This is a genomic window from Microbispora sp. NPDC049633 (assembly GCF_040675265.1).
GTDB classification, from domain to species: domain Bacteria; phylum Actinomycetota; class Actinomycetes; order Streptosporangiales; family Streptosporangiaceae; genus Microbispora; species Microbispora maris.
This window is the reverse complement of record NZ_JBFAOO010000043.1, coordinates 1-48,045: the sequence shown is the minus strand read 5'-3', so window position 1 is coordinate 48,045 and position 48,045 is coordinate 1. Positions and strand designations below refer to the sequence as shown.

The following is a 48,045-nucleotide window of genomic DNA, read 5'->3' as shown; positions in this document are numbered from 1 at the left end:
CCGCCGGCCTCGCGGCGGTCACCCGTACGGCCGGCGACCGCAACGGCGACAGCGCCACCGTCCGTATGGGCAACGGGATCCGCAACGTCAGTCAGCTGACGGTGGGCAGCGCGAGGAACGGGACCGGCACCCAGCAGAGGACGGTCGGCGTCAGCGGCGTCGCGAACGCGCAGAGCATGATCTGCGGGCGGAGGTCCCGCTCCTGCGGTGTGACGCAGCGGATACGGGCGTCGGACCGGCAGATCGAGCTGCTGAGCCCTCCGGACGCGCGAATCCGGCGTGCCGCCAGAAGGGCCGCCATATCCCCACAGGCGGGTTAATCATCGATCACGGACCGTGACGGGCGCGTCCACCCGGGGTAGATGCCCGGCAGGTCCGTACGGACGGATCCGCATGACGGACAACGGGGGAAGGCGCGCGACCATGGCTCGTCACAGTGCTCGTCACAGGGCTTATCACAGGGGGCGGCACGCGCTCACCGGCCCGGCGGTGCGGCTGCTGGCGCTGACCGCGCTGACTCTCACGGGCGCCGGCCTCGCGCTCGCCCCCACGACCGCGGACGCGGCGACGGGCCGTGGGCACGGCGGCGGCGACGGAAACGGCGCCAATTCCCGGTATGTGATCAACAACGGCCTGAACAACCTGAACTCGCTGCTCGCCGGCAGTCAGCGGAACACGACGGGCACCCAGCAGGTCATCACCGGGGTGGACGCGTCGGTGAACACACAGGCCGGCAACTGTGTGCACCGGCCCGGCTGCAGGGGCTCGCAGAACCTCCGGGGCCGCAACCAGAGCTCCCCCAGGACGAGCGGCACCGTGATCAACCGGCGCTGAGACGCTCACGGACGGCCGGGAGACGTCACGGCAGACGTCACGGCAGACGTCACGGGACACGCGCGCCGATGACCGCCGCCGGACCACCGCGGAGGCTACGGTGTGACCACGCGCGCCGACGGGCGGCGCATGGGTGAAAGGCGGTGGCGGATGCTCGTCTCACGCGGCGCGTCCCGGCTCGTCCCGTTGTCCGCCGCCGTTCTCGCCGCCGTCCTGTCCACCGTCCTGTCCACCGTCCTGTTCACGGCGGCCGCCGCGAGCGCGCGACCCGTGCGGGAGGCGGGGGACGGCCCGGCCGCCATCGGGAACGGCACCCGCAACCGGAACATCGTCCAGCTGCACAGCCCCACGCGGAACCGAGGTCACCAGCACACCGCGGCCAGCACCGCGGGCGGTGCCACCAGCGTGGCGGACGGTTTCTGTCGCCGGGTCGAAAACTGCGACATCAGGCAGAACATCGCGGTCGCCGTCGCCGCGCCGCTGTAGGGCTCACCCGCTCAGGGCGCGTACGGCCGCTTCCGGGCTGTCGTAGAAGGCCAGCAGCCGGTCCAGTCCCATGATCTGGAAAACGCGGGCGATGTCCGAGTCCAGACCGGCCAGGAGCAGGGCGGCGCCCGCGTCGTGGGCGCGCTGGTGGGCGGCGACCAGCGTGGCGATGCCGGTGGAGTCGCAGAAGGTCAGCCCCGACAGGTCGATCACCAGGCCGGTGCCCGGGCCGAACTCGATCTCCTCCAGAGCCGCCCGAAGGCGCGGAGTGGTGTGATGGTCCAGGTCCCCGGCCACGACCAGCAGGCGCGGACCGGAGGCGTGCGGCTGAAGGGTGACGGTCAGACCGTTGTCATGCGGCACCGAGACTCCCGGAGAACGGCGTTCGAGTGGCGGGCGGAACGGACAGGGCCAGGACCGCGGTGTCGTCTGACACCCCCGTGCCCAAGGCCGTGATCAGGTCGTGCACGGTGGTCAGGAGGGCGTCGGCGCTCGTGGGTCCCGCGGCGGCGAGGTACGCGGTCAGGCCGTCCTCGTCGAGCATCGAGCCGGTCGGCGTCCGCGCCTCGGTGAGACCGTCGGTGTACAGCAGCAGCGCGTCACCGGCGTTCAGTCGCGCGCTCACCTGGGCGAAGTGCGGATTGCGCAGGATGCCGATCAGCTGTCCCCCGACCGGATGGATCGACTCGACGGTGCCGTCCGCCCGCACCGCCAGCGCCGGGGGATGCCCTCCGGTGGCGAGCGTGACGCCGAACCCGTCGCCGTCGGGCTGCAGGACGCCGAAGACCGCCGTGCAGTACGGCACGGGGGCCTCGCCGCCGGCGTGCTCCTGCTGCAGGACCGTGTCGAGGTTGGCCAGCACGGCGTGCGGGTCGGCGTCGTAGACGGCCGCGGCGCGCAGGGTGTAGCGGACCAGGGACGTCAGCGCGGCGGCGTCGGCGCCCTTGCCGCAGACGTCGCCGAGGAAGAACGCCCACCGGTCGCCGTCGAGCTGGAAGAGGTCGTAGAAGTCGCCGCCGACCTCGTCGGCGGAGACCGGGTGGTAGGCGGCGGCCGCGCACAGTCCGGGCACCCGGGGCAGCGCCGGCGGAAGCAGGGTGCGCTGCAGGGTGCGGGCCAGCCGCTCGGCTCCCGCGCGCAGTTCCCTTTCGACCTCGACCGTACGGTGCGTCGTCAGCCGCACCTCCAGCTCGTCCATGACCAGCGCGGCCAGGTCCCGCAGGCAGGCCAGTTCCTCCTCATCGGCCTGCCGGGGACGGGTGTCCATGACGTTGACGCTGCCCAGGGCCTCGCCGTCGGCCGTCGTGATCAGCGCGGCGGCGAAGAAGCGGATGCCGGGCTCGCCGCGCACCGCCGGGTCGCCGACCGCCCGCGGGTCCAGCAGCACGTCGTCGACGACGTACGGGCCATCGTGCCGTACGGCCGCGGCGCACAGGCTCTCGATGATCGCCCGGCGCGGTGGCGGCCCGTGCGCGGCGATGACGCGGACCGTGTCGTCGCCGACGATCGTCACGGTGGCGAAGGGGGCGTGGAAGATCCGCGCGGCCAGGGCGGCCACCCGGTCGAAGGCCGCGCCGGAGGCGGTGTCCAGGGCCGCGTAGCGGCGCACGGCCGCGAGGCGGCGCGCCTCCGCGGCGGAGGCGAGCGGCATCGGCATGCCCGGCGCTTCGTCTACGGTGCTGACCTCTGGCTCCTTCCCGGCCCTCGGTCGCGGGCCGGGGCCCGCGTGGCCGGTCGATGATTTGCCCTATCCTACGAAACCGTTGAACTGTTCCTTCCCTGACCTGCCGGAGCCGAGCGGAGGCCCGGCACGTACGAGATCCGGCCCACGACGCACCGGCCGTTGAGGAGAAGGCGAAAGCGATGAGCGGGGCGGCGGAACCGATGTCTGTTCAGCACGGCCGGCCGATGGAGCTGCTGTTTCCGGGGAACAGCGAGATGGCGCGGCGGATGCGCGACCTTCCGTGGTCCGGCACCTCCATGGGAGACCCGGCGACCTGGCCGACGAGCCTGCGCACCGCGTGCCGGATCTGCCTCACCTCCCGGTTCCCCATGATCGTGTGGTGGGGAGAGGAGCTGCGGTTCCTCTACAACGACGCCTACCTGCCGTTGCTGGGTTCCAAGCATCCGGCGCTGGGCAAGCCGGGCGACCAGGTGTGGACGGAGATCTGGCACACCATCGGCCCGATGCTGAGGTCGGTGATGGCCTCCGGCGAGGCGACCTGGTCGGAGGACCTGCTGCTGCCGATGAACCGGCACGGCTACTGGGAGGAGACGTACTGGACGTACTCCTACAGCCCGTTGCACGACGACGACGGCGGCGTGCGGGGTGTGTTCACCGCGGTCAGCGACACCACCGAGCGGGTCATCGGCGAGCGGCGCCTGGCGGTGCTGCAGGACCTCGGCGCCCAGGCGGGCCGTGCCCGCAGCGTGGAGGAGGCGTGCGAGCTGGTCGCCGAGGTGCTGGAGCGGTCGGGTCCCGACGTGCCGTTCGCGGCCGTCTACCTGCGCCGCCCCGGCACGGACGAGCTGGTGCCGACCGCGACGAGCCCGCGCGGCGCGACCGTGTCCCCCCTGCCCGGCGGGCCCGGCGACTGGCCGGTGGAGCAGGTGCTGCGCGGCGAGACCCCTGTCGTGGTGACCGACGTGGCGGAGCGCTTCGGCGCGCTGCCCTCGGGGGGCTGGCAGACGCCGCCGACGCAGGCCATGGTGCTGCCGCTGGCCGGTGAGACCGGCGGCCAGACCGTCGGGGTGATGGTGCTGGCGGCCAGCGCGGGCCGCGTGCTCGACGAGGCGTACGAGTCGTTCCTCGCCCTGGTGGCCCGGCAGACCGCGGCGCTGGTCAACGCGGCCGTGGCCTACCAGCTCCAGCAGCGCAGGGCCGAGGAGCTGGCCGAGCTCGACCGGGCCAAGACGGCCTTCTTCTCCAACATCAGCCACGAGTTCCGCACCCCGCTGACGCTGATCATGGGGCCGGTGCAGGACCTGCGCACCGCGCTCGCCGACGCCGGCGAGCAGGTACGCGAGGACCTCGACGTGGTCCACCGCAACGGCCTGCGGCTGGGCAAGCTCGTCAACACGCTGCTGGACTTCTCCCGCATCGAGGCCGGCCGCATGCGGGCCACGTACGAGCCGGTGGACCTGGCCGCCGTCACCGCCGAGCTGGCCGGCGTCTTCCGCTCCGCGATCGACAGGGCCGGGCTCGCCTTCGAGGTGGACTGCCCTCCCCTGGACCAACCGGTGTACGTCGACCGGGGCATGTGGGAGAAGGTGGTGCTCAACCTGCTGAGCAACGCCCTGAAGTTCACCTTCGACGGCTCCGTCCGGGTCGCGTTGCGCGCCGAGGACGGGCACGCCGTCGTCACGGTCGCCGACTCCGGCATCGGGATCCCGCGCCACGAGCTGCCGCGGCTGTTCGAGCGGTTCCACCGCATCGAGAGCGCCAGGTCGCGCTCGAACGAGGGCAGCGGCATCGGGCTGGCGCTGGTGAAGGAGCTGGTGGGCCTGCACGGCGGGACGATCACCGCCGAGAGCGCCGAGGGCGCGGGCACCACGTTCACCATCCGGCTGCCCTTCGGCTCGGCGCACCTGCCGTCCGACGGCATCGCGCCGGCCCGCCCGGGGGACGTGGTGTCGGCCACCGCCGATCCGTTCGTGGAGGAGGCCCTGCGCTGGCTGCCCCCGAAGGAGACGGCCGACGTGGAGGAGACGGCGGCGGCGTCGACCGGGCCCCGGGGGGACGGTCCCCCGCCCCGGGTCCTGATCGCCGACGACAACGCCGACATGCGCGACTACCTCACGCGCCTGCTCCGGCCGTCCTACCGGGTCACCGTGGTGAACGACGGGCAGGCGGCCCTGGAGGCCGTGCTCACCGACGCTCCCGACCTCGTCGTCAGCGACGTCATGATGCCGCGTCTGGACGGCCTGCAGCTGGTGGCCGCGCTGCGGGCCGACCCCCGCACCGCCGCGGTCCCGGTGCTGCTGTTGTCGGCCCGCGCGGGGCAGGAGGCCTCGATCGAGGGGTTGGAGGCGGGCGCGGACGACTACCTCGTCAAGCCGTTCTCCGCCGCCGAACTGCTGGCGCGGGTGCGGGCCAACGTGCAGCTGGCGCGCATGCGCGGGCGCCACTTGCGGTGGCAGACCGCCATGATCGAGTCGCTGCAGGAGGCGTTCTTCGTCTGCGACGAGAACGGCTCGGTCATCGAGATCAACCAGGCGTTCACCGACATCCTCGGGTACGGCCCCGAGGGCCTGCCCTACACCGCCCTGCATCCCTGGTGGCCGCGCGAGGCCGACGACCCCGTGGCGCACCGGATGGTCGGCGAGGCGTTCGAGCAGCTCGTGAGCCAGGGCCGGGGCAGCTGCGTGATCCCCGTCTCCCACCGGGACGGACACCAGATCTGGGTGGCGGCCACCTTCACCGACGTCGCCGATCCCACCACCGGCGAGCGCAGGGTCGTCGGCACCCTGCGCGACGTCACCGCCGAGCACTACCTCGTGCAGCGTGAGACCGCCCTGGCCGCGCTCAGCGTGCGCGTCTCGGAGGCGAGCAGCGTGGAGGACGCGCTCAGCGGAGCGCTGCGGGAGCTGCGCGACGTCTGGCGCGCCCGGCAGGTGACCGCCGCGCTGTGGCGTGGTGAGTCCGGGGGGCATGGTGACTCCGGGGGGCGTGGTGATCTCGTGAGGCCCGGTGATCCCGTGAGGACCGGTGCGTCCGCGGGGCACGGCGAGGCGGAGCCGGTGCTGTTCGGCACGGACTCCGGAGCCTCCTGGCGGACCCTGCCGGACGACCTGCGGGACAGGCTCACCGAACTGCGCGGCTTCCCGCCGCTGCGCCCGGTGGCGAGCGCCGCGGACGGGGCAGGCATCACCCTGGAGCACCCCGAGGGGGTCGTGACCCTCTGGATCGACCTCGGCCAGAACCGGCCCTTCACCGCCGAGGACCAGACGCTGCTCGCGCTGCTGTCCGGCCATCTCGGCCAGGGCCTGCACCGGACCCACCAGCTCGACCAGCAGCGCGAGGCCGCGGTGGCGCTGCAGCGGGCCATCCTCGGGCCGTCCCACCTGCCCCAGGGCTTCGCCGTACGGTATGAGCCGGCCACCCGGCCCCTGGAGGTCGGCGGCGACTGGTACGACATCGTGCCGCTGCCCGACGACCGCATCGGCATCGTGGTCGGCGACTGCGTGGGACGCGGTCTGGAAGCCGCGGCCGTCATGGGCCAGCTCCGCAGCGCCTGCCGCGCCCTGCTGCTGCAGGAGGCCGGTCCCGCACAGGTGCTGAGCGCGCTGGACAAGTTCGCCGCGCTGGTGCAGGGGGCCAAGTGCACCACCGTGTTCTGCGGCGTCCTCGACACCACGACCGGCCGCCTCGTGTACTCCAGCGCGGGGCACCCGCCCGGCATCCTGGCCCACCCCGACGGCGCCACGGAGCTGCTGGAGGGCGGCCGTTCGACCCCGCTCGCGGTGCGGCCCGGCGAGCCCCGGCCCGAGAGCAGCTGCACGATGCCGCCCCGCTCCACGCTGCTGCTCTACACCGACGGGCTCGTCGAGCGCCGCCGCAGCCCGCTGACCGCCGGGATCGACCAGGCGAGCGCCGCCGTGCAGGACGGCCGCTCGACCCCCATCGAGGACCTGGCGACGCAGGTCATGACGCGGATGGCGCCGGACACCGGCTACAACGACGACGTCGCCCTCCTGCTCTACCGCCAGCCCGCGCCGCTGGATGTGGCCTTCCCCGCCGAGTCGAGCCAGCTCGCCCCCGTCCGTACGGCCCTGCGGGACTGGCTGAACCGCTGTGACATCACCGCGTCGATGGTCCAGAACGTGCTGGTCGCGGCGGGCGAGGCCTGTGCCAACGCGATCGAGCACGGCCACCGCGACAGCCCGGGGCGTACCGTCCGCCTGCGGGCCGTCGCCACCGCGGCCGACCTGTACCTCACCGTCACCGACAGCGGCCGATGGAAACCTCCGCAGCCCGAGGCCAACACGCACCGCGGCCGGGGGGTCGCCCTCATGCGCGCCCTGATGCAGCACGTCACCATCCAGCCCGGCGTCGCCGGCACCACCGTCGACATGCACGCGAGGATCCCCCGATGACGACTCCCCTGACCCTGGCTCCGTCTCGCCGCTCCGACGGCACCCCGGTCCTCACCGTCAGCGGCGAGATCGACATGAGCAACGCCGGCGAGCTGGAGGCCGCCCTGACCGATGCCGCCGGCGACGACGGCCATGCTCTCCTGGTCGACCTGAGCGCGGTCGAGTATCTCGACAGCGCCGGGCTGACGGTGTTGTTCGCGCATGCCCCGCGCATCGAGCTCGTCGCCAACGAGCTGCTCGCCCCCGTCCTGACCATCTCCGGGCTCGCGGACATGACCACCGTCCACAGCCTGGGAGGCTGACAGCCGGGGGTCTTGCCTCACAGCCGCAGCGGCAGCACCCCCGACCGCGTGGGCGCGTGCCGGTAGGTGCTGAAGTAGAACACCTCGAAGACCCAGGGCTCCCTCCGTGCGTACTCGAACAGCTCGCCCGGCACGACGACCCGGAAGCGTCCGTCGTCCACCCCGCCGTCGAGCCACATCACCTCGTCGGGGCGGTCCTCCGGGCGCGCGACGACGCGAACCTCGCCGAACGGGACCGGGTCGCGCGCGCCGTCGTGCTCGTACACCACCAGCCCGTGGATGAGCTCGCCGTCGACGCGCACGTCCTCGAACCGGGTGCGCCAGCCTGCTCGCACCCACAGACCCGCGCCGAAGCCGGGCAGGCCGGAGTCGTGGCGTCCCTCCGGCTGCACGAAGGTCCGCACCGAGACCTCCGAGGAGATCCCCTCGCCCTGCGACTGCTCGAACCGCTCCGCGTAGCGCCGGCCGCGTCGCGGGTCGCCGGCGAACGACTCGTACGCGAGCCGCGTCGAGCCGGTCGCTCCGGCGTCGACCATTCGCCACCCCTCGTCAAGGAAGAGACGGAACTGGTCGCCTGTCTGCTCGACGACGTGCCGATGCAGCGCCCGCGTCGGGAACGGGTTCGCCGAGACTATCGCCGTGGTCTCGCGCGACGACGGCGAGGACTGCGCGGTCGTCGAGGTGTTGAAGTTCGACTGCGCCCAGTTGTTGTGGACGACGATCTCGCTGCCCGCCGGATCCACCGGGTCGACGTACCGGTCGATGTCGACACGCACGCAGAAGTGCTCGGCCTCGATCGCCGGGCCCGACGCGGAGGGTACGGTGACGGACGCCGGCACCGTCCAGTCGACCTCGAACACCGCGCTCGACTTGGCTCCGATGCTCAGCGGCGCCGGCGACGGGAGCGCCTGCCAGGCGCCGGGCGTCGTCGTGAACGGCAGCCACCCGACCCGGAGGGTCACCTGGCCGGCCGCCTTCGTCCCGGCGTTGCGCACCCGGATGCGGATCCGGTGCTTCTGCCCCTTCACCACGATGTTCGGCCCCGACGGGCCGTCGATGTCGATGTCGGGACTCTTCCAGTGGCCGTTGCCGCGCGCCGGGGTGATCTGCAGCTCGGCACGGTGCGCGCCGACGTATTCGACGCGCACCCGGACGTCGTCCGCCGGATCGGTCAGATTGGGCAGGAGCCGGGTCAGCCGGAAATCGTTCATCCTGTCGGGGTTCGTGACGTCGCTCTCCTCGTAGTCCCGGCCGGCGACCGCGAGGACGGGCCCGTCGCCGTCGACGTCGTTCGGCAGGAGCAGGATGAGCGGGCGCGCCATGTCCTCGGCGCTCGCCTGGAACACGTCGGTGCCCAGCACGGCGTTCCTCGGCAGCTGCTGGTCGCCGATCTGCCCCGGCTGTTCGCGCCGGTGCTCGAAGTAGTAGTTCCACCCGTCGCGCAGGCGGATCTCGATCCCGGCCTTCCGGCCGGCGCCGGGCCCGGTCCGCGACAGCGTTTCGACCGCCTGCAGCGTGATCTCGCGGGTCGCGGGGTTCTTGGAGAAGTCGCACACCTCGACCCATGACGGGTCGATCCAGCCGAGCCGCATGCGGTGCGGCAGCGACAGCTGAGGCATCGGGACGTCGGAGTGCATCATGTCCCAGTCGCCCATGTAGCGCTCGCCGATCTCGCCCGGATACCCCGGCCCCTGGTACAGGTCCGGCATGCCGAGCGTGTGCCCGAGCTCGTGGACGATCGTCGTGACGAACTCCTTCTCGGACCACGGCGCCGGGTGACCGGCCGAGATCGCCGCCGGCATGACCACCGCCGGCTTGCGGGTGAACGTGGTCGACCCGTCCGCGGGCTTCCAGTAGACCTGCGCGTCGCCGGCGTACGCCCACGTCCACTGCGCGCCCACCGTGGTGGGGCCGACCGTGACCGGATCGTCGGTTCCCGGCAGGATCGTGAAGACCACGGCGTCCGCGAACTCCATGACCGGCCGCGTCACTCCCCCGCCCAGGGGCAGCGGCGTGTCGCGGACGAAGGACGAGAACGTGCCGCCGAGCACGTCCCACGTGCCGGGCTTCGGGTCCCAGGACCCCCAGGAGTCGGCGGCATCGCCAGGGGCGAAGAGCTCGGTGAAGGTGTACGGCACGTCGATCGGCCCGATCACGGCGTCGGTCAGAAGACGGATGCGGGTGCCCTTCGGTCCGGACGCGCCCGCCGGTGTGTCGGCGTACGACACCTCGCGGAACCACCGGTCGGCGGAGTCGCCGGAGGTCGCGACGACGTGTTCGGTCAGCTCGTCACGGCGCCGGTCCGCCGCGCCGGCGGCGTTGACCGCCGCGGTCGAGTTCTTGCACCGCAGCACCGCGACGGCGATGCGGTATTCCTCGGGCGCGGGGTGGACGCGGATGTTCTGCGGCGACCCCGGTCCGCCACCCCAGCCCGGCTTCGCGTACACCTCGCGCTCGCCGCTGATGACCTGCGGCGGACCGGCCTCGTCGTCGGGCCAGCGGCCCAGTACGCGAAAGCGCCGCGTCGCGAGCACGTTCCCGGACGAGCGGTCGGTCGCGACGAGCGTCCGCTCGCCGGGCACGGGACCGGCGAGCACGCGGTGCTCGTACCGCTCGGCGTCCTCGGTGCCGGAGCGGGCGACCGAGACGCACTCCTCCTCCTCGTCGTCCGCGTCGTCCCAGAACCAGTCCACGTCGTCGGCGGCGATCCCGATGGAGGCGTAGTCGACGGTCATCGGCGCCCACCCGCCGGCCGCGAGGGGCTGCAGCGAGGCCTCGATCGAAAGGGTCTCGACGTCCGATCCCCAGTCCACGACCGTGACGCCGGCGCCGGACGCCGCGAACACCAGCGAGTGCCACCGCGCGACGGGCCCCGTGACCGGGGCGGGAAGCGCGACCTCCTCGGCGCCCTCCCCGCTCGCCCACGAAAGGCGGCGGATCACCCCCGCGTCGTCGACCGTCAGCGCCCCGCCGCCGAACGCCACGATCGAGACGACCGGATGCGGCAGGGGGACGGCGCCGAGAAGCGTGCCGTCCTGGAGCGAGCGGCGCTCCAGGCTCGCGCCGCCGCCGTCGTCGGGTGCCGCGAGCAGGAGCTCGTTCGCGGGCTCGTCGACGCACATCGCGACCGCCGCGGCGGCGGCAGGGGCGGCGACGAGGATCTCGGACGCCCCGATGCCGAGGCGGACGATCGCCCCGTCGTCGTCGAGAAGCAGGAGCGTCCCGTCGTCGAGCGCGGCGGCGGCGCGCAGACCGGTCGGATGTGTCGCCGACAACGCGGCGTCGGCGCGATCGGCCCGGTCCCGCGCGGCGACGTGGACCTCGCCTCCGGCCGTCACGATCCGCACGGAGACGCCGTCGACGCCGGGAAGGACGGCGACGGCGTCGGGCCATCCGGAGCCGAGGCCGGTATGGACCTCCCCGAGAAGGCGCCAGGTGCCGAGGCGCCCGTCGCCGGTGGCGAACCACACCGAGTTGCCGGGTTCGTCGAAGACGAGTCCCGTGATGACGGAGGAGGGAAGTGACGAAGTCTTCGAGATCACGATGGCTCCCGCACGAGAGGGGCTGCGCTGACCGAGCACCGGAACCGCCCCCCGGTCGTGTCAGACACTCCTCACGAGGCCCTCCGGATGAGACTCCTGGCGACGTCTCCGGCGGCGGCGAGGCAGTCCAGCCCCCTGGTCGTGCACGATCCCCCGATTGCCGCTGCCCTCTCTTGACATACGTTTCGCGAGCGGGGGCGTTACGAGGCCCCAGACGTGACCTGTCAGGCGGGCGGCGGCCAGGCGTCGCCCCAGACGACGTCGCGCGCCCCGCGGTAGGTCTCGCCCTGTCGCTTGGAGACCGCACGGTCGGCCAGCCCGTCCTCGGCCGTGCACAGGCGCAGCGTGACGAGTCCCTTGCGCTTGAGGGGATGGCGCAGGATCCGGCCCTCCGCGCGCGGCCACGGCCGGGCCGACACCGCGACGTAGGAGAACTTCTCGTCCTCGAAGCTCAGCGTGCCGTCCTTGACCCGCCGGTGCAGCGCGGTGCGGTTGAGGCGGACCGCGAAGTGACACCAGTCCCGGTCCGGGACGATCGGGCACTCGCCGTCGTGCGGACAGGGCGCGACCACGTGCAGGCCCAGCCCGGCCAGCAGCCGCCGGGCCGCCGCGATCCGGGCGTACCCGCCGGGCGTGCCGGGCTCGACGATCACCAGCATGCCGGCGGTGCGGGCCACGGATCCGACCACGTCATCCTGGACGGCGGGCGACAGCTCACCGAGCACGTAGGACATCGTGACCAGGTCGGCCGCGGGCGCGGGCACGCTCCGGTCGACGACCGCCTGCTGCCAGCGCGCCTCGCGTACGGCCGCCGCGGGCGCGCGACCGGCCAGCCGCCGGCCGAAGGCGATGGCGGAGGGGGACTGCTCCAGGACGGTCACCGTGCGCAGCGTCGGCCAGACCGCGCTCGCGGCCCACAGCGCGCTGCCCGTGCCGCCGCCCACGTCCACCTGGGTCTCCGGCGCGAAACCGGGAGCCAGCAGGGCGACCTGGCGCAGCGCGGCGCTCACGGCGCTGTAGGTCGCGGGCATGCGATACCCGGCGTACGCGGCGACCGCGACCTCCGAGCTCAGCGCCGGCACGCTCCGGTCGAAGCCCTCCCGGTACTGCCGGATGAGCGTCTGCACGCTCCGCGTCAGCTCGGCCATCGGGAATCGTCCGAGGGACTCCTCCAGCGCGCCGTCCAGGTCATCAGGCAGGGTGGACACGGCGTTCATGATGACACGCCGCTCACGCCGCTCTCGCCGCTCTCGCCGCCGAAGCGGCCGTCCGTACGGTCACCGTGCAGGAGGCGCCCTCGCGAGCGGCCAGTGCGCCGAACGTGAGCGTGAGCCGGGAGCCGGTCTCCGCGTGGTCCAGGAGCGGGTGCCCGCGCGCGACCGCGGCCACCGGGCGGTCCCACGTCACGGTCAGCCCGTCGAGCTCGCGCCGGGGATCGGCCACGGTCACCGTGGCCGTGCCGTCGCCGAGGTCGCGCACGAGGACCGCGCACGGATCGGACGCCGTCAGTCCTCCGGCGCGTCCGCCCGTCCAGAAGTTCACCGTGGTGACGCCCAGTGACGGGACCTCGACCCCCTGCTGCGCGGAGGTGTTGGCGAGCACCCGGGCCCGGCCGGGATCGGCGGCGCGGGCGGCGGTCGCGGTCCGGCTCGCCCCGGGCAGGAGGTGGTAGACGTAACCGGCCGCGTCCGGGTCGGCGCCGTGGTCCAGCCACAACGTGACGTAGCCCCGGGTGACCCCCGCGCCCGTGCGGTCCTCGCGCAGCGTGCGCAGGGACTGCCCGGCGGGCACGACGTAACCGCCGTGGCCCTCCAGGTGCGCCCACCCCGTGCCGAAGGTGAGCCGGGCGCCGGTCCTGCGGTTGTCCACGACGGTCTCGACCGGCACGCCGTCCCGGCAGGTGATGCCCGCGCCGAGGCAGACCACGGCGTCGTCGAGGAAGAACCACGACTTGAACGCCTCCAGCGTGCTCTCCAGGCCGAACAGGTGCTGACCCACGGCGGCGTACACGCCGTCGGTCGCGCCGCCCACCCACGCGGCCGGCGGGCGGGTGTCGCCCCACTCGCCGCCGGCGCCGTCGGGCAGGCGCCGGGTCGAGACCGTCGTGCCCGGCAGCCGGTACGGGTCGACAGTGGGCCAGAAGGCGTCGGAGTAGTGGTCGCCGTGCCCGCGCGCCCACCAGTAGAGCATCCCGGAGCCGGTGTGCCAGCCGCGCAGGTTCTCGCCGTTGCCGTACTCGTAGTGCGCGACGCGGGAGGAGGCCATGCTCAGCGCCGCGCACCACCCGGCGGCGCGGTGGACGGCGCGGGCGCTCATGGGGAACAGGCGGTGCCCGGCGGGCTCGGCGGCGGCCGGGACCGTCGCGTCGCGCAGCACCGCCGCGAGCCGCGCGTGGAACGCCAGGTCGCTCGCCTCGGCCGCCCGGAGCATGGGCTTGGCGGTGTCGCGCACGGCCCAGCCCTTGACCATGGCCCGCCATCGGGCCCGCTCGGCCTCCGGGGCGGTCTCGGCCAGCAGCAGGACCGCCGCGGCGATCTCCCTGCCCCTCCTGTGGTCGCCGAACGGCCGCCTGTCGACGCCGCGCCCGCGGACGAGGTCCATGCACGCGCCGTCGTGGACGAAGGGGGCGAACGCCCGGTCCACGGCGTCGAAGACGGTGCGCGCCGCCGGGTCGGCGATCTCCCACGGCGTGCCGCGCAGCACCGCGAACAGCGTCGCGAGGCCGGTCAGCAGCACTGCGCCGTACCCGCCCTGATAGGGGACGGACCCGTGCTGGACGAACGAGCCGTCCCGATAGAAGCCGTCACCCTCGGTGACGTAGGGGAACACCGGGGAGAGCGCGGCGGCCGCGAGCGCGGCACGGCCGGGGTCCGCGCCGGCGATCGCCCGCAGCAGCGTCACCGTGCACAGGTCGACCCGGTTCGCCCCGGTGCTGTTGCCCTCGTAGTCGTCCAGGCGGCTCTCCGGGACGAATCCGTCCACCGCCTCGCACAGCGCCGCGCCCTGCGCGCCCGTGAGGTGCGGCGCGGCGAGCACGGCGGCGTCGAGCAGCGCCCTGGGCGTGCCGATCTGCCAGTCCCACCAGTTGCCGGTCTGCTCGGCGTCCGCGGCGTACACATGCCGCACGTAGTGCGCGATGCCCGCGCCGACCGCCGTGCCGAGGCCCGGCTCCGCGGTCAGCCCGGTGCCGGGCAGCGCGTACGCGCGGGCCATGAACCGCAGCCGCGCCGGGGTGGCGTCGAGGGAGGGGAAGGGGAGGTCCGGCCAGAGGGATCTCGCGGTGGGCGCCATGGCGTCGCGGTGCCGGCGCGCCTGCGCGCCCAGCCGCGCCAGCCGGGTCCGGTACGGCTCCCGCGCGGGATCGAACGCGCCCGGGTGGCCGAGCGTGATCTCCCGCCAGCGGCGGCGCAGCAGGGCGAAGGCTCCGGCGTGGGTCTCCTCGCGGCTCTCCTTGGGGGGAGCGCACGCCGAGAGCAGCGCGGCGAGCCCGCTGAACTGGAGAAATAATCGCCGGGAAGGTCCTTTCACGCGTAGATTATCCGCGCGATCCGGCCCTTTCATCGATCTTCGGCACACCTCTTATGGGAGCGCTCCCAGTTGCCGTACCTTACGAGTGCCTTATCACCGGGAAAAGGAGCGCGTCGTGCGACGACTGTTACCCGCGGCCTGTCTGGCCCTGCTGCTGCCGCTGACGGCGGCCCCGGCGGCCTCCGCGTCTCCCGGGCCGGATCGCGGGCCGGGTCACGGGCCGGGTCACGGGCCGGGGACCTGCGCGAAGGGCGGCACGCTTTTCTGCGAGGACTTCCAGTCGCTGCCGGTCGGCGGCGCGGCCAGCCTCGGGTGGGGCGTCGACACCAAGCACGGCACGCTCACCGTCGAGCACGCCGAACGCGGGCAGAAGGTGCTGCACGTCCACACCGAGGGCAACGGGCGCGCGTTCCTCAAGGTGGACGACTTCGCCCCGCCCGGCAACGGCTTCTACGGCCGCGTCCGGCTGCGCGTCAAGGCGTTCCCCACCGCGCCCGACTGGGCCCACTACACGCTCATCGAGGCAACCGGCGCGGGCCCGGAGATCGTCCGGCCGCTCGGCGGCCAGTACGTCCCCACCCTGCGCAAGGACCTGTGGGGGGTCGGTGCGGACGGCGGCCCCACCGGCGACTGGACCGACTGGCGCGAGTCGGCCCCCTCCCGGGCCGGGGTGTGGCAGTGCGTCGAGTGGCGGATGGACCCCGCGGACAACAAGATCTCGGTCTGGTTCGACGGCGTGGCCCAGCCCGACCTCACCGTCTCCACCCGCAGCCACGGCGGCAACGACGTCGACTTCGTCTTCCCCCGCTTCGACACCGTCAAGATCGGCTGGCAGCTCTACCAGCCGAACCCCTCCCCGGCGGCGTACGACCTGTGGCTCGACGACATCGCCCTGAGCACCGGCCGCGTGGGCTGCGCCTGACGTCTCACGCGGTCTCGGCGCGGCTTCCCCGGGGGCCGGTCAGCAGGCGCAGCGAGCCGGCCACCAGACCGGTGACGAGCACCACGTGGACGACCAGATGGACGGCCATGAAGTACGCCGCGAAGATCGGCCCCCGCTGCCGCCGTACGAACCCGACCAGCTCCGGATCGGCGAGGACGAACCCGGCGACGAACACGCCGGGGACGGCCGGCAGCAGGGGGTGGAACAGCCCGAACGGCAGGCTCAGCAGCACCAGCCCCAGGCTCGCCAGGGCCAGGGCGCAGGAGAGGATGCCCCCCGGGCTGTTGGCGTGCTCCGGCTTGGCCGCGCCACGCCGGGTGGTGGTCAGCGCGAGCGGGATCAGCGGCAGGGCCCGCCGCCACTGCTCGGTCAGGATCGGCAGCAGGCGGCTGCCGTCGTCGTGGCGGCCGACGACCGTGTCGGTCAGCACGATCCGGCTGCGTACGGCGAGCCTGCTGCTGTATTCGACGTCCTCGCAGTCGCGCAGCCGCTCGTCGAGCCTGCCCGTGGCGAGCACCACGTCGCGGCGGATGGCGGCGAGGGCGAACACGACGCTGTTGACCTCGCCGAGGTGGCGGCGGCGCCAGTGCACGGCGTGCAGGATGCGGTACCACTCGACCGGTCCGTCGTCGATGAGCGGCACGGTGTCGTAGACCCCGTGGACGCAGCCGACCTCGGGGTCGTGCTCCAGCAGCTCCGTCGCGTTCGCGACGGCGTCGGGCCGCAGCGCGACGTCGGAGTCGAGGAAGAAGATCACCTCACCCGAGGTGGCGTCGATCCCGGCGTTCCTGGCGGCCGACACGCCCCGGTTCTCCGGCAGGCGGACGACCCGGCAGCCCAGTCGCTCGGCGATCTCCGCCGAGCCGTCGGTGCTCGCGTCGTCGACCACGACGATCTCGTCGGGCACGCGCGTCTGCGCCAGCACCGACTCCAGGCACAGCCGCAGCGTCCTGGCGGCGTTGTAGCAGGGCACGACGAGCGAGATCATCGCCTCGGCCCTTCGTCCGAGAGCACTTCCGCGTAGACGGCGAGCGTCTCCTCGGCGGCGCGGCTCCAGCTCAGTGTCTCCCGCACCAGCCGCTCGCCCCGCTCGGCGAGCGCCCGGCGCAGGTCCGCGTCCGTCATGACCTCGATCACCCCGCCGGCGATGTCGCCGGGGTCGGCCGCCCGCACGAACCGTACGGCGGGCTCCGCGGGGTCGCCGAGGAAGATCCGGGAGAAGCCGTCGCCCAGGACCACCGGCCGCGCCAGGGCCATCGCCTCGGTCGCCACCAGCCCGAACGGCTCGAAGAGCGATGGGAAGACGCAGGCGTCGGCCATCGCGTAGTACTCCAGCAGCGCCTGCCCCGACACCCAGCCGCCGGAGGTCAGCACCCGGTCGCCGAGCCCCGCCTCGGCCGTGATCCGCGCGACGCCGGCCTCGTCGCCTTCGCCCACGATCACCAGGCGCAGGTCCGGCACCGCCGCGCGGATGCGGGGCATGGCCTCGAGCAGCTGGTAGATCCCCTTCTGCCGTTCGATCCGCCCGACGAACAGCAGCACCCGGTCCCCCTCGGGGATGCCGAGCCGGGCGCGCAGGTCCGCCGCGCCGAGGCGCAGCTTGCCGGGGTCGAACCCGGGGTCGGCGACCACCCGCTCGTACGTGCCGCCCAGGCGGACGACGTCGATCGGCGAGCGGTCCCAGCCCGCCGTCAGCAGTTGCTCGCGCACTTCCGGGGTGGCGACCACGACCCGCCGGGAGATCCGCGCGAGCCACCTCTCCAGCGCGGCGAACAGGTTGAGCGGGTCGGCGATGCTGCGCTGCGGGGCGACGCCGTATTCGGTGGTGTGGACGTGGAACACGACCGGAAGGCGCAGCAGGTAGTGGCAGAGCAGGCCGCACAGGAAGTTCGTCGAGTCGTGGACGGCGACGAGGTCGGGCCGCCGATCGGGGCGCAGCCGCCGAAGGAGCAGGAAGTAGCGCCAGTTGCTCACCACGACGGTCAGCGCGAGCAGGAGGAACTCCACGCCGCGGGTGCGGTTGAGCCGCCTGCGGCGGGCGATCGTCCCGAGCAGCCGCCCGCGCGGGCGGTACACCGTGATGCCGCCGGTCCGTTCCCACACCGGCAGGCGGCCGTCGTTCACGGTGAGGACCGCCATCTCGTGGCGCCGGGACAGCTGCGGAGCGATCAGCTCGGCGTACCGGCCGAGCCCCGCCGTTATGTTGGGCGGGAACTGGTTGATGACGTGGGCGATCCTCACCCGCGTACCTCCGATGCGCCGGCCGGCCGGTAGAGCCGGGTGGAGACGGCCGTCACGACGGCCACCAGGACGAGATTGCTCAGGGCGAAGGCCACCAGGCCGCCGACCAGCCCCTGCCAGGCGATCAGCGCCGCCTGGCAGGCGAGCGCGAGCGGGGTCCCGGCCAGCAGGCAGCCGATGAGCACCCTGGCGCCCCGCACGCCGTCCATGGTCAGCGCCACCTGCTGGAGGTTGAAGACCGTGTGCGCGCCGATCCCGATCGCCGACAACGCCATCAGGCCGAGCGAGTACGGATACTCGCCCCCCACGAGCAGGAAGAACACCGTGCTCGCCGCGAACGCGAACACCGCGGTCGCCGCGAACACGGCCGGGGCGAGCCGGGCGATGCGCCGCATCACGGCGGGTTTGTCGGACGTCGCCAGCGTGGGCAGCAGCACCAGGCCGACGCCGTCGGTGAACACCACGCCGAGCAGCCGTTTGGGGAAGCCGTTGTACACGGAGTAGACCCCCACGTCGGCCCGGGGCGCCCAGTGGTTGAGGAAGATGACGTCGACCCCGAACACCACCGCCGTGAGCGCGCCGATGACGGTGACGTACGCGCCGTGCCGGTAGATCGAGCGGGCCAGCGCCCGCGACCAGGTCCGCGGCGCGACCTCGAACCCGGCGAAGGAGAGCAGGGCGAAGACCAGGTTGGTGCCGATCAGTGCGACCAGGTAGGGCTCGGCCTCCCGCAGGCCGAGGACCAGCAGGAAGAACGCGGCCCCGCCCAGGTAGGCGACCGCCACGGCGAGCTTGAGCCCGGCGACGAGGCGGAACCTCTTCAGCCCGCGCAGGAAACTCTCGGTGAGCTGGTTGAGCGTCATCGACAGCGCCAGCGCCAGCGCGAAGGCCAGCGTGCGGGCGTCCACGCCGAGCACGCCGGTCAGCAGCGGAGCGGCCAGCATCCCGGCGGCGAACACCGCCGCGCCCAGCACGAGCGTGCACAGCAGCGCCGTCGTCACCAGCTCCGTCCTCAGCCGGGCCGGCCGCACGGCGGACTCGGCCCGCGGCAGCTCCTGGAACATGACGGAGTTGAGGCTCATCAGCATGGCGACCGTGACGATCAGCGCGATCGACAGGACGACGGTGAAGTGGCCGAACGCCGCGGCGCCGACGCCCCTGGCGATGACGAGCGTGGTGGCGGCGGCCGTGCCGCTGGCCACGGTGCTCACCAGAGTGGGCCCCGCGGCCCAGCGGTGGGCGGCCAGGAGCCCGGCCGCCCGTTCCGTCAGCGCGCCCACCGCTGGTGTGCCCGCCGGGCGAACGCGAGGTCGTCGGCCGTGTTGACGCCGCGCGCCTCGTCGGGGTCGGTCACCGGCACCACCGTCAGCGGCCGGCCCCGCTCCCGCGACAGGTAGGGCAGGAACGGCAGGAAGTTGACCTCACCGGTGCGGGCGCCCGGGGCCGCCTCGTCGAGGTAGCGCGTCCACGCCTCGTGGAGCCCCTCCGTGCTCAGGCAGAACACGCCCACGTCGCTGAGCCCGCCGGGGCGGCACTCGTCGCCCTCCCGCGACTGGCGCACCCGCAGCAGCGTCCCGTCGTCGTCCAGTTCGTACTCCACGTACGGGTCGGGCATCGGCACCAGCGGGATCGTGAGCCCTTTCTCGTGCGCCTCGACGACACGGGCGGCCGTCACCGGGGACAGGCCCGCCTGGTCGCCCCAGACGACGAGGATCGTGCCGTAGTCCTCCCAGTGCGGGGCGGCGCCGAAGATCGCGCCGCCCATGCCGGTGGGCCTTTCCTGGACGCTCACCGAGACCGCGCCGCTCGCGATCTGCCCGGCCGCCAGCGCCCGGAACGGCCCCTCCCCCTCGGGGGACATCACGACGTGGATGTGCTCGGCGAGCGGCCGCAGCCGCTGGTGGAGCACGTGCCACACGGTGACGCCGTCGGCGATCTCCACCATGATCTTGGGAATGCCGAGGCCCAGGCGGATCCCCCGCCCGGCCGCCGGGATCACCGCGCACACGCGTTCAGCCGGCACCGCACACCTCCGGGTCCAGGAGAGACACGAGCTGTTCCAGGTCGCGCACCGCGACCGCCCCAGGAGCGGGCTCGGCGACGTGGACGTGCAGGGTCGGCAGGCCCGCGCCGACCGCCGACGCCACTCCGTGCGAGGAGTCCTCCAGGACCACCGCCGCGCCGGGGTCGAGGCCCCAGTGGTCGCACGCGTACGCGTAGAACGCGGGGTCGGGCTTGCTCGCCGGCACGTCGTCGCTGGTGAGCACGCCCCGGAAGTACGCGTCCAGCGCGCACGCCGCGAGCACCCGTTCTACCGAGGCCCGGCTGCCGCTGGTGACGAGGTAGGCGTCGCGCCCGCCCGCGGCCAGGCGGCCGAGCAGCCGCCGCGCGCCGGGGAACACGGCCACCGCGCCGGCCCGCTCGCGGTACAGCCGCTGCTTCAGCCCGGCCAGCCGGGCCGCCTCCCCGCTGTCGCCCAGCAGGCGCACCGCCACCTCGCGGGTGCTCGCGCCCGCGTGGTCGGCGTACCGGAAGGAGGCGAGGAGATCGGGCGCGACCTCGGCGATGGCCTGCCGGAAGGCCGCCTCGTGGGCGGGACAGGAGTCCACGAGCGTGCCGTCGAGGTCGAACAGCCAGACGCGCCGGGCGCACGCGTCCGTCAGGAGAGCCGTCATCGGACCCGCGCCAAGGCCGCCTCGTCCCTGATCGCGAGCAGGGCCTCGGCCGTGCGCTCCGCGTGGTGCACACCGGGACGCCCCGGGTGTTCCATGACGGCGGTCACCCAGCGGGCCCCCGCCCACTCGCCCCGGTCGAGGATCTCCTCCGGCACAGCGGGGGCGTCCGGGCCCGGCATGCGATGGCTGAGCACATGGGTCACCAGCCGCCGCTCGTTGCGGGGGTCGCCGAGGTGGGCCAGCGTGCGGTCCACGAGGTCGGGCGCGGTCAGCCCCCGGATGTCGTGGTCCTCGCGGGTGTTGACGACGAACACCTTGGCCGCCGCCCGGCTCCGCGCGACGGCGTCCGCCACGCCCGGCGTGAGATAGCTCGGCAGGAGCGAGGAGTGCGGGGTGCCCGGGCCGTAGACGACGAGGTCGGCGTCGCGGATCGCCTCGAGCGCCCGCGGGTTCGGCGTCACCTCGGCGCGTTCGCGGCCCAGGATCCGCCTGGTCCACTCGGGCGGCAGCGCCTCCAGCTCGACCCGCCGCCGCGCGCCGACCGGCTCGCGCAGCAGGAACAGGTCGGTGATCGTGCCCGGGTCCTGCGGCGCGACGATGTCGGCCTCGTCGGCCAGCAGACCGCCGTCCTTCCTGAGCGCGGCCAGGAAGGCGTTCTCCCCGTTGGTCACGTTGAGCAGCCGTACGGGCGAGCCGAACGTGCGGACGCACGCGTCGACGGCGGCGTTGAAGTCCCGGCCGAGCCGCAGGTAGGCCCCGGCGAACACGAGGTTGCCGAGTGCGCAGTCGGCGAGGTCGAGCCCGTACGGCTGGGCCGCGAGCCGCCGGGCGAACACGCGAAGGTCCGCCGTGAGGGCCTCGCGGGCCGCCTCGGGCAGCGCGGCGAACGCGCCGCGCCGTCCGGCGATCGCCTCGACGACCTCGGTGAGCCCCGCGGGCGTGGTCCCGTTCGGCAGGCGGTGGTCGAGTACGGTCGCCAGCGCGGCCTGCGCCGGGTCGGCGGGATCGAGGTGGAGCAGGAGGTTCTTGCGGAAGTCCGACGGCCCGAGCATCCCCGGCAGGTAGCGGCGCAGCGCGCCGGTGGACAGGCCGTTGTCGTAGCCGTTGACGACCAGCGACAGGCCGACGCCCGGGGTGCCCAGCATGCCCCTCGCGATGCTGGCCGCCCCGCGGCCGCCGCTGAACATCGTCACCGCGACGGTCATCGGGCCTCCTCGGCGCCCGCCGCGACCGGCTCCGGCACCTCCGGCGCCTGCGACACCTGGGGCACCTCGGGCACGGTCCGGCGCAGGACGCCCCGGCGCAGCAGCCAGTGGCGCAGGCCGAGGTAGGCGACGAACAGGGCCCGGTCGCGGGCGCCGCGCCAGTATCGCCAGCCGCGGCTGCCGCCGCCGCGTTCCCGGTGCTCGATGGGCACCTCCACCCATTCGTGCCCGAGCTCGGCGACCCGCGCGGTGATCTCGGTCGAGCAGTTCATCCCGCCGGACTCCAGCGGCAGCGCGCGGAAGAGCGGGCCGTACACCACCTTGAAGATCGAGTTGAAGTCGCGGTAGCGCGTCCCGTGCAGCAGGTTGCTGACCGCGCCGCTGGCCGCCGATCCCCAGCGGTACGCCAGGCCGTCGGCCTTCCTGATCCGGGCCCCGGAGAACGCGAGCGCCTCCCCGGCCCGGACGCGCGGCAGGACGCGGTCGAGGTTGGCGATCGGGAACTGGCCGTCGGAGTCCAGCAGCACGACCCAGTCGAGCCGGGTGTGGGCGATCGCGGCGGCGATGGCCGCGCCCGCGCCCCGGTTGCGTTCGAACGTGACCACGACGAGCCGCGGGCACCGCGCCCGCAGCGCGGCCAGGATCTCTCCGGTCCCGTCACCGCTCCCGTCGTCGCAGACGACGATCTCCCAGTCGCCCACGGCCGGGTTGCCGTCCAGGTAGTCCTGCCACTCGTCCACCACCGCCGCGATGGTTTCCGCCTCGTTGTACGCGGGCGCGGCCACGGAGATGTTCACGGCACCGCTCACGGGTCACCTGCCACCAGCAGGCGGCCGATCCAGCGGTCCAGGGGGAGCAGGTTGACCCCGACGATGATCGGGACGTGCGCGAGCGCGAACACGATCGTCGCGCCGAACGAGATAGGCCCCCCGGTGAACAGGTTGATGTGCGGCGCGTCGATGACCTCGGGGATCTCGACCGGATTGACGACGAACCACATGAGGTCGAGGAAGCCCGAGAACACGATGAGGATCCCGCTCGCCATGATCTTCAGGGAGCGGCCCGGGGTGCCTCCGCCGATGCGGTAGGCGGCGGCGACCGTGAGCACGATGCCCGGATAGAGCAGCAGGTAGAGGTGCGTGTAGAAGCTGTCGCCCTGGGCTCGCGCGCCGTCGCCGTAGTAGAACCAGCTGATCCGCGGGATGAGATAGCCGGTGAAGAAGACGAACGGGACGTAGAGCAGCCAGTTCAGCCGGGGCGACACCCAGGGAAAGACCGCGATCGCCACGCACAGGCAGGCGAAGGCGACCAGCTTGGCCACCAGTTCCCAGGGCGAGCCGATCTCCCTGGCGTGCGGCGTGGCCAGCCACACGAAGGCGAAGCCGGCCGCCCCGACCACCAGGGCCATCCACCACAGGTGGGGCGCCCAGGGGCGGGAGCCGGCGCGGACCATGTCTGCCGAAACATTTCCGTCGATCTGCGGCCCGGACGGAGGACTTTTGCCGAATGCCGTCATGAAGACGCGGCACCTTCCTTCCAACGTGCCCCTTGGGCAGGCGTGCCGGATGGCGCTGCGGAGATAGCAGCCGATGGCGCGGGAGCGCTCCCACGCATTATGTCATCTGCATCCGGAATTGCGTCCGCAATATCAGATATTGACCACCAGATGCCGATATTTACGCTATATGCGCTGGTCAGCTAGGGTCCGGAGCGGAGAGATGGTACTCATGAGTAATTGAATATCGCGCTATTCCCGGCGTTACGGTCGCTGTCAATCCTGTTTGCGGCCGAGTGTCAATTTTGGACCGGTCCTTTCGGGTTCGACCTGAATCGACCCGGCCTTCAACCGGAAATGACTTCCCGGGCCAGCCGGCCCAGGAGGACGTCCAGCTTCTGGACCCGGCCCGTCATCGGGGTCGTGCCGTCCCACCACCCGATCGCGGCGATCTCGGCGTTGGGCACGAACCCGCCATGCGGTCCCGCCGCGCGCAGGGCGTACACGGCGGCGTACTCCGCGCGCCGCTCGGGCCCCAGCACGAACCGCGCGTACCCCGCGAACGCGAGGTCCTCGGCCACCAGCCCGGACTCCTCGCGCAGTTCCCGTACGGCCGCCTGCCGGGGCGTCTCGCCGGGATCGATCAGGCCGCCCGGCAACTCCCAGCACTGCCGGTAGCGGTTGAAGACGAGGAGCAGCCGGTCCAGGTGCGCGTGCCGGTGCCAGGCGGCGACCAGCGCGACCGGCGTCGGGGCGTCGGAGAACATCGCCCGCTCCGCCACCCGGTGGAACGCGGTCAGCTCGTTTCCCGCCTCGTCCGCCGCCATCGCGTCGGTCACGGCCACTCCTCAGGTCCGGAGAGAGCGCCCTCAGCCGAAGAAGGCGGCCAGTCCTATTGTCTGCAGCATGACCGAGACGCCCTCGACGGTCGAGCCCCTGAATGTTTCATGAAATCTTGTCGCCACCCCGTGAACCGGTTAATTTGTTTGGTCACCTGACGAACTAACCGCGTCGAGGAACCTTTCCCGGAAGGATCGCACCAATGAGCCAACCCCCCGGCGGCCCCCTGACCAGCCGCCGCGGATTCCTCGGGATCGTCGGCGCGGGCGCGCTCGCCGCCGCCGGCCTCACCGGCTGCGCGGCCAAGAAGGAGCTGCCCAAGGGCACCGCCGTCGCCGCCGACAAGCTCAAGGGCCTCGTGCCCACCCGTGTGCCGTTCCAGGTGCCGGGCCTGTCGCCCGACCTGCCGGGCGCCGAATTCGTCGAACCCGGCTTCCTGTCCAGGCCGGGCACGATGGTCCAGGCCGTCACCGCCAAGCCGATCACCAGCGGCACGGAGGTGAGGGTGATGACCCCGCTGTGGGGCACCGTTCCCCCCGGCCTCGGCGAGAACTCCTACTTCGACGCCGTCAACGAGCGGCTCGGCGGGGTCGTCCGGTTCAACATCTCGGACGGCAACACCTACGTCGACAAACTGAACACCCTCCTCGCCAGCGGCGACGTGCCCGACATGATCCAGATTCCGGGCTGGAACCTGATCACCATCGCCCATTTCACCGAGGCGGCCAACAAGCTCTTCGCCGACCTGTCGCCCTATCTGGCGGGCGACAAGGCCAAGGAGTTCCCGCTGCTGGCCAACTACGACACCGCCGCCTGGTCGTACGGCGTGTTCGGCGGCGTCCTGCAGGGCATCCCGTGGCAGAACGCGCCCTACCCGTTCGCCACGGTCGTCCGCCAGGACATCCTCGACGAATTCGGCCTGCCCCGCCCCAAGAGCGCCGACGACCTGCTCACGCTGGGCAAGGAACTGACCGACCCGAAGAAGAAGCGCTGGGCGTTCGGCGGCATGGACCAGGAGATCCAGCGGGCGTTCGGCGCCCCGCGCGAGTGGCGCAAGCAGCCCGACGGCACGCTGATCTACAAGTACGAGACGCCCGAGTGGCTGCAGTCCATCGAGTTCGTGACAAAGCTGTTCGAGGCCGGGTACGTCCACCCGGACGTGGTGGCCAACCGGTTCGCCGACCACAAGGAGCCCTTCGGCAGCGGGCAGCTCGTCATGTACAAGGACGGCATCGGCACGATCCACGAGCTGTTCGGCCGGTTCCTGCCCACCAACCCGAAGTTCGACGTGCGGGCGGTGGACCCCTACCCGGCCCACCCGGGCGGCAAGGTCATCGTGTGGCGCAACGAGCCCGCCAGCATGTTCTGCTTCATCAAGAAGGGCCTCGGTGACGCCCGCACCCGCGAGCTGATCGGCATCGCCAACTGGTGCTCCGCGCCGTACGGCACCCAGGAGTTCGACCTGGTCAACAACGGCGTCGAGGGCAAGCACTTCACCCTGAAGGACGGGCAGGTCCAGCAGACCGCGCTCGGCCGCAAGGAGTTCGCCCCGACGTACATGTTCCTGTCCGGACGGCCCGGCGCGATCACCGAGAACCAGTACCCCGGCTACGTCGAGGCGTACCACGGCTGGCAGACCACGGCCTCGAAGTACCTGGAGAACGACCCGTTCGTCGGCATCCGGGTCGAGGTGCCTTCCAAGATGGCCGGCCTTGTCCAGCCGACCGAGGACAAGATGAACGAGATCTTCCGCGGCAAGCGGCCGGTCTCCGAGTGGGCCCAGATCCTCAAGGACTGGCAGGAGCAGGGCGGCAACGAGGCCCGCGAGTTCTACATGAAGGTCGCCAGGGAGAACGGCCGCCTGTGAGCGCCGACGCGGACACGAGGAGTGTGACGGAGGTCCGGCCCGGGGCGACCCAGGCCGGGCCGGCCGTCGCACGACGGGGCGCCTTCAGGGACCGGCTGCGCCGGGACTGGCCGCTGCTGGTCATGGCCACGCCGATGCTGGTGCTGGTCACCGGCTTCTGGTGGATCCCGGCGCTGGGGAACGTCATCGCGTTCCAGGACTACAACCCGTTCAGCGGCGGCATCCTGGGCAGCCCGATCATCGGTTTCACCAACTTCGCCCAGCTGTTCGGCGACCCGCAGTTCATCCGTGCGGTGGTGAACACGCTGGGCATCACCGCGTTCCAGCTCGTCTTCTACTTCCCGGTGCCGATCGCGCTCGCGCTGCTGCTCAACAGCGTGGTCTCCGGGCGGCTGCGGGCCCTCATCCAGGGCATCGTCTACCTGCCCCACTTCTTCTCGTGGGTGCTGGTGGTCGCGATCTTCCAGCAGATGTTCGGCGGCGCCGGGCTGCTCGCGCAGATCCTGCGCGACCACGGGCACGCCGGGGTCGACTGGATGACGAACTCCGACACGTTCATCCTGCTGGTCACGGCGGAGACGGTCTGGAAGGACGCCGGCTGGGGCACGATCGTGTTCCTCGCCGCGCTCAGCACGATCGACCCCAACCTGTACGAGGCCGCCGCGGTCGACGGGGCCCGCCGGTGGCGCCGGATGTGGCACATCACGCTGCCGGGGCTGCGGCCGGTCATCGTGCTGCTGCTGATCCTGCGGCTCGGCGACGCGCTCAACGTCGGCTTCGAGCAGTTCATGCTGCAGCGCAGCGCGGTCGGCAGCAAGGCGTCGGAGGTCTTCGACACCTTCGTCTACTGGTCCGGCCTGCGCACGGGAGACCTGGGGTACGGCGCGGCGGCCGGCCTGTTCAAGGGCTTGGTCGGGCTGGTGCTCATCCTGGCGGCCAACCGGGTGGCGCACGCCCTGGGCGAGCGGGGGGTGTATTCGCGATCATGAGCAGGAAGAAGGTGTCCGGGCTCGCGCCCTGGGAGGAACCGGGCTCGCTCGCGGGCCGGATCGGCAAGGGCGGCGCGCTGGCGCTCATCGTGCTCGCCGTGCTGCTGCCGCTCTACACGATCGTGCTGACCAGCCTGTCGTCGGCCGAGACGGTGAACCGGGTGGGCGGCCTGGTGCTGGTGCCGGACGGCATAACGCTCGACGCGTACCGCCAGATCTTCTCCGACAGCGTCGTCAGCCGCGCGGTGCTGGTCAGCACCGGCGTCACCGTCGTGGGCACGGCGGTCAGCCTCGGCGTCAGCATCCTCGGGGCGTACGCGCTGTCCCGGCCGGGGTCGCTGTTCCACCGGCCGATCCTGTTCTGCGTCCTGCTGATGTTCGTGTTCTTCCCCGGGCTGATCCCGACCTACCTGATGGTCGCCTCGCTCGGGCTGAAGGACACGTACTGGTCGCTGATCCTGCCGTCGGCGGTGTCGGCGTTCAACATCGTCGTGCTGCGTGCGTTCTTCATGAACATCCCGCACGAACTGCTCGACAGCGCCCGCATCGACGGCGCCGGGGAGTTCCGCATCCTGTGGCGGATTGTGCTGCCGCTGTCGAAGGCGGTCACGGCGGTAATCGGCCTGTTCTACGCGGTCGGCTACTGGAACGCGTGGTTCAACGCGACGCTGTTCATGGACGACACCCGCAAGTGGCCACTCGCGCTGATCCTGCGGCAGTACGTCGTGGACTCCAACCCCCTGCCGACGGCCACCGTGGGCGTCAGCGGCTTCGGGCACGTCGCGCCCCCCACGCTGGCCATCAAGATGGCCATCGTCGCCATCGCCGTGCTGCCCGCCCTCCTCATCTACCCGTTCGTGCAGCGCCACTTCACCAAGGGCGTGATCATCGGCGCCATCAAGGGCTGAGCCCTTCCTCCGACCGACGCCCCGCCGCGCCTCCCACCGGCGGGGCGTCGCCACGCTCCGGTCGGTGATCCGCCGGCCGGGCGGTGCTCTGCCGGACGGTGAGGGTGGTGGCCAGTTCGAGACCGACCTGCGGCGTCGGCTCGCCGCGCCCCAGGGCGAGCGCCAGTTCGGTGGCGGCCGCCGCCATCTCGGCGAGCGGCTGATGGACGGTGGTCAACGGCGGATCGACCAGGGCGGCCACGGGCAGGTCGTCGAAGCCGACCACGCTCAGGTCCGCCGGAATCCGCAGTCCCAGCTCCCGCGCGGCCTCGTAGACGCCGAGCGCCTGCAGGTCGTTGCAGGCGAAGACCGCCGTGGGAGGGTCCGCGCGATCCAGCAGGGCGAGCGCGGCCGTCCGGCCGTCCTGCCTGGTGAGGTCGGCACGCACCACGAGGCCCGGGTCCATCGCGAGGCCGGCGGCCTCCAGGGCGGAGCGGTAGCCGTCCAGCCTGGCCCGGCAGCACAGGACCCCGTCCGGGCCGGAGATCATCGCGATGCGGCGGTGGCCCAGCCCGATCAGGTGCCGGGTGGCGGACCTGCCGCCCGCCCAGTTCGTCGCGCCGACGAAGGGGACGCCGTCCGGCAGTTCGGTCGTGGGGTCGAAGACCACGAAGGGGATGTCGTTGGCGCGTAGCCGGTCGCGCTGCTCCTCCGACAACTGGGCCACGGTCACGACGCAGGCGGGGCGACGGGCCAGCGTGTCGTCGATCGGGTGGTCCCCCGTGTCACGTCGCGGACCGAACTCCGTCAGCACGACCCCTACGCGGTGATCGCGAGCCACCCGCTCGACCCCACGGATGATCTCGATCCCCCACAGGTCCTCCAGCTCGCCGAAGACGAGTTCCAGCAGGTTCCTGCGGTTGCTCTTGCGGTAGCCGTACTCGTGGATGAGCGCCTCGACGCGGGCGCGGGTGTCCGCCGACACGCCGGAACGGCCGTTGACGACCTTGGACACCGTGGGGATCGACACCCCGGCGGTCTCGGCGATGTAGGAGATGGTCACGGGCCGTGCGGGATCGCCTTTCGGACGTTCCCGGTCGGCAACGGGTCCGTCCGGCCCGGCATACGACAACTCGGCCCCTCTCTCGTCGCCGGCCCGGCGCCGCGTCCTGCCGTGCCGTCCCGCCCCGTCGAACGTCGCGGGCCCGCTCACGGCGAAAGGATAACCCGTGGGCCGCACCGGGCGCCCGTGTGTGCGCCCGCCGAGGACAGTGAAAGTTTCAGCCTCATCTTCCGGAAGTTTCCACCAAATTATCGCCGTCATCGGGCATCTGCGTGCACGCCCGATCGGGGCCGATGCGCGGGATAGTGGCCCTCGGCACATCGCGCTGTTATGTTTCCGGCGAATTGTCAGAAAGTTTTCCAGCGAATGAGCCGACTTATTTCGTAGTCGAGATCGGCCGGCGCAGTCCACGGCAGATGCGCACAAGGGAGAGCAACGGTGAATCTGCACAGGTTACGAAGAGCCCGGCTGCGGGCCGGCGCGGTCGCCGGTGTCGTGGTCGCGCTGCTGGTGGCGGGCATTCTGACGGCCGTGGGCGCCCAGGCGGCGGCCGGCTGCCGCGTGGCGTACACCGTCTCGTCCCAATGGCCGGGCGGATTCACCGCCGACGTCAACGTGACCAACCTCGGCGACCCGGTCAGCGGCTGGCGCCTGACCTGGGCGTTCCCGTCGGGCCAGCGCGTGACCCAGGCGTGGAACAGCACGATCACCTCGTCGGGCGCGCAGGTCACCGCCGTCAACGAAAGCTGGAACGCGGCCATCGCGACCAACGCGACGGTCTCCTTCGGCTTCAACGGGTCGTGGTCGGGCGCCAACACCGCGCCGGCCACGTTCGCGCTCAACGGCGTCACGTGCACCGGGAACGCCGGGCCCTCGCCGTCGGCCAGTCCGTCGCGGTCCCCCAGCCCTTCACCGTCGGCCAGTCCGTCGCGATCCCCCTCGCCGTCCCCCTCGCCGTCTCCCTCGCCCAGCCCGTCGCCGTCCCCCTCGCCGTCGGCGTCTCCGCAGCCGGGCGACGCGATGGCCAGGGTGGCTGCCATGCAGCCCGGCTGGAACCTGGGCAACACGTTCGACGCGATCCCCGACGAGACGGCGTGGGGCAACCCGCTGACGACCCGGGCGATGCTGCACTATGTGCGATCGCAGGGGTACAACAGCATCCGGATCCCGGTGACCTGGAGCAACCACCACGGCCCGGCGCCGGACTACGCGATCGACTCCGCCTGGCTCAACCGCGTCCGCGAGGTGGTCGATTGGTCCCTGGCCGAGGGCTTCTACGTGATGATCAACCTGCATCACGACTCCTGGCAGTGGATCAACGGGTACCCCGGCGACCGCACGACCGTGATGAACCGATACACCGCGCTGTGGCGGCAGCTCGCCGGCACGTTCCGTGACCACTCCCAGAAGCTGGTGTTCGAGAGCATCAACGAGCCGCAGTTCACCGGCACCTCCGACGACGCCGCGAGCGATCAGGTGCTGGGCGAGCTCAACACCGCGTTCGTCCGGCTTGTGCGCGCGTCCGGCGGCGGCAACGCCACCCGGCTGCTCGTGCTGCCCACCCTGCACACCAGCTCCGAGCAGGCCCGGCTGGACGCGCTGACGGGCACCTTCAACCAGCTGCACGACCCCAACCTCGCCGCGACGGTGCACTTCTACGGCTGGTGGCCGTTCAGCGCCAACATCGCCGGCGGCACCCGCTACGACAGCAATGTCGAAAGTGACCTGGTCAGCGGCTTCGACCGGGTGTACGACACGTTCGTGTCCCGCGGCATCCCCGTGATCGTCGGAGAGTGGGCGCTGCTCGCTTACGACTACACCCGGCCCGGCATCATCGAACGCGGCGAGTTCCTGAAGTTCATCGAGGCCGTCGGCTACAACGCCCGCATCCGCAAGCTCACCACGATGCTCTGGGACGCGGGTTCGTTCCTGGAACGCAACGAGCTGCGATGGCGGGACCAGGGCATTTACGACGCGATGAAGGCCAGTTGGACCACGCGATCCGGCACGGCCTCCTCCGATCAGGTGTATCTCCCACGCAGCGGCGCGATCACCGCCAGGACGCTCACGCTCAACCTCAACGGCACCTCGTTCCAGGGCCTGCGACAGGGCAGCACCAATCTCGCCAACGGCGCGGACTACACCGTGTCCGGCAACACGCTGACCCTCACCGCGGCGGCCCTCACCCGGCTGGCCGGCAACCGGGCCTACGGCGTGAACGCCACCATCGAGGCCCGCTTCTCCCAGGGCGCGCCCTGGCAGATCAGCGTCATCACCTCCGACCCGCCCACCCAGGCCGCCGCCACCGGCACGACCTCCTCGTTCTCCATCCCCACCCAATTCCGCGGTGACCAGCTCGCCACGATGGAGGCCAAGTACGCCGACGGCAGCCCCGCGGGACCGGCCAACTGGACCTCGTACAAGGAGTTCTGGGCGTCCTTCCAGCCCGACTACACCGCGAACACCGTCATCCTGAAACCCGAGTTCTTCGCCGAGGTCAACGACGGCCGCGTCACCCTCACCTTCCACTTCTGGAGCGGAGCGAAGATCACCTACTACATCACCAAGTCCGGCACCACGGTGACCGGCAGCACCACCTGACGGGCGATATAGAGGTGTCGCGGCCGCACCGGCCGCGGCACCCGCCGCCGTCAGCGGCGGGTCCCGGGGGTGGTGACGGTGAGGCGGCGGGCGGCGGCGCCGGCCAGGACGGCTTCGACGCCCTCGGGGGACCAGGTCAGGCGCTCGACGACGACTCCGCGCCGGGCGCGCAGGCCGCGCACCTCGCCGGACGGCCAGGGGCAGGCCGGGAGCAGGTCGAGGCGGTCGCCCTCCGACCGGACGAGCATCGCGGCGACCAGCGCGGGGACCCCGCCGCACACGTCCACGTTGAAGATGGCGTCGCGGTTGTGGGTGGAGACCATGTTGGCCCGCCAGTAACGCGTGACCAGCAGGTCGAGGGCCTGCGAGGCCTCCGCCGCCATGCCGAGGTTCGCGGCGGCCAGGCCCAGCTGGACCAGCCCGAACGCCATCTCGTCCGAGTCCGCCCCGCGCCACCACTCCAGCCGCCGGCGTACGGCCTCGGCCCCCGCGGCGCGCAGGGCCGGGTCGGCGGCCTCGCCGGTGTCGTACCAGAACGGATAGAGGTGCGAGGCGTGCCGGTGGGCGTGGTTGTCCTCCAGCGTGAGACCGGGCGGCGGCGCCCACTCCGACAGCTCGCCCGTGGGCGCGATCCGGTACGCCGGCAGGCGGTCGCGCAGGGCCTGCCACCGGCGCGCGCCTGGCGACGACTCCCCGTGCGCCCGGACGAGGTTGCGCAGCAGGTCGCGTACGGCGGCGAGGTCCATCGTGGCGTTGACGCACGCCTGGGCGTCGCCGCCGGAAGGGGCGTTCTCCGGCGAGTAGGACGGCGCGAAGTTCCCCTGCTCGTCCAGGAAGTCCTCGTAGAACTCGGCCGCCTCGGTCATGAACGGCAGCGCCCGCTCCCGGAGGAAACCGAGGTCGCCCGTGTGGTCGTAGTAGTCGTAGTAGAGCCGCGACAGCCAGGCCGCGCCCGCCGTCCAGAAGGTCAGGCACCACGTGGGATGGAAGTGGTTGTGCCTGCCGTGGGTCGACACGTGGGCCGGCACGAGGATCCCCCGGCAGCCGTACAGCCTGCGGGCGTTGTCCCGGAAGTCGGGCAGGAGGCCTTCGAGCAGGTCGAAGACCGGGAGCAGGAGCTCGGGCGTGCCGGTGGCGAGCAGCCCGGCGACCGCCGCCTGCAGATTGCCGTCGAGGGTGTAGCCGGACTGCCACGGCGGCCGGAACGTCCCGCTCCACACGCCCTGCAGGGTCGGCGGCAGCTCCCCCACGCTGGAGACGATCGCGTACCTGGCCGCCGCGAAGACGGCCTCGACCAGCTCGGGCCCGCCGCGCGCGAGCAGGTCCTCGCTCCCGGGGCGCGCGTCGCGACCGCCGAGGCGGAGCCGTACGCGGCCGGACAGGTCGCCGTGGATCGCGGCGTGGTCCCGCAGGAGCCGGGCCGCGTCGGGGACGATCCGGTCCAGCGGGCACGGCTCGGCCGGGGCGGGGTGGACGACGGTCCGGGCGAGGATCGTGACCTCCCGCGCGCCGTGCGCCTCCAGCACACCGCCGCCCGCCCGCAGGCGGCCGCCCCGCGTGTGGACACGGCACTCGACGGTGTATCCCGTGACGGCCCCCTGCCCCTGAACCCCCTGCCCCCGAATCCCATGCCGGGAGAACTCGCCGGTCAACTGCAGCCGGTCAGGGGCGACCAGCGTCGCGTACGTGACCGGAGCCGGGGGCTCCCCGGCGACCGGCGCGAGCGCGAGGGTCCCCGAGACGTCGCCCAGCAGGCGGATCACCACGACGTCGCGGGCGCGGGAGACGAACACCTCCTGCCTGAGGACCCCGGGCCATTCCTGGGTCACCAGGCCGGTCGTGAAGTCGCAGCTCCGCGCGTAGCCCTCCGGCGCCGTCCCGTGCGTGTAGGTCAGGGTCCCCGCGCCGATCAGCGGGTCGACCAAGCGCAGGTCCGCGTAGCCGGGATCCTGCTCGACGGCCACCTCCATCACCCGGTCGGCCGCCCGCCGGAACTTTCCCGCGTGGAGCAGCGCGCGCAGCTCCGGCAGTATCCGGGCGGTCTCCGGCGGGTCGATCGGCGGCAGCGTGGGCAGGAACAGCCGCTCGTGCGACAGCGTGACCCTCATCTCGGGTCCCGCCCCGTAGACGAGGGCGCCCTGCCGGCCGTTCCCGCTGATCAGCGCGTGCTCCCAGTCGCCTGTACGGCTGTGCGAGACGAAACCGTTGACTCCTTGATCCACCCGAATTAGTTTGGCCTCCAGCCCAAAAAAGGACAAATGCATGCCGCTCTGGTACGGCGGGGACTACAACCCGGAGCAGTGGCCCGAGGAGGTCTGGGCCGAGGACATCGCGCTCATGCGCCGGGCCGGGGTCACCCTCGTGACCGTGGGCGTCTTCTCCTGGGCGCGGCTGGAGCCGTCCGCGGGCCGCTACGACTTCGGCTGGCTCGACCGGGTGCTCGGCCTGCTCGCCGACGGCGGGATCCGGGTGGACCTCGCCGTCCCGACCGCCTCACCCCCGCCCTGGTTCTCCCTGGCGCACCCCGACGCCCTGACCGTCACCCGGGACGGCGTACGGCTCACGCACGGCAGCCGCGACACCTACTGCGTGAGCGCCCCTGCCTACCGCGAGGCGTCGCTGCGGATCACCCGCGCACTCGCCGAGCGCTACCGCGACCACCCCGCTCTGGCGCTGTGGCACGTGCACAACGAGTACGGCACGCCCTGCCACTGCGACCACGCCGCGGCGGCGTTCCGCGCCTGGCTGCGGGAGCGGTACGGCGACCTCGACGCGCTCAACGACGCGTGGACGACGGCGTTCTGGGGGCAGCACTACTCGGACTGGGCGCAGATCACCCCGCCCCGGGCGACGCAGTATCTCCATAACCCCGCGCAGGCGCTCGACTTCCGCAGGTTCGTCTCCGACGAGATGCTCGCCCACTTCCGCGAGCAGCGCGACCTGCTGCGCGGCCTGACCCCGGGGGTGCCCGTCACCACCAACTACATGCTGGCCGGCTGGGCCTCGGTCGACCACTGGAAGTGGTCGACCGAGGTCGACCTCGTCGCCGTCGACCACTATCCCGCGGGCCAGGGCATGGCGGCGGCCGAGCAGAGCGCGTTCGCCGCCGATCTGGCCAGGTCGTGGGCGGGCGGGCGGCCCTGGCTGCTCATGGAGCAGGCCACGGGGTACGTGACGGGCCCCCGCATGGCGGCCAAGGAGCCCGGGGAGATCGCCAGGCACAGCCTGCAGCACGTCGCCCGCGGCTCGAAGGGCGCGCTGTTCTTCCAGTGGCGGGCCTCCCGCGGCGGCGCCGAGCAGTGGCACCCGGGCATGGTCCCGCACGCGGGCCCGGACTCACGCGTCTTCCGTGAGGTCTGCGCCCTGGGCGAGGCGCTGCGGCGGATCCCCGCGCCCCCCGGCGGGCCCCTCGTCGAAGCGGAGGCCGCGATCCTGTGGGACGAGGAGGCGTGGTGGGCCGTCCAGGGACCCGGCCAGCCGTCCGCCGAGATCGACTACCTCGCGGCCGTCGAGCAGGCCCACCGGGTGCTGTGGCGGCAGGGCGTGACCGCCTGCTTCGCCCATCCGTCGCACGATCTGTCGGCGTACCGGGCCGTCCTCGTGCCGAGCCTCTACCTCGTCTCCGACGAAGCCGCCGGCAACCTCGCGGCGTACGTCGAGGACGGCGGCACGCTCGTCGTGTCGTACTTCAGCGGGATCGCCGACGAGCACACCCGGGTGCGGACGGGCGGCTACCCGGGGGCGTTGCGTGAAGTCCTGGGCGTCCGCGTGGAGGAGTTCCGCCCGCTCGCCGGGCCGGTGGAGCTGCCGGGACTCGGCCGCGCGACCGCCTGGAGCGAGGTCGTCCACCTGGCCGGGGCCGAGGCGGTCGCCCGCTACCCCGGCGGCGGGCCCGCGGTCACCCGCCACCGCTTCGGCGGCGGCGCGGCCTGGTACGTCTCGACGCGGCTCGACGACTCCGGTTACGCCCGGCTGCTGGCCGCCGCCGGTCTGGCGGGGAGCGGCGTCCCCGGCGTCGAGATCGTGCGGCGGCGCGACCAGGTCTTCGCCCTCAACCACACGGGGGACGAGCAGCCCGTGCCGGTCCACGGCACCGATCTGATCACCGGCGGGCCCGTCGCCGGCGTCCTGCGCCCCGGACAGTGCGTCGTGGTGCGGAGCGCGCGGTAGGACGGGCCGTCAGCGGGTCACCGGAATCCGGGGCGCCGGCGCCTCGGCGGCCGGGCGGCGGTGCCGGGCGGCCTCCGCCGTCTCCTGCCGCGCCCCCTCCGGCTGCCCGGGCCGCGCTTCGTCCTGCGCCTGTTCCCGCGCCTGCTCCCGAGCTGGGCGGCCCTCGACCTGCCGGATCTCCTTCTCCAGGTCGTCCGCCGTCGGCGCCTCCAGCATGCGCGGCACCATGACCGTCGTCACCCGGGGGACGGCCCAGTAGCTTCCGGTGCGCTCGCCGTACCAGACCATCCAGCCGGGCGTCCTGGCCGCCAGCGCCCGCGCGGCGTTCCTGCCCTCGGTGATCTCGTCCGCCATGCCGATCCTCCCGCTCGCCGTACTTCCGGGAACGCGCCCTCTACCCAGACACGGACGGCTCAAGCCCCCGGCGGCCCAAGCACCGGCGGACGACGGGATAGGCATGGCCCGGTTAATGCGTTCCCCAAGAGGGGCCAGGAAAGGTAAGCATTTTCGGAGAAATCCTGGATACGTGTCATTTGTCTGGCTGGCTGGTATGTTTGAAGCAGTCCAGTCTCCGCCCCTGAGAGACCGGGCGGCCCGCACCGGCGTCGCACCCGGGTGCCCGCCTCCGGCGATCACCCGCAGGCCGGAACCCCTTGAGAGACAGGGGTTTCCCGCGAACCGGGACCGTTCGGGACACCTCTCCAGAGATCGCCGCGAAGCCCTACATCTTTACCTATTTGCCACAATCTGGCGTACAAGTGGGATTGCCGGATGGACTCGCATACCATCGACCGTCGCGCATTACCGGGACCTGACACTCCGCCGGGTAGCGTCGTTCAAGACAGTACGCCCGAAAAATATGGATGAAGGCGCGTATATGACAACGCAGCAGCTCGAGATTACTGTGAGCGATCACCAGCCGGCCGTCGTGGTCGCGCTGCGCGGTGAACTCGACATCGCCAGCGGGGACACGTTCCGGAGGGCGATCGGGAATCTTGTCCGCCAGGGTCGCGTGAAGATCGTGGTGGACGCGTCCGGTCTGCGGTTCTGCGACTCCAGTGGCCTGGAGGCGCTGCTGGACGCCCGGGACGACATCCAGAAGGCCGTCGGTTCGATGCGGCTCACCGGAGTTCACGGCATCTTGAAGATCGTCCTCGAGGCGACCCGGCTGCGCGACACGTTCATCATCGACGGCACGCCCGTCGAGGCGGTCGCCGCCATGGTGGTGACGGCCTCGCGCGACGTGTCCATGGTCTGACCGTTTGACCGCCGGCCTCCGCCCCACGTCGGGGCGGGGGCCTCTGACCGCCCCGATGCGGTCGTTTGTGCCGGTCAGGTCCGGGTACGCGCGTCCGGGGGAACGCCCCCATGTCGTTCAGGGGGAGGAACACGGACATGGATCAGTCCCGCGTACCCGTGCTGGAGGCGCTCGCCGCCTATCGCCGGCGGGGAGACCTCAACTTCACGCCTCCCGGCCACAAGCAGGGGCGGGGGGTGGACCCACGGGTCCTGGAGGTCCTGGGCGAAGACCTCTTCCGGGACGACGTCATGGTCATGAACGGCCTGGACGACCGGCTGCAGAGCAACGGCGTGCTCGAAGAGGCGCAGCAGCTCATGGCGGAGGCCGTCGGCGCCGAGAAGGCGTTCTTCTCCACCTGCGGCAGCTCCCTGTCCGTCAAGAGCGCCATGCTCTCCGTGGCCGGACCGGGGGAGAAACTGCTGGTCGCCCGCAACTCCCACAAGTCGGTCATCTCGGCGCTGATCCTCAGCGGCGTCGAGCCCGTCTGGGTGCACGGTGACTGGGACGGCGATCTCCACATGTCGTATCCGCCCACGCCGCAGGCGGTGGAGGAGGCGTTCAAGGCCGCCCCCGACGCCAAGGGCGTCATCGTCGCCAGCCCGGTGGACTACGGCACCTGCGGCGATCTCGCGGGCATCAAAGAGGTGTGCCACAGGTACGACCGGACGTTCATCGTGGACGAGGCGTGGGGCGCCCACCTGCCGTTCCACGAGAATCTGCCCACGTGGGGCATGGACGCCGGGGCGGACGTGTGCGTGACGAGCGTCCACAAGATGGGCAACGGACTGGAGCAGAGCTCGGTGTTCCACCTCCAGGGCAACCGGGTGGACCCGGCCGTGCTCAAGGCGCGTGAGGACCTGCTCGGCACGACCAGCCCCTCGACGCTGATCTACGCGGCCCTCGACGGCTGGCGCAGGCAGATGGTGGAGCGCGGCAAGGACCTGCTCGACCGTGCGCTGGAGCTCGCGGAGTCGGCCCGCGGGGAGATCGACAAGATGCCCGGCCTGTGGGTGCTGAGCAAGGAGAACACCGGGGCCTTCGACGTCGATCCGCTCAAGATCGTGATCGACGTGTCGGAGCTCGGCGTCGACGGCTACCACGCCTCCGACTGGCTGCGCGAGCGCTGTCACGTCAACTTCTCGCTGAGCGACCACCGCCGGGTCAGCGCCGAGATCACCGTCGCCGACAGCGAGCAGACGGTCGGCGTGCTGCTCGACGCGCTGCGCGCCCTGTCGTCGGCCTCCGACCTGCCGCCGGCGGCCAGGATCGACGTGCCCGAGCCGGGCGAGCTGGAGCTGGACATCGCCATGCTGCCCAGGGACGCGTTCTTCGGGCAGGTCGAGATCGTGCCCACCGGTCAGGCGGTGGGCCGGATCGTGGCCGAGATGGTCACGCCGTACCCGCCCGGCGCGCCCGCCCTGTGCCCGGGCGAGCGCATCACCAAGCCGGTGCTGAGCTACCTGACCAGCGGGCTCGAAGGCGGCATGAGCATCCCGGACGTGAGCGACCCCAGCCTGAAGACGCTGCGCGTCGTCGCGGAGTGAGGGTCAGGCCCAGCAGGAGGCGGTCGTCTGCGTCATAAGCAGCTCGGTCACCTCACGCAGGCGGCCGTGCCGGGCGTACGCCGCCCGCTGACGAGCCGCCCCCGATCCGCTGTGCCGTACGCGGTCGAGCTGGAGGGTCAGCGGCGCCCAGTCGCCGTTCTCCTCCAGCACCGGCCGCACGTGCTCCAGCAGGCGGTCCACCAGGCGCCAGGCCGGCACGCGGGTTCCGGCTAGCAGGTCGAGGGCGTGGCCGTCCACGCCGTCGCGGGCGGCCCGCCAGTAGGCCGCATGCAGCAGGGTGTCCTCGACGTCGGGGGCGGGCACGCCGGCCCGCACGTCCCGCAGCGCCGTCTCGGCCAGCCCCCGTACGAGCCCGGCGAGCAGCACGGCCTCGCCGGCGGTCGGGCACACGTCGGCCGCGCGGATCTCCAGCGTCGGCACGTGGTCGGACAGGCGGACGAGCCAGTAGATCATCCCCCGGTCCATGATCGAGCCCCCGGCCAGCATGCCGTCGACGAGACTCTCGTAGTGGCGGAGCGACCGGAAGAACGGCGGCGGCTGCGCGCTCGGCCATCGGCCCATCATCAGCGCCCGCCAGCTCGCGTAGCCGGTGTCGCGGCCGTCCGCGATCGGCGAGTTGGCCGTGAGCGCCTGCACGACCGGGAGCCAGGGCCGCAGGTGGTTGCTGACCCGCAACGCCTCCTCGCGGTCCCCGATGCCCACGTGGATGTGGCAGCCGCACACCCCCTGGCCCCGCATGACGGCCCCGAACTCGCGGTGCATGGCGTGGTAGCGGGGGCACGACGACAGGGGCGGCACTCCCGCGTTGCCGTCCAGGGGCGTGCCGCAGGCGAGGAGTCCGAGCCCCGCGCTCGCGGCGGCCCCGGCGGCGGCGCGCCGCATCTCGAGCAGGTCGCCGTGCAGGTCCGCCAGGGTGACGTGCACCGCGCTGTTGCTCTCCAGTTGGAACTGTGTCAGTTCGAACACCAGCCGGTCCGCCCCCGCCCCGGCCGCCCGCTCGCGGATATCCCGCGCCGCCGGGACGACCCGTCCGGTTCGCGGGTCGACGAGCAGGAACTCCTCCTCGACCCCGAGCGTGAGCGTCGCCGAACTCACGGTTGCCTGCGCGACGAGGGAGGGTCCGTGCACGGTGTCGAACTGGACCTCCCTTGTCACGTCCGGCATGAGCGATCTTCTTTGGAGGAGGGTCCAGTCGGTCAATCCCCCATTCCCCCGGACCATGAGGCGAAAAACCACAAATGGCGTTTCTTGACCCTCCATCCGTACGCCCCTGCCCCGCGGCGTCCCTGCCCTAGACTGGCACCGTCTCCCCCCGCCCCCGCAGTCCCCGTTCGCAGCGTCCCCCGTTCTCAGCGTCCGCCGAGGTGTGTTCGTGACCGCCGCCGTCCTACTGACCCCCGTGTCCGCCCCTGTCGCCGACCACGTGCTGGTCGTCGCGCTCGACGGCGCCCTGGACTACACGAACGCCGAGCGGCTGCGCCAGGACATCGAGGTGGCCCTGGGCGAGGAGCGGCGCGAGCTGATCCTCGACCTGAGCCCGCTGAACTTCTGCGACTCCACGGGCATCCGCATCCTGCTGTCGGTGCGGAAGCTGCTGCAGGAGCGGAAGGGCGCCGTGACGCTGGCGGGCCTGAACCCGCGGCTCGCGAGGATCTTCAGGACCACCGGGCTGATCAACGCCTTCGCCGTCGCGCCGGACCTCGCGGAGGCCGTCGAGATGGTCGGCGCGCGGTCGACCCCCAGGTGAAGGCATCGGACGAGTAACGAGACGGTAGCCTCGGAGATACCGGGCGGCAGACCCAGCCGGAAGGCAGCGGCGAGGAGGACAGGTGGTGGATCACCGCCGGCAGTGGCCGATTACGGATGATCTCGCGACACTGCGCGAGAACATCCAGCGGTACGCCGTGCAGGCGGGCCTCACCGGCCCCCGGCTGGACGACCTCGTCATCGCCGCCAACGAGGCCGCCATCAACGTGCTGGAGCACGGTGGCGGAGCCGGCACGCTGGCGATCTCGTGCGACGGCGGCGTGCTCGCCGTCGACGTCGCCGACCATGTCGGCGTCCTGCCGCCGGGCGCGGTGCCGGGCGAGCGGCCCGGCGGTCGCGCCGACCGCGGCTTCGGCCTGTGGCTCATGGGCGAGCTGTGCGACTCGGTGACCATCGACCAGATCCCCGGTCAGTCGACCGTCCGGCTGTCCATGCGGGTGAACGAGGGCGATCCGGCCACCGGCGGGAGCGCCGCCTCCCTGCGCGGCGCTCACTCCGCCTGAGCGGGCGACGGCCCGTCGCGGACCCAGGAAAGCATCCCGGCCGGCCCTGGTTCGGCTCCGGTTGCGCCCCGGTTGGCCCAGGGCATCGTCCCGATCCCGTAAACCTGGTCTCCAGGGCTCTCCGGCCGCCTTAACCTGGGTCCGCGACCACCTCCTCACGGCTGCTGGACGGCTACCTGAGGAATGCCCATGACGCGGCGGCAACCGCGATCAGGGCGCAGAGGCGGATGGTCCGGGGTGTGCTGTCGACCACGTCCCGGACCGCTCTGGCCACCTCGCCGATCCACGAGCCGAACTCCGGGTCGTGAATCCGCCCTTCGATACGGCGTCCCGCGCTCCCGCGGGGCCTGATAGCAGTCATCGGGGCCCCCTCCCCATATGCGCTGTCCGAGAGCGATGTCCCGGACATTCGATCGGCCCGATCAGGAATCCGTTCCCGGCCGGTCCGAAGCGCGCCATGGGCGGAATCCCCGCCGCAGTCGCGCCGCCGACCCGGTAGGAGGGATTCCGGACCATTTCCCCGATGTTCACAGGTGACCCAGGGTGCACGCAACGAAAACGAGCGGCATTCGAGGATCCGTACGAAGAGTGACGTTCAGATCACAGCTTGCGATAGCTTTTTATCCTGATTTGTCCGGCGACGCGTAGTTGTGTGTCCGTTTTGTCCGCGGCCCTTTCCGGAATTTTGGGTCAGCGCGCGACACGCCGTCATTTGTCTCTGAGGACGGCATCGGACGGCATATCCGGGCGCTCCGCGACGCCCTGGACAGGGCGCACGGAACCGCATGCGGATGGGGGATGCCGGAGACGATGTTACCGAAAGTGACGCCGCCGTCACGCATTCCGCGTAGGTGGCGCGGTCAGGCGCCGAGGTCGCGTACGGCGTTCTCCAGGCAGCGGGTGAGCGTCTCGACCCGCTCCTCGGTCACCGGCTCGTCGCTGTGGGCCTCGGGCAGGTCCGCGCGGCGCGCCACCACGAGCTTGCGGTGCCTCTCGTCGATCTCGTCGATCGGCAGCACGAGGCACTCGCCCCGCACGAAGACCAGCGCGACGTCCGGGTCGGCCGACTCCAGCAGCCGGCGGACGCAGTCGGGATCGAGCAGCGCCATCGCGCCTCCCTCTCGGCCGGCGTTCACGGACGCGTGCCCACGCCCGTCGTGACCTCCTTGACCCGCTCCCGGCCCGAGTCGGGCGCGAGCGGCGGGGTCTGCATGCCCGCACCACGCCGCATGCCCTCGATCACCGCGCGCAGGGCGTCCACCGCGCTGTGCCGCGGCCGCCAGCCCAGTTCCTCACGGGCACGAGTGGTGTCCATGATCGGGATCTGCAGGACCATCTCCACCATGCCGGGCGAGGCCGGGATCAGCCGCAGGTGCCAGCCCGCCGACACGGCCGTACGCACCACCGTGGCCGGGAGGGGCACCCGCCGGGCGCCGAGCAGGTCCGCCAGCACGGCGGGGTCGATCAACGGGTCGGCGGCCAGGTTGAACGCCCCCCGCACATCGCGGGTGAGCGCCAGCCGGAACGCCTCGCCGGCGTCCCGCGAGTGCAGCGCCTGGAACCGCAGGCGCGGCATGTCCGGCACGAACGGGATCAACTCCGGCCGCACCAGCCGCTGCGGCAGGAACGGCCCGGCGAACAGCCGTCGCTGCTCGGTCGCGGACTCCTCCTTGAAGATGAACCCCGGCCGCATCCGCACCACGCGGATGTCCGGGTGGTCGCGCTCGAAGATGTCGAGCACGCGCTCGACGTAGGCCTTCTCCCGGCCGTACGCGGCGTTCGGCCAGCCGTGGGTCGGCCAGGACTCGTCGACGGGCGGGTCCTTGGGCCCGGGCGAGTACGCCCCCACGGACGAGGAGTGGACGAGGACCGAGACCCCGGCCCGGGCTGCGGCGTCGAAGACGCGCGTGCTCCCGAGCACGTTGGACCTCCACGTGGTGACCGGGTCGTGGGTGGGCTGGAACAGCCAGGCCAGGTGCACGACCGCGTCGGCGCCGGCGAAGATCGGGTCGAGGTCGTCCCGGAAGACGTCGGCCGTACGCCATTCCGTCTTCGCCGGGCGCCAGTCGGGCATCCGGCGGGCCACCCCGACGATCGAGGTCACGCTGGTCTCGGACTCGAGGGCGGTGAGCACGCTCGTGCCGACGTTCCCGCTCGCACCAATCACGACAACTCGCATGAAGTACTCCGTTTCCGGACACATGCCGATGCAAACCGGTCACCGGCCGCGTACTGGCCCACTCCCCGGCACAGCGGCGAACATGCGGGAGCTCCAGATTTCCCCTGGGACAATGCGGGGGAATCAGTGGTGGCGCGGGAATACCGCTACCTAGGAGGATTAAGTTCTCAATCTGGTCAGAGAGGCGGAGTAGCGGAGATGGCTCAGATCGTCGGTGGCGGACGCCCCGTCAATGACGCCGAGCGAAGGGTCATCGCGCACCTGCGGGACAACGCCCCTGACGACTGGCTGCTACTGCACAACATCGAGGTGCCGCGCGGCGCCGACCTGTTCGAGGTGGACGTGGTCGTGCTCACCGGCCACTCCCTCGTGGTGATCGACGTGAAGGGGGCCAGGGGCCGGTTCGAGGTGTCGGGCACCCGGTGGTTCCCCCAGCACCGGGAGGCGTTCGGCTCCCCGGTGGCCAAGCTGCGCGGCACCGCGCGGGCGCTGAAGGGCCTGCTGATCGAGGAGCACCGCGAGCTGGAGCGGTTGTACGTCGACAACGTGGTGGTGCTGACCGCCCCCGGAGCCGTCCTCGTCGACCCCAGCGGCCGCGACGCCCGCCACGTCACCACCATCGCCGGGCTCATCCCCATGCTCAGCGACGTGTCCCGGGTCAGGCACGGATGCAGCCGGGACGCCGCGCCGTACCGGACCGCGATCATCGAGGCGCTGAACGGCACCGTGCGCCGCTCGACCGCGCCGCCGCGCTTCGGCAACTGGGAGGTGGAGGAGCAGCTGGGCGGCGACAGCCGGGTCACGGAGTATCGCGCCGTCAACGCGACCGCCCCGACCAGCGGGACCGTGCTGCTGCGGGTCTACCGCGCCGACCCGCTGGCCGAGCAGCGGCGGCGGGTGGCCGAGCAGCGCCGGATCGCCAACGCCTACCAGTCGCTCGCCAAGATCCCGCCGCATCCCTGCGTCGTACGCTCACGGGACTTCTTCGCCATCGACGACGAGAGCCGGTTCGTGCTCGTGCTCGACGACGTGCACGGGCAGGCCCTGCACCTGCACCTGACCGGGCGGAAGCTGGGCATCGACGCCAAGCTCGGCGTGATGGAGGACATGCTGGACGGCCTCGCCCACGTCCACGCCAACAACGTCATCCACCGGGCGCTGACCCCCGCCTGCGTGCTCGTCACCGACGACGGCAACGCGATGCTGACCGGTTTCGACTACGCCAAGCCCGGCCCGCGCAAGCACACGGTGGCCAACGAGCTGCCGAACATCCTCGACGTCCACTACGTCGCCCCCGAGTGCCGGGCCCGCCCCGACCGGATGACCCCCGCCGCGGACGTGTACTCGGCCGGCGTGATCGCCTTTCAGCTCCTGACCGGCGAGCTGCCCATGCCCGGCGTGGACGCCGAGCCGGACGCAGGCGGCGTCGCCCCCGAGGTCATGGACCTCGTACGGCGGATGCGCGACGCCACGCCGGCCAAGCGCCCGGACGCGGTCACGGCCCTCGCCGAGCTGCGGGTGGCCCGCGACGCCCAGCCCCGGCGGCGCGCGCCGTTCGGCGGCAGGCTCAGGAACGCCCTGCGCCGCCTGTCCCGCCCCGCGCACCGATGATCCGGGGGGTTGTCCCGGCCTCCCGGCCCGGCCGGGAGGCCGATCGACGTCGATGACGGGACCTTCGTCCCTAACCCGTCCGCCGGTCGATCCCGCAGGCTTGCAGCATGAAGCTCGACTCGGCCGGCCTGGAGATCCTCAGCGGAGGAGAATGCCTGGATCTGCTGGCCTCCGCCCCCATCGGCAGGATCGTCTTCACCGATCGCGCCCTCCCCGCCGTCCAGCCGGTCAACTTCTGCCTGCTCGACGGGAACATCGTCATCCGCACCGCCGCCGGGTCCAAGCTCGCCGCCGCGGCACGCAACGCCATCGTCGCCTTCGAGGCCGACGACTTCGACGTCTCGTGCCGTACGGGATGGTCGGTGACCGCGGTGGGTCCGGCCCGCGCGGTCTCGGAACCGGAGGAGATCGCCCGCCTGTCGGCGCTGCCGCTCACGCCGTGGGTGCCCGGGAACCGCGACCACTTCATCATCATGGCCCCCGAGCAGATCTCCGGCCGCCGGCTCAGCAGGTAGCGCCGGGGCGGACCTTGGTCACGATCCTGCCGGGACCGTCGGCGATGATTGAGAGGTGCGTGCCCGTCCCGTCTCCCCGTCCCTGCTCGTGGAGGAACTCGCCGATCTGATCGCCGCCAGGCCGCGCGACGCATGGGTGCGCGTCGCCGTCGACGGCGCTCCCCCCGCCGAGCCGGGACGGCTCGCCGGGGATCTGGTGGAACCGCTGCGCCTGCGCGGCCGGGACGTCCTGCGGGTGCCCGCGGCCGGGTTCCTGCGCCCGGCCTCGCTGCGGCTGGAGTTCGGCCGGACCGACCCCGACGTGTTCCACGACGAGTGGCTGGACGTGAACGGCCTCCGCCGTGAGGTGCTCGGGCCGCTCGAGCCGGGCCGTACGGGCCGGGTGCTGCCCTCACTGTGGGACAGCGTGCGCGACCGGGCCACCCGCGCGGACTACGTGACGCTGAAGCCGGGCGGGGTGGTGCTGGTCGACGGCGCGCTGCTGCTCGGGCGCGGCCTGCCGTTCGACCTGACCGTCCACCTGTCCTTGTCGGCCGCCGCGCTGGCCCGCCGCACGCCGCCCGGGGAGCGCTGGACGCTGCCCGCCTACGAACGGTACGAACGCGAGGCGGACCCGGCGCGGGCCGCGGACGTGGCCGTCCGCGTCGAGGACCCGCGCCACCCCGCCATGCTCACTGTCTGAAGGTGAGCACGGTCTCTAGAGCCCGTACGCCTCCAGCAGGCGCAGCCACACCTCGCTGACGGTCGGGTAGGCCGGGACGGCGTGCCACAGGTCGTCGAGGGTCACTTCGGCGGTGACCGCGATCGTCGCGGCGTGCAGCAGCTCGGCCGCCCCGGGTGCCACGAACGTCACGCCGAGCAGCACCCGGCGGCGCTCGTCGACCACCGCCTTGGCCCTGCCCCGATAGCCGTCGCCGAGCAGGTAGCCGCCGGCCACCTGCTCCATGTCGTACTCCACCACCCGCACGTCGAAGCCCTCCGCGCGGGCCTGCGCCTCGGTGCGGCCCACCGCGCACACCTGCGGATCGGTGAAGACCACCTGCGGCGCCCCGGCGCGGTCCGCGCGGTCGCGCATCCCGGGCCGGTCGTCCGCCTCGCCGCGGGCCCGGGCGGCGACCACGTCCGCGGCCACCCGCGCCTGGTACTTGCCCATGTGCGTGAGGAGCGCGAGGCCGTTCACGTCCCCGATCGCGTAGAGCCAGCCGTCCGCCACGCCGGTGGCCCGCATGCTCTGGTCCACCTCTATCGGGCCGGACTCCGGCAGCCCCACCGAGGCCAGGCCGAGGCCGTCCGTGGCGGCCCGGCGGCCGGCCGCGACCAGGATCTCGTCGGCCGTGACCGTCCCGCCGCTCGCGAGGCGCACCAAGACCTCGCCGCCCGGCTCCGGCCGCTCGACCTTCTCCGCGCTCTCGTGCATGCGGACGTCGATCCCCTGGGCGGCCAGCGACCGTGCGACCATCTCCCCGGCGAAGGGCTCCGTACGTCCGAGCAGCTCGCCGCCCCGGACGAGCATCGTGACCTCCTTGGCCCCGAGCCCCCGCATGGCCTGGGCCATCTCGCACGCGACCACGCCGCCGCCGATCACCACGAGCCGGTCCGGTACGGAACGCACACCGGTGACCTCACGGTTCGTCCACGGCCCCGCCGCGGCGAGACCGGCCACGGGCGGGATCACCGGGCGGCTCCCGGCGGCCAGCATGACGGCGTGGTTCGCCACGAGCGTGCGGGTGCCGCCGTCGGCCGTCGCGACCTCGACCCGCCGGGGACCGGCGAGCCGTCCGGTGCCGCGTACGAGCGTCACGCCCGCCGAGTCGAGCCAGCGCGCCTGCCCCGCGTCGTCGTAGTGCGACACCACGTCGTCGCGCCGGGCCAGCACCGCGGCGGCGTCGATCGGGCCGCCGAGCCGCAGCCCCGTGACCCGGCCCACCTCACCCGCGAGGTCCACCGGCCGCAGGAGTGCCTTGCTCGGCATGCAGGCCCAGTAGGAACACTCCCCTCCCGCCAGCTCGCTCTCCACAATGACGGTGCTCAGACCGGACGCGGCCACCCGTCCCGCGGCGACCTCACCCGTCGAACCCGCACCCACCACGATCACATCGAAGACGTCCACGGGCTCCACCCTGTCATCCCCGCGGTCGTGAGGTGGAGACGAGCCCCCCTTCATAGGCGGCGATGACCAGCTGGGCCCGGTCGCGCGCGCCGAGCTTGGCGAGCAGATGGCCGATGTGGGTCTTCACGGTGGCCGTGCTGACATGGAGGTTCGCGGCGATCTCCAGGTTGGACAGGCCGCGTGCGACGAGCGTCAGCACCTCACGCTCCCTGATGGTGAGGCCGTCGAGCAGGGGTCCGGATCGAGGCCGGTCGGCGGCGGTCCGGGCGAACTGGGCGATCAGCCGCCTCGTCACGCTCGGCGCCAGCAGCCCCTCCCCCGCGGCGATGACGCGGATCGCGGCCAGCAGGTCGGCGGGCGGGGTGTTCTTCAGCAGGAAGCCGCTCGCCCCGGCCCGCAGCCCCGCGTAGACGTACTCGTCGAGGTCGAACGTGGTGAGGATCAGCACTCTGGTGCCGAGGCGCTCGGCGCAGATGCGCCGGGTCGCCTCGATGCCGTCCATGCCGGGCATGCGCACGTCCATCAGCACGACGTCGGGGCGTTCCGCGCGGGCCAGTTCGACGGCCCGTGCCCCGGTGCCCGCCTCGCCGACCGCCACCAGCCCCGGCGTGCTGTCGACCAGCAGGCGCAGGCTGCCGCGCAGCAGTTCCTGGTCGTCGGCGAGCAGCACCCGGATCGGACCCGGCTCGTTCATCTCCCCTCCTCCCGCAGCGGCAGGCGGGCACGCACGC

General features: G+C 72.3%; 40 protein-coding genes. 18 read left to right on the top strand and 22 right to left on the bottom strand.

Annotation, left to right across the window (positions count from 1 at the left end):
• The 3 genes from AB0J39_RS14165 to AB0J39_RS14155 all read left to right on the top strand — a co-directional run.
• Nucleotides 1-320: hypothetical protein (locus AB0J39_RS14165; protein ID WP_363464196.1), on the top strand; the 320-nt coding region annotated here is incomplete at its 5' end.
• Nucleotides 321-423: 103 nt separating this feature from the next.
• Nucleotides 424-834, top strand: coding sequence for a hypothetical protein (locus AB0J39_RS14160; RefSeq protein WP_363464195.1), 411 nt, complete (start codon nt 424-426; stop codon nt 832-834).
• A gap of 150 nt (nt 835-984) precedes the next feature.
• Nucleotides 985-1,320: a hypothetical protein gene (locus AB0J39_RS14155; RefSeq protein ID WP_363464193.1), complete on the top strand. Its 336-nt coding sequence runs from the start codon at nt 985-987 to the stop codon at nt 1,318-1,320.
• 3 nt (nt 1,321-1,323) lie between these two features.
• On the opposite strand, the gene AB0J39_RS14150 is transcribed toward AB0J39_RS14155, so the two are convergent.
• Both AB0J39_RS14150 and AB0J39_RS14145 read right to left on the bottom strand, forming a co-directional pair.
• A complete protein-coding gene (locus AB0J39_RS14150; RefSeq protein WP_363464192.1) occupies nt 1,324-1,683 on the bottom strand; it encodes an STAS domain-containing protein in 360 nt (119 codons plus the stop codon).
• On the bottom strand, nt 1,673-2,977 hold the full coding sequence (locus AB0J39_RS14145; protein WP_363464191.1) for a GAF domain-containing SpoIIE family protein phosphatase: 1,305 nt from the start codon (nt 2,975-2,977) through the stop codon (nt 1,673-1,675). The genes AB0J39_RS14150 and AB0J39_RS14145 overlap by 11 nt, the downstream gene beginning before the upstream one ends.
• A 227-nt stretch (nt 2,978-3,204) precedes the next feature.
• Here AB0J39_RS14145 and AB0J39_RS14140 point away from each other — a divergent pair, with 227 nt between their 5' ends.
• Nucleotides 3,205-7,416 (top strand): SpoIIE family protein phosphatase, encoded by a 4,212-nt coding sequence (locus tag AB0J39_RS14140; protein ID WP_363464189.1) that lies wholly within the window; start codon nt 3,205-3,207, stop codon nt 7,414-7,416.
• The gene (locus AB0J39_RS14135) at nt 7,413-7,718 is read left to right on the top strand and encodes an STAS domain-containing protein (protein ID WP_363464187.1); all 306 of its coding nucleotides are present in this window, start codon (nt 7,413-7,415) and stop codon (nt 7,716-7,718) included. The genes AB0J39_RS14140 and AB0J39_RS14135 overlap by 4 nt, the downstream gene beginning before the upstream one ends.
• Nucleotides 7,719-7,735: 17 nt before the next feature.
• Here the strand turns inward: AB0J39_RS14135 and AB0J39_RS14130 are convergent, their stop codons facing one another.
• From AB0J39_RS14130 to AB0J39_RS14120, 3 genes are all read right to left on the bottom strand, one after another.
• On the bottom strand, nt 7,736-11,260 hold the full coding sequence (locus AB0J39_RS14130) for a hypothetical protein (RefSeq protein ID WP_363464185.1): 3,525 nt from the start codon (nt 11,258-11,260) through the stop codon (nt 7,736-7,738).
• 224 nt (nt 11,261-11,484) lie between these two features.
• On the bottom strand, nt 11,485-12,468 hold the full coding sequence (locus AB0J39_RS14125; RefSeq protein ID WP_363464183.1) for a small ribosomal subunit Rsm22 family protein: 984 nt from the start codon (nt 12,466-12,468) through the stop codon (nt 11,485-11,487).
• A 22-nt stretch (nt 12,469-12,490) separates the two neighbouring features.
• Nucleotides 12,491-14,788 (bottom strand): polysaccharide lyase 8 family protein, encoded by a 2,298-nt coding sequence (locus AB0J39_RS14120; protein ID WP_363464181.1) that lies wholly within the window; start codon nt 14,786-14,788, stop codon nt 12,491-12,493.
• A 115-nt stretch (nt 14,789-14,903) separates the two neighbouring features.
• On the opposite strand from AB0J39_RS14120, the gene AB0J39_RS14115 reads away from it, so the two are divergent.
• Complete coding sequence (locus AB0J39_RS14115) at nt 14,904-15,710, top strand: hypothetical protein (protein WP_363464180.1); 807 nt, start codon at nt 14,904-14,906, stop codon at nt 15,708-15,710.
• 4 nt (nt 15,711-15,714) lie between these two features.
• Here AB0J39_RS14115 and AB0J39_RS14110 read toward each other — a convergent pair whose 3' ends face one another.
• The 9 genes from AB0J39_RS14110 to AB0J39_RS14070 all read right to left on the bottom strand — a co-directional run bounded on the left by AB0J39_RS14110 (nt 15,715) and on the right by AB0J39_RS14070 (nt 24,186).
• The gene (locus AB0J39_RS14110; RefSeq protein WP_363464178.1) at nt 15,715-16,719 is read right to left on the bottom strand and encodes a glycosyltransferase family 2 protein; all 1,005 of its coding nucleotides are present in this window, start codon (nt 16,717-16,719) and stop codon (nt 15,715-15,717) included.
• Nucleotides 16,716-17,972 carry a glycosyltransferase family 4 protein gene (locus AB0J39_RS14105; protein ID WP_363464176.1) on the bottom strand — a complete coding sequence of 419 codons (1,257 nt, stop codon included), beginning with the start codon at nt 17,970-17,972 and terminating at the stop codon, nt 16,716-16,718. Before AB0J39_RS14105 ends, AB0J39_RS14110 begins: the two co-directional genes overlap by 4 nt.
• Complete coding sequence (locus AB0J39_RS14100; RefSeq protein WP_363464175.1) at nt 17,969-19,252, bottom strand: oligosaccharide flippase family protein; 1,284 nt, start codon at nt 19,250-19,252, stop codon at nt 17,969-17,971. The genes AB0J39_RS14105 and AB0J39_RS14100 overlap by 4 nt, the downstream gene beginning before the upstream one ends.
• The gene (locus tag AB0J39_RS14095; RefSeq protein WP_363464173.1) at nt 19,240-19,995 is read right to left on the bottom strand and encodes an NTP transferase domain-containing protein; all 756 of its coding nucleotides are present in this window, start codon (nt 19,993-19,995) and stop codon (nt 19,240-19,242) included. Before AB0J39_RS14095 ends, AB0J39_RS14100 begins: the two co-directional genes overlap by 13 nt.
• Nucleotides 19,985-20,647, bottom strand: a complete 663-nt coding sequence (locus AB0J39_RS14090; protein ID WP_363464172.1) for an HAD family hydrolase — start codon at nt 20,645-20,647, stop codon at nt 19,985-19,987. The genes AB0J39_RS14095 and AB0J39_RS14090 overlap by 11 nt, the downstream gene beginning before the upstream one ends.
• Complete coding sequence (locus tag AB0J39_RS14085; RefSeq protein WP_363464171.1) at nt 20,644-21,852, bottom strand: 2-phospho-L-lactate transferase CofD family protein; 1,209 nt, start codon at nt 21,850-21,852, stop codon at nt 20,644-20,646. Before AB0J39_RS14085 ends, AB0J39_RS14090 begins: the two co-directional genes overlap by 4 nt.
• Nucleotides 21,849-22,661, bottom strand: a complete 813-nt coding sequence (locus AB0J39_RS14080) for a glycosyltransferase family 2 protein (protein WP_363464170.1) — start codon at nt 22,659-22,661, stop codon at nt 21,849-21,851. Before AB0J39_RS14080 ends, AB0J39_RS14085 begins: the two co-directional genes overlap by 4 nt.
• Complete coding sequence (locus AB0J39_RS14075; RefSeq protein WP_363464168.1) at nt 22,658-23,305, bottom strand: hypothetical protein; 648 nt, start codon at nt 23,303-23,305, stop codon at nt 22,658-22,660. The genes AB0J39_RS14080 and AB0J39_RS14075 overlap by 4 nt, the downstream gene beginning before the upstream one ends.
• Before the next feature lie 389 nt (nt 23,306-23,694).
• Entirely contained in the window at nt 23,695-24,186 is a 492-nt protein-coding gene (locus tag AB0J39_RS14070) for an NUDIX hydrolase (protein ID WP_363464167.1), read from the bottom strand.
• A gap of 203 nt (nt 24,187-24,389) precedes the next feature.
• Between AB0J39_RS14070 and AB0J39_RS14065 the strand changes: the two genes are divergently transcribed.
• The 3 genes from AB0J39_RS14065 to AB0J39_RS14055 are packed head-to-tail and all read left to right on the top strand — an operon-like array spanning nt 24,390 to nt 27,951.
• Nucleotides 24,390-26,054: an extracellular solute-binding protein gene (locus AB0J39_RS14065; protein ID WP_363464165.1), complete on the top strand. Its 1,665-nt coding sequence runs from the start codon at nt 24,390-24,392 to the stop codon at nt 26,052-26,054.
• Nucleotides 26,051-27,043 (top strand): ABC transporter permease subunit, encoded by a 993-nt coding sequence (locus tag AB0J39_RS14060; RefSeq protein WP_363464164.1) that lies wholly within the window; start codon nt 26,051-26,053, stop codon nt 27,041-27,043. Before AB0J39_RS14065 ends, AB0J39_RS14060 begins: the two co-directional genes overlap by 4 nt.
• Entirely contained in the window at nt 27,040-27,951 is a 912-nt protein-coding gene (locus AB0J39_RS14055) for a carbohydrate ABC transporter permease (RefSeq protein ID WP_363464163.1), read from the top strand. Before AB0J39_RS14060 ends, AB0J39_RS14055 begins: the two co-directional genes overlap by 4 nt.
• Here AB0J39_RS14055 and AB0J39_RS14050 read toward each other — a convergent pair.
• Nucleotides 27,941-29,143, bottom strand: coding sequence for a LacI family DNA-binding transcriptional regulator (locus AB0J39_RS14050; RefSeq protein ID WP_363464162.1), 1,203 nt, complete (start codon nt 29,141-29,143; stop codon nt 27,941-27,943). The two genes, AB0J39_RS14055 and AB0J39_RS14050, sit on opposite strands and share 11 nt — an antisense overlap.
• A 288-nt stretch (nt 29,144-29,431) precedes the next feature.
• Here AB0J39_RS14050 and AB0J39_RS14045 point away from each other — a divergent pair, with 288 nt between their 5' ends.
• Nucleotides 29,432-31,594 (top strand): cellulase family glycosylhydrolase, encoded by a 2,163-nt coding sequence (locus AB0J39_RS14045; protein WP_363464160.1) that lies wholly within the window; start codon nt 29,432-29,434, stop codon nt 31,592-31,594.
• A 50-nt stretch (nt 31,595-31,644) separates the two neighbouring features.
• Here the strand turns inward: AB0J39_RS14045 and AB0J39_RS14040 are convergent, their stop codons facing one another.
• Complete coding sequence (locus AB0J39_RS14040) at nt 31,645-33,816, bottom strand: glycoside hydrolase N-terminal domain-containing protein (protein WP_363464159.1); 2,172 nt, start codon at nt 33,814-33,816, stop codon at nt 31,645-31,647.
• Between the two features lie 40 nt (nt 33,817-33,856).
• On the opposite strand from AB0J39_RS14040, the gene AB0J39_RS14035 reads away from it, so the two are divergent.
• Entirely contained in the window at nt 33,857-35,764 is a 1,908-nt protein-coding gene (locus tag AB0J39_RS14035) for a beta-galactosidase (protein WP_363464157.1), read from the top strand.
• Nucleotides 35,765-35,773: 9 nt separating this feature from the next.
• Here the strand turns inward: AB0J39_RS14035 and AB0J39_RS14030 are convergent, their stop codons facing one another.
• Nucleotides 35,774-36,118 carry a hypothetical protein gene (locus tag AB0J39_RS14030; protein ID WP_363464156.1) on the bottom strand — a complete coding sequence of 115 codons (345 nt, stop codon included), beginning with the start codon at nt 36,116-36,118 and terminating at the stop codon, nt 35,774-35,776.
• A gap of 523 nt (nt 36,119-36,641) precedes the next feature.
• Between AB0J39_RS14030 and AB0J39_RS14025 the strand changes: the two genes are divergently transcribed.
• Together AB0J39_RS14025 and AB0J39_RS14020 are read left to right on the top strand one after the other, a co-directional pair.
• On the top strand, nt 36,642-37,022 hold the full coding sequence (locus AB0J39_RS14025; RefSeq protein ID WP_363464154.1) for an STAS domain-containing protein: 381 nt from the start codon (nt 36,642-36,644) through the stop codon (nt 37,020-37,022).
• A 137-nt stretch (nt 37,023-37,159) separates the two neighbouring features.
• A complete protein-coding gene (locus AB0J39_RS14020; RefSeq protein ID WP_363464153.1) occupies nt 37,160-38,608 on the top strand; it encodes an aminotransferase class I/II-fold pyridoxal phosphate-dependent enzyme in 1,449 nt (482 codons plus the stop codon).
• 3 nt (nt 38,609-38,611) lie between these two features.
• Here AB0J39_RS14020 and AB0J39_RS14015 read toward each other — a convergent pair whose 3' ends face one another.
• Nucleotides 38,612-39,793, bottom strand: coding sequence for a glutamate--cysteine ligase (locus AB0J39_RS14015; protein ID WP_363464151.1), 1,182 nt, complete (start codon nt 39,791-39,793; stop codon nt 38,612-38,614).
• 208 nt (nt 39,794-40,001) lie between these two features.
• On the opposite strand from AB0J39_RS14015, the gene AB0J39_RS14010 reads away from it, so the two are divergent.
• Together AB0J39_RS14010 and AB0J39_RS14005 are read left to right on the top strand one after the other, a co-directional pair.
• The gene (locus AB0J39_RS14010; protein WP_363464149.1) at nt 40,002-40,376 is read left to right on the top strand and encodes an STAS domain-containing protein; all 375 of its coding nucleotides are present in this window, start codon (nt 40,002-40,004) and stop codon (nt 40,374-40,376) included.
• Between the two features lie 82 nt (nt 40,377-40,458).
• Nucleotides 40,459-40,899 (top strand): ATP-binding protein, encoded by a 441-nt coding sequence (locus AB0J39_RS14005; protein WP_363464148.1) that lies wholly within the window; start codon nt 40,459-40,461, stop codon nt 40,897-40,899.
• Between the two features lie 860 nt (nt 40,900-41,759).
• On the opposite strand, the gene AB0J39_RS14000 is transcribed toward AB0J39_RS14005, so the two are convergent.
• Together AB0J39_RS14000 and AB0J39_RS13995 are read right to left on the bottom strand one after the other, a co-directional pair.
• Nucleotides 41,760-42,008 (bottom strand): hypothetical protein, encoded by a 249-nt coding sequence (locus AB0J39_RS14000; RefSeq protein ID WP_363464147.1) that lies wholly within the window; start codon nt 42,006-42,008, stop codon nt 41,760-41,762.
• A 23-nt stretch (nt 42,009-42,031) separates the two neighbouring features.
• Nucleotides 42,032-43,078, bottom strand: coding sequence for an NAD-dependent epimerase/dehydratase family protein (locus AB0J39_RS13995; protein ID WP_363464146.1), 1,047 nt, complete (start codon nt 43,076-43,078; stop codon nt 42,032-42,034).
• A 198-nt stretch (nt 43,079-43,276) separates the two neighbouring features.
• Between AB0J39_RS13995 and AB0J39_RS13990 the strand changes: the two genes are divergently transcribed.
• From AB0J39_RS13990 to AB0J39_RS13980, 3 genes are all read left to right on the top strand, one after another.
• Nucleotides 43,277-44,689 carry an NERD domain-containing protein kinase family protein gene (locus tag AB0J39_RS13990; protein WP_363464145.1) on the top strand — a complete coding sequence of 471 codons (1,413 nt, stop codon included), beginning with the start codon at nt 43,277-43,279 and terminating at the stop codon, nt 44,687-44,689.
• A gap of 107 nt (nt 44,690-44,796) precedes the next feature.
• A complete protein-coding gene (locus AB0J39_RS13985) occupies nt 44,797-45,204 on the top strand; it encodes a pyridoxamine 5'-phosphate oxidase family protein (RefSeq protein ID WP_363464143.1) in 408 nt (135 codons plus the stop codon).
• A gap of 55 nt (nt 45,205-45,259) precedes the next feature.
• Entirely contained in the window at nt 45,260-45,886 is a 627-nt protein-coding gene (locus AB0J39_RS13980; protein ID WP_363464142.1) for a uridine kinase, read from the top strand.
• 15 nt (nt 45,887-45,901) lie between these two features.
• Here the strand turns inward: AB0J39_RS13980 and AB0J39_RS13975 are convergent, their stop codons facing one another.
• Both AB0J39_RS13975 and AB0J39_RS13970 read right to left on the bottom strand, forming a co-directional pair.
• Nucleotides 45,902-47,314, bottom strand: coding sequence for an NAD(P)/FAD-dependent oxidoreductase (locus AB0J39_RS13975; protein WP_363464140.1), 1,413 nt, complete (start codon nt 47,312-47,314; stop codon nt 45,902-45,904).
• A 13-nt stretch (nt 47,315-47,327) separates the two neighbouring features.
• On the bottom strand, nt 47,328-48,008 hold the full coding sequence (locus AB0J39_RS13970) for a response regulator transcription factor (RefSeq protein ID WP_363464138.1): 681 nt from the start codon (nt 48,006-48,008) through the stop codon (nt 47,328-47,330).
• Between the last annotated feature and the right edge of the window lie 37 nt (nt 48,009-48,045).

Excerpts from the sequence above, each read along its gene's own strand:
- AB0J39_RS14160 (WP_363464195.1), top strand. The coding sequence starts at position 424 with ATGGCTCGTCACAGTGCTCGTCACAGGGCTTATCACAGGGGGCGGCAC.
- AB0J39_RS14155 (WP_363464193.1), top strand. The coding sequence starts at position 985 with ATGCTCGTCTCACGCGGCGCGTCCCGGCTCGTCCCGTTGTCCGCCGCC.
- AB0J39_RS14145 (WP_363464191.1), bottom strand. The coding sequence starts at position 2,977 with ATGCCGATGCCGCTCGCCTCCGCCGCGGAGGCGCGCCGCCTCGCGGCC.
- AB0J39_RS14140 (WP_363464189.1), top strand. The coding sequence starts at position 3,205 with ATGTCTGTTCAGCACGGCCGGCCGATGGAGCTGCTGTTTCCGGGGAAC.
- AB0J39_RS14135 (WP_363464187.1), top strand. The coding sequence starts at position 7,413 with ATGACGACTCCCCTGACCCTGGCTCCGTCTCGCCGCTCCGACGGCACC.
- AB0J39_RS14110 (WP_363464178.1), bottom strand. The coding sequence starts at position 16,719 with ATGATCTCGCTCGTCGTGCCCTGCTACAACGCCGCCAGGACGCTGCGG.
- AB0J39_RS14090 (WP_363464172.1), bottom strand. The coding sequence starts at position 20,647 with ATGACGGCTCTCCTGACGGACGCGTGCGCCCGGCGCGTCTGGCTGTTC.
- AB0J39_RS14085 (WP_363464171.1), bottom strand. The coding sequence starts at position 21,852 with ATGACCGTCGCGGTGACGATGTTCAGCGGCGGCCGCGGGGCGGCCAGC.
- AB0J39_RS14075 (WP_363464168.1), bottom strand. The coding sequence starts at position 23,305 with ATGGTCCGCGCCGGCTCCCGCCCCTGGGCGCCCCACCTGTGGTGGATG.
- AB0J39_RS14065 (WP_363464165.1), top strand. The coding sequence starts at position 24,390 with ATGAGCCAACCCCCCGGCGGCCCCCTGACCAGCCGCCGCGGATTCCTC.
- AB0J39_RS14055 (WP_363464163.1), top strand. The coding sequence starts at position 27,040 with ATGAGCAGGAAGAAGGTGTCCGGGCTCGCGCCCTGGGAGGAACCGGGC.
- AB0J39_RS14035 (WP_363464157.1), top strand. The coding sequence starts at position 33,857 with ATGCCGCTCTGGTACGGCGGGGACTACAACCCGGAGCAGTGGCCCGAG.
- AB0J39_RS14030 (WP_363464156.1), bottom strand. The coding sequence starts at position 36,118 with ATGGCGGACGAGATCACCGAGGGCAGGAACGCCGCGCGGGCGCTGGCG.
- AB0J39_RS14025 (WP_363464154.1), top strand. The coding sequence starts at position 36,642 with ATGACAACGCAGCAGCTCGAGATTACTGTGAGCGATCACCAGCCGGCC.
- AB0J39_RS14020 (WP_363464153.1), top strand. The coding sequence starts at position 37,160 with ATGGATCAGTCCCGCGTACCCGTGCTGGAGGCGCTCGCCGCCTATCGC.
- AB0J39_RS14015 (WP_363464151.1), bottom strand. The coding sequence starts at position 39,793 with ATGCCGGACGTGACAAGGGAGGTCCAGTTCGACACCGTGCACGGACCC.
- AB0J39_RS14000 (WP_363464147.1), bottom strand. The coding sequence starts at position 42,008 with ATGGCGCTGCTCGATCCCGACTGCGTCCGCCGGCTGCTGGAGTCGGCC.
- AB0J39_RS13995 (WP_363464146.1), bottom strand. The coding sequence starts at position 43,078 with ATGCGAGTTGTCGTGATTGGTGCGAGCGGGAACGTCGGCACGAGCGTG.
- AB0J39_RS13990 (WP_363464145.1), top strand. The coding sequence starts at position 43,277 with ATGGCTCAGATCGTCGGTGGCGGACGCCCCGTCAATGACGCCGAGCGA.
- AB0J39_RS13985 (WP_363464143.1), top strand. The coding sequence starts at position 44,797 with ATGAAGCTCGACTCGGCCGGCCTGGAGATCCTCAGCGGAGGAGAATGC.
- AB0J39_RS13970 (WP_363464138.1), bottom strand. The coding sequence starts at position 48,008 with ATGAACGAGCCGGGTCCGATCCGGGTGCTGCTCGCCGACGACCAGGAA.